We start from the raw sequence: 46,983 nt of genomic DNA on the forward strand, positions 1-46,983 counted from the left end.
GCCGCCGCGTCGCTGTCCTGCGCCGCCGCCCCTTCGCTGCCCAGCCCCTCTGGCCCCGGCAGGGCGCGGGCATCTTCCAGCACGATCCTGCCCGTGGCATCCCGCGCGGGTACGGGTTCAGGATGCGCCTCCGGTCCCAATGACAGGCCCTCTGCCACCTCCCCCAGCGCGCGCAGGCGGGCGCTCCCGGCGGAAGGTCCGGTTCCGGTGCCGGGCTGGCCGCTGGCATGTCGTGCAAAGACCACGCAAAGCGCGGGCGCCCAGGGCGCACGCAACTGGCGCAGATCTGTCGTTTCGGCAAGCGGTGCGAGCGGGTTCATTCCCGCAGCCTAAGGTGCGTGGGGACCGCCCTCAAGCCGGGTTCTCGACCTCGCGCCGATTGCCCGCTAGGCTCGCCCCGTCGCAGCGAGGGGAGACGCCGACATGACCATGCCACCCGTGGCCATCGAGGATGCGGCGCTGACGCGGCTTCTGTCGCGTGCCCGCGTTCTGGTGGTGGATGACGAAGCCGGGATGCGCAACTTCCTGATGAAGACGCTGGCGCCCTTCTGTCAGGCGGTCGAGGTTGCGGGCACCACGGCCGAAGCAGATGCGCAGCTGGATCGCGGCAATTTCGACATTGTGATCCTCGACAATATCATGCCCGGCCTGAAAGGGCTGGATTGGCTGGCCGAACAGCGCCGCCGGGGCGGCTTTGCCGAAACCATCATGATCACCGCCTATGCCGATCTGGAAACAGCTATCGAGGCGCTGCGGGCGGGTGCCTCGGACTTCGTGCTGAAACCCTTCCGGTCGAACCAGCTTCTGAACGCGGTGCGGCGGGCCTTGCAGATGGCACAACTGCGGCGAGAAAATCTGCTTCTGCGGCATGAACTGGCCAGCGGCGATACCGGGCCCGGGCGGCGCAACCGGCTGATCGGCAGTTCCGCCAGCATCGCCGCGGTGCGGGACATGCTGGCACGGGTGGCCGGGGTGACCACGCCGCTTCTGATCACTGGGGCTTCGGGTACCGGCAAGGAAGTCGCAGCGCGGCATCTGCACGGGATCTCCGACCGCGCCGACCGGCCCTTCGTGCCGATCAACTGCGCCGCCATCCCGCCCGACCGGATCGAGGCGGAACTGTTCGGCCATATCGCCGGTGCCTTGCCCGGCATTCCCGAAGGGCGCGAGGGTTTTCTGCCTTCGGCGCAAGGAGGCACGGTTTTTCTGGACGAGGTCGCCGAACTCAGCCCCGCCGCGCAATCGGCGCTGCTGCGGGTGGTGGAGGATGGCCGGATCCGTCCGCTGGGGGCGGCGCGGGATCTGGCGCTGGACCTGCGTTTCGTCCTCGCCTCCGGCCGCCCGCTGGAACCCGAAGTGGCAGCGGGGCGCTTCCGGCAGGATCTGTTTTTCCGCATCAATGTGCTTCAGATCGACATGCCGCCGCTGCGACATCGCGAAACCGACGTGATTGACCTTGCGGATCTGTTCCTGACCGAGATCGCGCAACGTCAGAGCCTTGCCCCGCTGGAGATGGACAGCACGACCCGCGCGGCCCTGTTGCGGCATGACTGGCCCGGCAATATCCGCGAGTTGCGCAATTTCATCGAACGCGCCCTGATCTTCGGGCGGTTTCCGCTGGAAACGCTGGCTCCGCCACAGCGGCAGGCCGAGGCCATCGAGCCTCTGGATGCGGTGGAACGCCGCCTGATCCTGCGCGCGCTGGATCTGACCGGCGGCAACCGCAGCGAGGCGGCGCGGCGTCTGGGCATTTCGCGCAAGACCATTGACCGCAAATGCGCGGGCTGGGGGCTTTAGTGGCGCGGCTCCTGCGCTCGGTCCGGGTGCGGCTGCTGCTGATTGCGCTGTTGCCCATGCTGGTGCTGCTGCCGCTTCTGCTTGGCGCCACGATGCAGCGCTGGTCGGGCAAGGTGGACGATTTGCTGATCGTCAAGGTGAATGGCGACCTGACCATTGCCGACCAGTATCTTGCGCGCCTGCTGGAGCTTTCGGGCGAAAGGCTGGATGCGCTGGCGCAATCGGTGGCGATGGAACGCGCGCTTCAGAGGCCGGACGATCTGACGGCACTGATCGCGACGCAAAAGCAGACGCTGGGGCTGGATTTCCTGTATGTGACCGATGGTACTGACGCCCCGGCCGGTTTTTTGCCTGCCGATTGGCCGGTGATCGGCGCCGCGCTGCAAGGGCAGGGCAAGGCGGCGGTGGATATCCTGTCACCTGCCGCGATGGAGGCTTTGACCCCCGGCTTGGCGGCACGGGCGGCGGTGCCGCTGGTGGCCACTCCCAATGCCGCGCCGACCGACCGGCTGACCGAGGATCGTGGCATGATCATCCATTCCGCCGCGCCGCTGCGCCTGCCCGATGGCCGTGCGGCGGCGCTGGTGGGTGGGTTGCTTCTGAACCGAAACCTCGATTTCATCGACACGATCAACGCACTGGTCTACCAGTCGCGCAGCCTGCCCGAGGGCAGCCAGGGCACCGCGACGCTGTTTCTTGACGATGTGCGCATCTCGACCAATGTGCGCCTGTTCGAGAATGTCCGGGCCCTTGGTACCCGTGTTTCGCAGGCGGTGCGCGCGCGGGTTCTGGGTGAGGGGCAGACATGGCTCGACAGCGCCTTCGTGGTGAACGACTGGTATATCTCGGCCTATGAGCCGATCATCGACAGCCACGGTGCGCGGATCGGGATGCTGTATGTCGGCTTTCTGGAAGCGCCGTTCCGGGCCGAGAAAACCCGCTCTTACCTGATTGCCACGCTGGTGTTCCTGGCCATCGCCGCGCTGTCGGTGCCGATCTTCCTGCGATGGGCGGGGCGCATCTTCCTGCCGCTGGAGCGGATGGGCCAGACTATCGCACGGGTCGAGGCGGGCGAGATGGATGCCCGTAACCGGATCGGCGCCGGGGATGACGAAATCTCGCGCGTGGCCGATCACCTCGACGGGTTGCTGGATACTGTGCAGGAGCGTGACCGCCAGTTGCGCGACTGGAACGAGCAACTGAACCAGAAAGTCGAAGAACGCACCCGTGACCTGCGCGACGCCAACCGGAGGCTGGAACGCACGACCGAACGGCTGATCATGTCGGAAAAGCTTGCCGCAGTGGGCGAGATCACGGCAGGCGTCGCGCATGAGATCAACAATCCCATCGCGGTCATCCAGGGCAATCTGGATGTGGCGCGCATGGTGCTGGGCGAAGGCGCGGCGCCGGTAAAGACCGAATTCGACCTGATCGACGATCAGGTTTACCGCATCGGTACCATCGTCTCGAAGCTGCTGCAATTCGCGCGGCCCGGCGAATATTCCGGCGCGGCCAACATCATCTCGCCCGCGCAGGTGGTGCGGGACTGTCTGGTGTTGACCCGTCGTCAGATCGAGGGGGCAGGCATCGAAATCCGCACCGATCTGGCAACGGAGGCGCAGGTGTTCATGGAACGGACCGAGCTTCAGCAAGTGGTCGTCAACCTGATCCTCAACGCCGTTCACGCCATGCCGGGCGGTGGCGTGCTGTCCCTGTCTGTGGCCCTGCGGCAGGGCAGGGTCGAGATCGGAGTGGCCGATAGCGGCACCGGGATGAGTGCAGAGATCCAGCGCCGCATCTTCGACCCGTTCTTCACCACCAAGCAGGCGCAGGGCACCGGGCTGGGTCTGTCGATCAGCCAGACGCTGATCACCCGCGCCGGAGGGCGGATCGGGGTCCGCTCGGCGCCGGGAAAGGGCAGCCGCTTCGTGATCCGCCTGCCGGTCGTAGAAAGTCCGTAAATGGACAAAATGTCCCACATTCAGCACAAGGCCTGCACCGTTGCGGACAGAATGTCCCTGTTTTGGCGTATCGGAGAAATCATTACAGCCAAAATGACAATTTAACTCATTGAAATTATTAATAAATTTTGTTGACCTGCAAATGATTCCCTCGCAAGTCTGAAGCGGCATGCTGTCGCATGCCAGATCGGGAGAGGCGCAAGGCAGGAGGGGCTGGCGCGTCATCCCCCGCTAAAAAGGGAGGGAAAACCCATGAGCAACGTCAAGTCAGGCGGCGCTTTCGGCTTCTTGCGGAAAGACCACATCGTCGCCAAGCCCGGCTTCAACCGCTGGCTGGTGCCACCGGCTTCCATCGCCATTCATCTGTGCATCGGATCGGTCTACGCATGGTCGGTGTTCAATCCGGCGCTGACCAAGCAGCTTGGTGTCGTGGCCCCGGCGGCTGACGACTGGTCGCTGGCCTCGGTGGTCTGGATCTTCTCGGTCGCGATCGTGTTTCTTGGTCTTTCCGCCGCTTTTGCAGGGCGGTGGCTGGAAGAAGTGGGCCCCCGCATGGTGGGCGTGGTCGCGGCGATCTGCTGGGGCGGTGGATTTGTCATCGGCTCGGTCGGGATTGCCACCCATCAGCTCTGGCTTGTGTATCTTGGCTATGGCGTGATCGGCGGCTGCGGGCTGGGGCTTGGCTATGTCTCGCCGGTGTCTACCCTGATCCGCTGGTTCCCCGACCGGCGCGGCATGGCGACGGGGCTTGCGATCATGGGCTTTGGTGGCGGGGCTATCATTGCCACGCCGCTGAAGGGCTGGCTGATGCAGACTTTCGCCAAGGCGCCTGAGTTTCTGGGTGCGCAGGAGACGGTGACGCTCGTCACCGAAGGCGGCCGGCAATTCGCGGAAACCGCAGCAGGCAAGGTTGAGGTTGTGGTGGCCTCCGCCGCGCAGGCGGCGGCACTGCCGGGTGGCGGCGAGGCAGGTGTTTACGCCGTGGGCACCGGCAATACCGGCGCGGCGGCCACCTTCCTTGCGCTTGGCATCGGCTATTTCGTCGTGATGATCGTGGCGGCGTTCCTTTATCGCGTGCCCGCACCGGGCTGGAAGCCCGCCGGCTGGCAGCCGAAACCCGCCGCCGCCAATGGCCTCATCACCTCTGCCAATGTTGACATCAATCAGGCGCTGAAAACCCCGCAGTTCTGGCAGCTGTGGATCATGCTTTGCTTCAACGTGACCGCCGGGATCGGTGTGATCGGCGTCGCCAAGACCATGATGTCGGAAATCTTCGGCACCACCATGCCGCTGGTCGTCACCGCCGCCTTCGCCTCGACCTATGTGCTGATGATCTCGGTCTTCAACATGCTGGGGCGGTTCTTCTGGGCCTCGACCTCGGATTATATCGGGCGCAAACCGACCTATATGATCTTCTTCCTGCTGGGGACGTTGCTGTATCTGTCGATCCCCTATTTCGCCAGCACCGGCAGCGCCAGCCCGTCGATGTTCTATCTGGTAGGGTTCTACATCGCCACCATGGTTATCTTCACCATGTATGGCGGCGGCTTCGCCACCATCCCGGCCTATATCGCGGATCTGTTCGGGACGATGCATGTCGGCGGCATCCATGGCCGCATCCTGACCGCCTGGTCCACCGCCGGGGTGCTGGGGCCGCTGGCCATCACCAGCCTGCGCGACATGTCGGTGGGCAGCGCAATCCGGGATCTGGCCTCGCGCGTCGATCCGGCGGCCTTTTCCGAAAAGTTCGGGGCGCCGCTCGATCAGCTAGACAGCCTTGTCGCCGCCAAGACGGTGACTATCGCCCGGCTGATGGAGATTGCACCCGCGGGCACCATTGACCCGACGCCAAGCCTTTACAACACGACGATGTATGCGATGGCGGCGCTGCTGGTTGTGGCTTTCATCGCGAATATGCTGATGCGGCCGGTGAAGGAACATCACCATCACGACGAACCAAAGCTGGCGCGCGTTCCGGCAGAATGATGGAAGGGGGCGCCAGTGGCGCCCTTTTTCACCTTAGGGGCGCAGCAGGTGGCGCAGCGCCGTGACCAACGCTTGCACCCCGTCATCAGTGGTGACGGGACCGGGCGAGGTGCGCAGAATCTGCCCGCGCCCGTCGGTGGCAATACCTGCCGAACGCAGCGCCGCTACGATCTGCGGCGCCGGGTGGCTGTTGGGCAGCCGCAACATGACCGAGCCGCCGCGTGCGGTTTCCGCGCGCGGGGTGATCAGGTCCAGCCCCATCTCATCCGCGGCGATGATGATCCGCGCGGTCTGTCTCCGGTTCTGTGCCAGCAGTGCCGCGTGATCCTGCGCGGCGTGCCAGTCCAGCGCGGGCAGCGAGGCGATGGCCGCCATGCAGCCCGGCGTGCCGTTGTCAAAGCGGCGGATGTCGGGGGCATAAGCGAAGCGGTCCAGCGCCCAGTTGAACGGGTCGGGCTGGCTGAACCAGCCGCGCAGCTCGGGCTGACACTGGCTGATCAGATCCGGCGCCACATGCAGGATGCCCGCGCCGGGCGTGCCGCACATCCATTTCAGGCTGGTCGAGATGGTGAAATCCACCGCCGGATCGGCGACGTCGAAGGGCAGCAGCCCCGCGCCCTGTGTAATGTCCACCCCGATCAGGCTGCCCATAGTCCGGCCATGCGCCACCATCGCGGGCAGGTCGATCCGGTGCGAGGTGGTGGAGGCGACCCATGTCAGCAGCGCTACAGCCACATCTGGCCCCCAATGCGCAAGGAAATCCTCGGGCTCCACCCAGGCGGCACCCTGCCGCATCGGCACGGTTTCCAGTGTGAACCCCAGCCGGTCCTGCAATTTCGTCAGGAGGAAGTGGTTCGACGGAAAGCAATCTGCCGCCACCAGCACCCGCTTGCCGGACAGCCGCTCCGGCGGCAGCGCGGTCATCAGCATGTGCAAGCCCTGCGTGACATTCTCGCAGGTGGTCAGGCTGCCCTCCGGCGCGCCGATGATGCCGCGCCAGTGTTCGATGAAGCTCGCGCGTTTGCCCAGCAGGTAGCCCCATTGCGCGTCATCCGGCGCTGCCCAGACGGCTGCAAATTCGGCCATGGCGTGGGCCAGATCCTCGGCCTTGCCGGGATACTGGCCGATGGAGTGATAAAGGAAATAGCTGTCTTGCATAGGTCTTACCGTTGATAGGCGCGCTGGAAGCGTTGCTCCAGCCAGCCGGTCAGCCGCACCAGCGGCCAAAGGATCGCCACATAGATCAGCGCGGCGCCGATCAGGGGCGTGGGATTGGCGAACAGGGCCTGCGCATCGGTGGCCTGTTTCAGCAGGTCGGTCATGGCGACGACCGAGGCGAGCGAGGTGTCCTTGATGATGCTCACGCAGTTCGAGGCATGCGGCGGGATTACGATGCGCATGGCCTGCGGCAGCACGACCTTGCGCATGGCCAGCCAGAAATGGATGCCAAGCGCTGCTGCGGCCTCGAACTGGCCCTTCGGGACCGCCTGAATGCCCGCACGCATCACCTCTGCCGTATAGGCGCCCAGCACCAGCGACAGCGCGATGGCGGCGGCGGCGAAGGAGGACAGCACGACCCCCGCGAAGGGCAGGGCGTAATAGATCAGGATGAGCACCACCAGAACCGGCATGGCGCGCATGAGATCGGTATACAGCACCGCGAACAGCCGCAGCGGTTTGGGCGCATAAAGCCGCATCAGCGCGATGCCGACCCCCAGCGCCGTGCCCATCACGATGGCGGTGACACCAAGCGCCAGCGTCATTCCCAGTCCGCGCAACAGGATCGGGAAAGCGCGTCGCATCACATCGGCGTTGAAGAAGATGTCTACGGCGTCCATGCGCTCGCTCCATGCGGCTGGGCGGGAAGGTCGGTGATCAGCATGTGCCCCGGTGCATGGGTGATGGCGAAGGGCAGCCGGGCCGAGGCGATGGCGCGTTCCATCGTCACGCCGCAGGCCCAGAACACCGCGACTTCGCCGGGCCGAACGTCGGTCAGCCCCAGCCCGTCGATCGGACGTGACAGGTCGACCCCGATCACCGCCGGATCGCCGGCATGGACCGGCGCGCCATGCGCCTGGGGATGGTTGCGTGTGACCTCGGTCGTCAGCGCGACCTGATCCGCCGGAACAGCGCGCATCGTCACCACCAGATTGCCGCCGAACGGTCCCGCCGCCCGGTTGGGCAATGCGGTGTCGAAGGCCGAGCAGCTTCGCCCCGACGCATGGCAGCGCAGGGCGACACCAGCCGCCACCAGATCGGCCTCGAAACTCAGCGAACAGCCGATGGCGAAGGGCACCAGATCGTCGCGCCAATGCGCGGCGATGTCGGGCAGGGTGCCGGTTGGCTGCCCGTCGCGGAACGTCCGGTAAAGCGGCAGGTCACGGCGCAGATCGATGTCACCCAGATCCGGCAGCGCCGGATCGCCCGCCCTTCCGCGCGCCAGCAAGGGGCAGGCGGCGGGATTGGCGTGCAGGAAGCTTTCGAAATCATCGGCGAAGGCGGCAGGGATCAGCGCCAGATTGGCCTGTGTCCAGCCCGGACACAGCGCCGCCGTCTGCCGCACCTCGCCCGCTCGAAATCGTTGCCGCCAGTCCGCCGGGGTCATGCCGCGTGCCAGTCGGTTTCGATCTGCGCTTTGAACAGCAGCACCTCAAGCTCATGCGTCTTGCGGGTGCGCATCCAGCGGTCGTCATCCATCCAGCCCGCGCGCCAGGTCGTCATCGCGACGAGGCAGGCGCCCGCAGGCAACCCCCAATCAGGCCCGGGCGTCACGCGGATCGAGACCCGCGGCACCCGCGCACCCGCCGCGCCAAGGTGAAAGTCGATCAGCCCCAGATCGGGATCCGGTCGGATTTCCACCGCCGCCTCCGACCCGTCGAAGAGCGATACCCCGCGCCAGAGGCCGGGTTCGGCCTCCGGCTGCAAATCCATCGACCCCAGTGCCCAACGGCCCAGCTTTCGCCCATCTGCCAGATGGCCGAAGGTGAAATCAGAAGGCGCCTCCACGCGCACCGAGGCCAGATGTGCGATATCCTGCATCTCAGTCGGCCGAGGTCGGCACCGGCATCGGCGTCACTGTATAGCTGTCCGCCGCCGGGGCGACGCCCATCCATTTCTCATAGATCGCCGCCATGGTGCCATCCGACTTCATGTCGGACAGGATCTGGTTCACCTGTTCCAGCTTGTCCGAACCCTTCGGCATCATCATGGCGAATTTCTCACCCGTGACGATCTCTGCCCCCACGGTCAGGCCCTTCATCTGGGTGAAGGCATAGCGCAGGCCGACCACATCGTTCACCGCCGCGTCAATCCGCCCGTTCAGCAGATCGGTCAGCATGTTCGAAGTGGTGTCATAGCTTTTGTATTCGGCATAACCGATTTCGGCTTCGCGTTCTTTCAGCCAGTTTTCGGGGAAAGAGGTGGCAACCGACCCCACAACCTTGCCCTTCAGCCCCTCGACCGACGCGATGTCGGACCCGTCCTTGACGCCGATCCCCAGCGCGCCCTGGAAATAGGGCTGAGTGAAAGACTGGCTTTCCAGCCGTTCATTGGTGATGGTCAGCGAGGAAATCACCATATCCACCCGGCCCGAGGCAGAGGCGACGAACAGCGCCTTGAAATCCATGCCGTCGATATTGGCGGTGGTGCCCATGCGCCGGGCGATTTCGTTCACGATATCGACCTCGAACCCCTCGAACGTGCCCGCCTCGGTCTTGTTTTCCCATGGCGGGTTGGCCGGATAGGCGCCAACGCGCAGCGCATCCTGCGCGAAAGCGGCGGTCGACAAGCTCAGGCCAAGCATCAGACCGGCGACGATGCCGGTGCGGCGGGTCATTTTCATGGGAACCTCCCTGTTGGACTTCGGGTCTCTCATCGGCCCGATTCTGCAAGGAATGGTGCCATAAACTGTATACTTTTCAAGAGATATTTCGGATTCAAAATGTCGCTCGGATATAAGAATATCCTTTATATATTGATGAAATTCAGTTTTTATACAGTTAATCGGCTTCCAAAGAGTATGCAAATGTCCAGGCAAAGCCATCGTGATCGGATCTATGACGTGCTGATGACGCGTATCCAGCGCGGCGAGGTCGGCTGGGAAGATCGGCTGATCGACACCGTCATTGCGACTGAACTGGGGGTGTCGCGGATGCCTGCGCGCGATGCGCTGATGCGACTGGCTGCGGAGGGCTATCTGGTGCCGACAACGCGTGGTTTCACACTGCCGAACCTCAGCCGCGCCGAGGTGCTGGAGGTGTTTGAGCTGCGCCGCATGCTGGACCCCCGTGCTGCCGCCATGGCCGCGCAGGCGATGACGTCCGAGGTGCTGGCCGATCTGACGCATGCGGTCGCGCAGACGCAGGGCTCGCTGGTGTCGGGCGACGTACCGCTGTTCTTCCACGCCTGCGAGGTTTACCGTAACCGCTGGCTCGACATCGTGCCGAACCGGGTGCTGGTCGACACCATCCGCCGTTACCTGGTGCAGGTGCAGACCGTCCGGCTGACCACGATGCGTGACGATGCAACCAACCGCATCATTGTCGAGGGGCAACGTGATCTGCTGGCCGCATTTCAGGCCCGCGACGCGGTTGCGGCTTCGGACCGGATGCTGCGCTTCGTGATCGAGGGCGAACAGGCGTTCCGGGCAATCGCGTCCTGAAGGGCCGGGGAAACGGTCAGGCCGGGGCGGGGCCGGTGCTGGCGCGCAGGATCAGCTCGACCGGCAGCACGGTATCGGCATCGCGGGCCTCACCCTTCAGGCAGGCCAGCATGCGTTCGGCGGCGGCGCGGCCGATCTCGGTTCGGGGCTGGCGGATCGTGGTCAGCGGTGGCGAGATATGGGCGACCAGTTCGATATCGTCAAAGCCCACCACCGACAGGTCGCCCGGCACGCGCAGCCCGTGGCGCTGCACCTCGCCGATGAAACCGCAGGCCATGGCGTCGGAGGCGAAGAATACTGCGGTCGGGCGGGTGGCGGCGGGTTGATCCAGCCAGATGCGCGCCGCCGTGCGCCCGGAATCCAGCGAGAAATCGCCGGGATAAAGATAGTCCTCGGGGAAGGGCAGGCCGCGCGCCGCCAGAGCCTCGGCCGTGCCGGACAGCCGCGCCTCGGTCAGCACGTTGCCGCGTGGCCCGGCGACATGGCCGATGCGGCAATGGCCCAGATCGGCCAGATGATCTACGGCCAGTCCCGCCGCAGCGCGATTGTCGATCTTCACGCGCGGCGCGGGCAGGCCGGGCACCCATTCGCAGGCCTCGACCACCGGCACGCGCCCTTGCAGCGCGGCGGCGGGCAGCGTGCCGTCAAGAATGATCAGCCCGTCGGCCCGGCTGGGTTCGGCGTAATCCAGCAGGGTTTGCGCGTCAGCGGTGCGGGTATCGGCAATCAGCAGGTTGTAACCGGCCGGGCCAAGGACCGAGGCGATGCCGGACAGGATCTGCGAAAAGAACGGGTTGGCGAGGTTTGGCACCAGCGCCACGATACCGCCCGTTCGCCGGTGGCGCAGATTGCGCGCGGCGAGGTTCAGCCGGTATCCCGTCGCCTCCACCGCCTGTTGCACGGCGGCGCGGGTGTCCTCGCTGACCCGTTCGGGGGTCGACAACGCCCGGCTGACCGTGGCGGTGGAAACCCCGGCAAGGCGGGCAACGTCGCTGATCTTGGGGCGGTCGTGCTTCATGGCCTTTCATACGCCGGGGCTGCGGCGCGCTCAATCCGTTCAGATGTGCAAGAATCATATTGCAAACGATTACATCGCATGTCTATCGTTGATGTAACCGATTACATAATCGGTCCCGTCACCAGTTTTGGGAGGAGCTGATGCGGACGATCAAAGGCCCCGGCCTGTTCCTTGCGCAATTCGCGGGGGACGCGGCGCCGTTCAACAGTTTCGCCGAGATTACCCGCTGGGCTGCCGATTGTGGTTACAGGGGGGTGCAGATCCCGACATGGGACGCCCGGCTGTTTGATCTGGACCGCGCCGCCGCCTCGCAGGACTATTGCGACGAGGTGAAGGGCATCGCCGCCGAGGCGGGTCTCTCGATCACCGAGCTTTCCACCCATCTGCAAGGCCAGTTGGTTGCGGTGCATCCGGCCTATGATGTGGCCTTCGACGGCTTCGCAGTGCCCGCCGTGCGCGGCAATCCGGCGGCGCGGGCGGAATGGGCGCAGGATCAGGTGAAGAAGGCGCTGACCGCCTCGCGCCGTCTGGGGCTTGGGGCGATGGCCACCTTCTCGGGTGCGCTGGCTTGGCCCTATATCTACCCCTGGCCGCAGCGCCCCGCCGGGCTGATCGAGGAAGCCTTTGACGAGCTTGCCCGCCGCTGGCGCCCGCTGCTGGATCATGCCGAGGATTGCGGTGTGGATCTCTGCTATGAAATCCACCCCGGCGAGGATCTGCACGACGGCATCAGCTACGAGATGTTCCTTGAGCGCACCGGCAATCACGCGCGGGCCTGCATGCTGTATGACCCGTCGCATTATGTGCTCCAGCATCTCGACTATCTGGAACACATCGACATCTATCACGAGCGCATCCGCATGTTCCACGTCAAGGATGCCGAGCTGAACCCGACCGGGCGGCAGGGGGTCTATGGCGGCTATCAATCCTGGGTCAATCGCGCCGGGCGCTTCCGCAGCCCGGGTGACGGGCAGGTGGATTTCGGCGGGATCTTCTCGAAGCTTACGCAATACGGGTTCGATGGCTGGGCGGTGGTCGAATGGGAATGCTGCCTGAAACACCCCGAGGATGGCGCGCGGGAGGGGGCCGAATTTGTGCAGGCCCATATCATCCGCGTCACCGAAAAGGCGTTTGACGATTTCGCGGATGCGGGCACCGACCGCGCTGCCAATCGCCGCATGCTCGGGCTGGAGGGCTGACACGATGGAACCGATCCGGCTGGGCATGGTGGGCGGCGGACAGGGGGCTTTCATCGGCGGGGTGCACCGCATAGCGGCGCGGCTCGATGGCCAGTATGCGCTGGTGGCGGGGGCGCTGTCTTCCGATCCCGCGCGGGCGGCGGCTTCGGCGGCGGAACTTGGGCTGGCGCGCAGCTATGACGATTACCGCCAGATGGCGGCGCGCGAGGCGCGGCGCAAGGACGGCATTCAGGCGGTGGCGATTGTCACGCCCAACCACATGCACGCGGGGCCGGCCATCGAGTTCCTCAAGCGCGGCATCCACGTCATTTGCGACAAGCCGCTGACCGCGACCATGGCCGAGGCGAAGCGGCTCGCCAAGGTAGCCGAAGCCTCGAAGGCGCTGTTCATCCTGACCCATAACTACACCGGCTATCCGCTGATCCGGCAGGCCCGTGCCATGATCGCGGCGGGCGATCTGGGCGCGTTGCGGCTGGTTCAGGTGGAATATGTGCAGGACTGGCTGACCGAGGCGGTGGCCAGCAAACAGGCTGACTGGCGCACCGATCCGCTAAGGTCCGGCCTTGGCGGTGCGCTGGGGGACATCGGCACGCATGCCTGGAACCTCGCAGCTTTCGTGACGGGGATGGAGCCGGAAGCGCTGGCCGCCGATCTGTCCAGCTTCGTGCCGGGGCGGGCGCTGGATGACAATGCCCATGTGATGCTGCGCTATCCCGGCGGGGCGAAGGGGATGCTTTGGGCCAGTCAGGTGGCGCCGGGGAACGAGAACGGGTTGCGGTTGCGGGTTTATGGCGCCAAAGGCGGGCTGGAATGGGAGCAGGAGAACCCCAACCGCCTGTGGTTCACGCCCTTCGGCGAACCCAAACGCCTGCTGACCCGCAATGGCGCCGGGGCGTTGCCCGAGGCGCAGCGTGTCTCCCGCGTGCCGCCCGGCCACCCGGAGGGCTATCTGGAAGGTTTCGCCAATATCTATACCGAGGCCGCGCGGGCAATCCGAGCGCATGAGGCGGGCGAAGCGCGCCCGGAGGGCGTGTTGTTCCCCGGCCTCTCTGACGGGCTTTCGGGGATGCGCTTTGTCGCAGCCTGCGTGCAATCGGCGAAACGCAACGCGGCCTGGGTCACGCCATGACCCCGGCGCTGGCGCTTCAGGATGTGCACAAGAGCTTCGGCCCGATCGAGGTGCTGCATGGCATCGACTTCGCGCTGAGACCCGGCGAGGTTCATGCGCTGATCGGTGAAAACGGCGCCGGCAAATCGACCATCATGAAGATCCTCGGCGGTTTTCTGGCGCCGACCTCCGGTCAGGTGCTGCTGGACGGCCAGCCCGCGCCCTATCGCAGCGGAGCGGAGGCCGAGGCGGCGGGCGTCGTCGTCATCCATCAGGAATTCAACCTCGCCCCCGATCTGACGGTGGCGCAGAATGTGTTCCTGGGACGCGAGCCGGGACGGTTCCTGCTGGACCACCGCGCGATGCGGCGCGAGACGCAGGCGCTGCTCGATCAACTGGATTGCCGGGTCAGCCCGGATGCCCGCATCCGCGATCTGGCGGTCTCGGATCGCCAGATGGTCGAGATCGCCAAGGCGCTGGGGCGCAAGGCGCGCGTCCTGATCATGGACGAGCCTTCCGCTGTGCTGACCCACCGCGAGGTTGAGGTGCTGTTTCGTCAGATCGACCGCTTGCGCGCCAGTGGCGTCGCGCTGCTTTACACCTCGCACCGGCTGGACGAGGTGCGCCATCTGGCCGACCGCATCACCGTTCTGCGCGACGGCGCCGTGGTGCGGCAGGCGCTGCGCGGCGAGCTGACAGAGGATGGCATGGCCACTGCCATGGTCGGGCGCGATCTCAAAGACATCTTCCCGCCCCGGCGCGACAGCTTTGGCCCCGTGGTGCTGGAGGTGCAGGGTTTCAGCGTCCCGCCGGTGGTGCAGGATGTCAGCTTCACCCTGCGGCGGGGCGAGGTGCTGGGGATTTCCGGCCTTGTGGGATCGGGGCGTACTGAACTGGCCGAAGGGCTGGTGGGTCTGCGCCCGCACCGTGGCAGCCTGCGCCGCGAGGGCCAAGCGATCACGCTGCATTCCACTGCCGATGCGGCTGCCCATGGCCTTGCCTATCTGACCGAGGATCGCAAGGAACTGGGCTTGCTGCTCGACAAATCCCTGCGCGAGAACCTGACGCTTTCGACGCTGGGCCGCTTTGGCCGCCTGATGATCTCGCGCCCGGCCGAGGAAACCGCGCTGACCCGTGCCATCGAGGATTTCGACATACGCGCCCCGCGCCGCGACATGGCGGTGGGCAACCTGTCGGGCGGCAACCAGCAGAAGCTGTTGCTGGCCAAGACCATGCTGCCCGATCCGCAGATCGTCATCATCGACGAGCCCACGCGCGGTATCGACATCGGCACCAAGAGCCAGATCTATCATTTCATCGACCGCCTCGCCCGCGACGGGCTGAGCGTCATCGTCATCTCCTCTGACATGCCGGAAATCCTCGGCCTCTCGGACCGCGTTCTGGTGATGCGGCAGGGCCGGGTGGCGGGCGAGTTGCAGGGCGATGCGATCACCGAAACCGCCGTGGTGCGGCTGGTCATGGGCACAACCGAAGAGGCCACAGCCGATGCGTAACCTTTCGCTTTCCACCCTCGGGCCACTGGCGGCGCTGATCCTTCTGGTGGTGCTGGGGGCATTTCTGAACGCCAACTTCCTGTCGGCGGGCAATATTACCAATGTGCTGGCGCGGTCCGCCTTCATCGGCATGATCGCGGTGGGTATGACCTTCGTCATCACCTCGGGCGGGCTGGACCTGTCGGTCGGGTCGATGGCGGCTTTCATCGCGGGCATGATGATCCTTGCGATGAACGCCATGCTGCCCACGCTGGGGATTGGCGTGCCGCTCGTGCTGGCGGGTATGGCTGTTGCGCTTGGCGTCGGGCTTCTGGCGGGGCTGGCGAATGGCTTGCTGATCACCCGTGCCGGGATCGAGCCTTTCATCGTCACGCTGGGCACCATGGGCATCTTCCGCAGCCTCGTGACCTGGATTGCCGACGGCGGCACGCTCAGCCTCGATTTCGAGGCGCGGCAATTCTATCGCCCGGTCTACTACGGCGGCATTTTCGGCATCACATGGCCCATTCTGGTCTTCGCCGTGGTGGCCGTGCTGGGCGAACTTGCCATGCGCCACACCCGTTTCGGCCGCTATTGCGAGGCCATCGGATCGAACGACCGCGTGGCGCGCTATTCGGCGGTGAAGGTCGAACGCGTGCAGTTGATGACCTATGTCGCGCTTGGCGTGCTGGTCGGCCTCGCGACCATCCTTTACGTCCCGCGCCTTGGCTCTGCCTCCGGCTCGACCGGGCTTCTGTGGGAACTTGAGGCCATCGCCGCCGTCATCATCGGTGGCACCGCGCTGAAGGGCGGCTATGGTCGGGTCTGGGGCACGGTGGTGGGCGTGCTGATCCTCAGCCTCATCGACAATATCCTGAACCTTGCCGACCTCGTGTCGCCCTATCTGAACGGGGCCATCCAGGGGGTTATCATCGTGCTCGCCGTTGTGCTGCAACGCGGGAAATCTTCCGCCGAAGGGCGGTAACCATCCGCCGCCGGGGAGGGCGGCGCTCAGGGAGGAAAGACCATGAAACGCAGACAGTTCTTCGGTGCCACCGCAGCGCTTGCCATGTCCGCAAGCCTTGCCACCATGGCGGTGGCCGAGGACAAGACCTATACCATCGGCGTCTCCATCCCCTCGGCCACGCATGGCTTCATGGGCGGGCTGAACTGGCACGCGCAGGACACGATCAAGCGGCTTGAGGCCACTTATCCCAACGTCAAATTCGTGCTGGCCACGGCGGGAGAGCCGGGCAAGCAGGTCGATGACATTGAGGATATGCTGGCCACCCGCAATATCGACGGGCTGGTGGTGCTGCCCTTTGAATCCGAGCCGCTGACCGGGCCGGTCAAGGCGGTGAAAGACGCGGGCAAATGGGTGACCGTGGTCGACCGGGGGCTGTCGCAGCCGGGGATCGAAGATCTTTATGTCGCGGGCGACAATACCGCTTTTGGCCAGGTCGCTGGGGAATATTTCCGCGAAAATCTGCCCTCCGGCGCCAAGGTGGTGATCCTGCGCGGCATCCCCACGACACTGGACAACGAGCGGGTGGACGCCTTCGAGAAGGCCATTGACGGCTCGGGCATCGAGGTGCTGGACAAGCAGCACGGCAACTGGAACCGCGACGACGCCTTCACTGTCATGCAGGATTACCTGTCGAAATATCCCAAGATCGACGCGGTCTGGGCGGCAGATGACGATATGGCGCTGGGTGTGATGGAGGCCATCGCCGCCGCCGGGCGCACGGATGAGATGTGGATTGTCGGCGGCGCCGGGATGAAGGAAATCATCAAGCGCGTCATGGACGGCGACAAGCAGGTTCCGGTGGATGTGACCTATCCGCCTGCACAGATCTCTTCGGCCATCGAGATGACGACACTGCATTTCGTATCGGCGGCGCCGGTCTCGGGGCGGTTCATCATCGGATCGACCCTGGTGACGCCTGAAAATGCGGCGCAGTTCTACTTCCCCGACAGCCCGTTCTGACGGGAAGGGCGGGGGCTTTCCTGCCCCCGCCCGCCGCTGCCCTGCGTGACGCAACGTGACCCGGCCCTTCGCTTCGGCCCATGCTATGATCGTGCCGAAGCAGGAGGCAGCCGATGCGACTGAATGTGAACGGGACCATGCACGAGGTGGATGTCGAACCCGACATGCCGCTGTTGTGGGTATTGCGCGATGAACTGGGCCTGACCGGCACGAAATACGGCTGCGGCATTGCGCAATGCGGGGCCTGCACCGTCTGGCTGGGCGGCGAGGCGATGCGGTCCTGCCAGATCCCGGCTTCCGATGCCGAGGGCGCCGAGATCACCACCATCGAAGGGCTGGGCACGCCCGCCGCGCTGCATGCGGTGCAGGCGGCATGGGTGGAAGGGCAGGTGGCGCAATGCGGCTACTGCCAGTCGGGCCAGATCATGCAGGCGGCTTCGCTGCTGACGCAGATCCCGAACCCGAGCGACGCCGAAATTGATGAAGCGATGGCGGGTAACCTCTGCCGCTGCGGCACCTACCCGCGCATCCGTGCGGCGGTGCATCGCGCGGCGCAACTGATGCGGGAGGGTTGAATCATGTCCCGGATCGGCAAGATCGCGCGCCGCAGTTTTCTCATCGGCTCCGCTGCTATCGCGGGGGGCGTTGCTTTCGGCCTTTACGCTGTGCGCAAGACCCCTGAAAACCCGCTGCTGGCCGGGCTGGCGCCGGGGGAGACGAGCTTCAACCCTTGGGTCAAGATTACCGCTGACCGCATCACCCTGATCACCCCGCATGCCGATCTGGGGCAGGGAGCCATGTCGATGCAGGCGTTGCTGATCGCCGAGGAACTTGACGTCGACCCCGCGCAGGTCGCCACCGAATTCGGTCCGCCCGCTGCGGCCTATTGGAATACTGCGCTGGGTGCTGAAAGCGCGCCCTTCCTGCCGGGCGATACCGGCCTCGCGGCCCGTGCCACGCGCGGCGCGATGAATGCGGCGTTCAAACTGGTCGGGATGCAGGGAACGGGAGGCTCCAGCGCGGTGCCGGACAGTTTCGTGAAGCTGCGACAAGCCGGGGCCATGGCACGCGAGACGCTGAAGCGGGTGGCGGCACAGCGCCACGGTGTCGATGTGGCCCTGCTGCGCAGCGAGAACGGCGCCGTGATCCTGCCGGATGGCATGGCGGTGCCCTATACCGCGCTGGCGGCTGATGCCGCGCAGTCCGATCCGGTGCAGGAAGTGCCATTGCGCCCCGACAGCGACTGGCGGCTGATTGGCAAGCCGATGCGGCGGCTGGATATCCTGCCAAAATCCACCGGCACGCAGGTCTATGGTATCGACCTGAAGGTCGAGGGCATGGTCCATGCGGCGGTGCGGCTGAACCCCCGGCGTGGTGTGCTGCTCAGCCATGACGCGACGGCGGCGAAAGCGATGCGCGGCGTTGCGCAGGTGCTGCCGATCCGCGATGGCGTGGCGGTCATCGCCGACAACACATGGCGCGCCATGCAGGCGGCGCAGGCGGTGGTCTGTGACTGGGGCCCCGCGCCTTACCCCGCCGAAATGGCCGATCACTGGGCGGCAGTGGAGGCAGGCTTTGATCCCGCGCATCTGGACAAGGAATGGCGGGCCGACGGCGATATGGACGCGGGCCTCACCGCCGCTGAGGTCGTCAGCGCCGAATATCGCGCGCCCTATCTGGCGCATCAGCCGCTGGAACCGCTGAACGCGATTGTCCGCTATTCGGAGGCGGAAACCGAGGTCTGGACGGCGCATCAGCTTCCCCGGATGTTGCAGGATCTGGTGGCGGGTGTCACCGGGCAGGGCTCTGGCCAGATCACGCTGCACAACCAGTTCGCGGGCGGCAGTTTTGGGCACCGGCTGGAGTTTGACCATGTGCTGCGCGCGGCCGAGATTGCGCGGCAGATGCCGGGCACCCCGGTCAAGCTGACCTATTCCCGCGAAGAGGATTTCGCGCAGGATTTCACCCGCCCGCCGGGCATGGCGCGCGGGCGTGGCACGGTGGCAAACGGGCAGGTGCAGGCGGTGGAGATCGTGACCTCCGGCCCCTCTCCCAGCCGCTCGCAACTCGGGCGCGCGGGCTATTCGGTGCCGGGGCCGGACAACCAGCTTCCCGCCGGGATCTGGAACGCGCCTTACGCGCCCGCCGCCTTTCGGGTGCGGGCGCATGCGGTGGAAGGGCTGGCGCCGGTCTCCAGCTGGCGTTCGGTTGGCGCCTCGCTCGGCGGGTTTTTCCTTGAAAGCTTTCTGGACGAGCTGATCCACGCCGCCGGGGCCGATCCGATGGCTGAACGGCTGCGGCTTTGCAATGACCCGGTGGCGCGGGGCGTGCTGGAGGCGGTGGCGGAACTGTCTGGCTGGCAAGGCCCCAGCCCGGCACCGGGGCATGGCAGGGGCGTCGCGCTTGTCCAGAGCTTCGGGGTCAATGTGGCCGAAGTCGTGGATGTGCGCATGACCGACGCCGGGCTGCGTATCGACCGGGTGTTCTGCGTGGCCGATGTGGGCCGCGTCGTCGATCCGGTGAATATCGAGAACCAGATTCAGGGCGCGGTGATCTGGGGTCTGGGTCATGCGATGAATTGCGAAATCACCTATGCCGATGGCATGTCCGAGCAGACGAATTACGACAGCCACAGCGGGATGCGGCTGGACCAATGCCCCGAGATTGTGGTGCGCGTACTGGAAAACGCGCCAGATGTGCGCGGCATCGGCGAGCCGCCGGTGCCCCCCGCTGCGCCCGCGCTGGCCAACGCGATCTTCGCTGCCACGGGGCAACGGCTGCGCGAAATGCCCTTCGGCAAGTTTGTCGATTTCGCCTAGGCGCCGTCCAGTTGCGCGACCAGGCATGTGGTGGCGGCGTCCAGTGCGGCTACGGTACTTGACAGGTCGAGCGGCTGGGCGCTGACCACGCCCAGACAGGCTTCGATCCCGGCACGGCTCAGGAACCCAGCGCGCAGCGGCACGGCGATACCATGCGCGCCCGGCTGCAACTCGCCGCTGGTGGCCGACCATCCGTCCTGCCGCGCCTGCACCACCTGCGCGCTGTCACCGGGCTGCTGTGACCGGGCTGACAGGATCGCGATGCCCGCCGCGCCGCGCCCGATGGGATGGCGGGCGCCGACGCGATAGGTAATCTCCAGCAGCCCGCTCTTGCCCGGACTGGTCAGCAGCGCCAGACAGTCCTCGCCCGCCGCGACCGAAAGGAAGGCCGTCTGCCCGGTATCACGGGCCAGCGCATCCACCGCTTCTTGCCCGTGCAGCCGCAGGCGGGCATGGACTCCCTGCATCAGCGGCAAGAGCCCCGGCCCGAGGATCGCGGTGCCATCCGCCAGCCGGGTGACGAAGGCATGCGCCTCCAGCGTGGCGACCAGCCGGTAACAGATACGCCGGTCCACCCCCAGCGCCAGCGCCAGCGCCGCCATGCCAATCGGCCCGCGCGCGGCAATGACGCTCAACGCCTGCAAGCCGCGGTCGAGGGTCTGCACCCGTTCGGGAGTCGTTGCAGTTGACACGAGCGCCGCCCTTTCTGTAGCGTCAAATATAGCACATTTATGTGCTATTATCGCTCATATATCAAGCCGCAGGGGAGGATCGCCAATGACCACCGGATGCCCGGCCCATGCTGATGGCGCAGCCTGCCCCGTGTCGGACCGCGCCCGCGCCTTCGACCCGTTCACCGGCGCATATCAGATCGACCCCGCCGCCGCGCTGGCCTGGTCACGGGCGGATGAGCCCGTGTTCTACAGCCCCGAGACCGGCTATTGGGTGGTCAGCTGCTATGCCGATGTGAAGGCGGTGTTCCGCGATCCATTGCTATTTTCTCCGTGCAATGTGCTGGAAAAGATCACCCCCTTCCCCGACGAAGCGATGGCTGTGCTGGCCTCCTATGGCTATGCGATGAACCGGACGCTGGTGAACGAGGACGAACCCGCCCATACCGAACGCCGTCGCGTGCTGATGGCGCATTTCCTGCCCGCCAATATTGAGGCGCACCGCGACCGTGTGCGGGTGCTGACGCGCGAGAAGGTGGATGCTTTCATCGCCAAAGGCCGTGCCGATCTGGTGGAGGAGATGCTGTGGGAAATCCCGCTGACGGTGGCGCTGCATTTCCTTGGTGTGCCGGAAAGTGACATGGCCCGCCTTCGCGAGTTCTCCATGGCGCATACCGTCAACACCTGGGGCCGACCCTCGCGCGAGGATCAGATCGCGCTGGCGCATGAGGTGGGCCGGTTCTGGCAGTTCGCGGGCGAGGTGCTGAACCGGATGCGGGCGGAACCCCACGGCCAGGGCTGGATGCATGAGGCGATCCGGCAGAACGCCCTGCACCCTGACATCGTGACCGACAGCTATCTTCATTCGATGATGATGGCGATTATCGTCGCGGCGCATGAGACCACCGCCCATGCAGCGGCCAATGCGATCAAGCTCTTGCTGACCGATGGTGCGGGCTGGCGCGCGATCTGCGAAGATGCGGTGCTGATCCCCAATGCGGTGGAGGAATGCCTGCGCTATGCTGGGTCTGTGGTGGCCTGGCGGCGGCAGTTGACGGCGCCCGCCAGGGTGGGTGGCACCGATTTGCCTGCGGGGGCGAAGCTGCTGATCGTCATGGCCAGCGCCAATCATGATGAGCGCCAGTTCCAGAATGCCGACGGTTTCGACATCTACCGAGATAATGCCACCGATCATCTGACCTTCGGTTATGGCGCGCATCAGTGCATGGGCAAAAACCTTGCCCGGCTGGAACTGCGGATCATTCTGGAGGAGCTTTCGCGCCGCCTGCCGCATCTGCGGCTGGCTGAACAGGAATTCACCTATCTGCCCAATACCTCGTTCCGGGGGCCGGATCACCTTTGGGTGGAATGGGATGTTGCCGCCAATCCGGCAGAGGGGGCCGAGCGGGCGCGGTTCGAGATCGGCGCCCCGCGTCGCAAGGACATCGCCCGCAGCGTGGTGGTGACGACGGTGATGCCGGAGGCTGAAGGAGTCATCACCCTGCATCTGGCCGATCCGCAGGGACGGCCGCTGCCGCGCTGGACCCCCGGTGCGCATGTGGATCTGGAGCTTGATGGCTTTGATCGCAGCTATTCGCTCTGCGGCGACCCGGATGCGCCGGGCTATACCGTCTCGATCCTGCGTGAAGAGGCCGGGCGCGGCGGCTCGCGTCGTTTCCACGCAGTAACACCCGGCACGGTGCTGCGGCTGCGCGGGCCGCGCAATCACTTCCCGCTGGACGAGGCGGCGCCTGCGCATCTGCTGATTGCGGGCGGTATCGGAATCACGCCGATCCTGGCCATGGCTGACCGGCTGAAACGGATCGGGGCGCGCTATCATCTGCATTACCTTGGCGGGGCCGAGGCGCGGATGGCGCATCTGGCGCGGCTGAGCCGCGATCACGCGGGGCAGGTGGCGGCGCATCCGCGCGACCGCGCACCACGCGCCGATCTGGCGGCACTGGTCGCCGCTGCTCCGCCGGGCACCCGCATTTCCGCCTGCGGCCCGGCGCGGATGCTTGAGGCCCTGCAAACCCTGACGGCCACGCGCCCCGATCTGGTGCTGGCCATCGAGCATTTCAGCGCGGGCGACGATACCGACCTTGCCGACAACCGTCCCTTCGAGGTCGAACTGGCCGACAGCGGCTTCACCCTGCCCGTGCCTGCCGACCGTACCCTGTTGCAGGTTCTGCGCGCGGCTGGCATCGACATCGCCTCGGATTGCGAGGAAGGGTTGTGCGGCAGCTGCGAAGTCGCGGTGCTGGATGGCACGGTCGATCATCGCGACAAGGTGCTGAGCATTGCGGAAAGGGCTGCGGGCACCCGGATGATGTGCTGCCGCTCGCGCGGCGCGGGGCGGCTGAAACTGGCGCTTTAACGCCCTTTCAGCTTGTCCATCACTGCGTCGCAGGCGGCCTCCCATCCCGCACTGACGTCATGCGCTTTCAGTATCTGAAAGCCGCGTTCGGTGATGCCGCCGGGGGTGACAAGTTCGTGCAGCATCTGCGCCATCGGCTCGTGCTTGCTGTCGATCAGCGCCCCGGCCGCCGCGAAGGTCAGCGCGTTCAGCCGCCGCGCCACCAGTGGGTCAAGGCCCTGCGCGGCTGCCCATTCAGCGCTGCGCGCGATGAGATCCTGCGCCCAGCCATAGATCGCGGCGGAAACCGTGGCGATTTCAAACTCCGCCTCGCTGGTCAAGGGGATGACGGGCCCAAGTGCCTCCAGTAACCGTCGAGCTTCGGGCAGATCAGGGAAGCAGGCGGTCGGGCTGGCACCGACCTCGGCCGCCGTCAGGGGCATGATGCGCATGCGCCGGGCAGGGCCTGTGTCCAGCGCCGCAATTGGCACACCGGCGCAGGCCGAAACCAGCACCTGCCTCGCGCGCCACGGCAGCCCCGCCACCGCGCCGGGTGCCGCCGCTGGCCGCACCGCGAGCAGGACCAGATCGCAGCGCGCCACCAGATCGGCATTGTCGCGGGCTAGCGGATGCCCGTATCGCACCGCCATCTCTGCCGCCCGGCCACGCGGCGACAGCAGCACCTCGCCGGGCGCGAACCCCGCCCGGTGCAGCCCCGCCAGCAGCGCCGCCGCCAGATGCCCGATTCCGATGATCCCCAGCATCTTGCCCCCTTTTCCTTGCCGTATCCTCGTCCGCAGAAACGGCCCAGGCAAGGGCTGGCGCGCAGGCTGCGCCGCGCTATCCTGCCGCTGACCCCTGCGAGAGCGATCATGTCCGAATCCCCGCCGCTCACTGACCCGCGCCTTCCTCCCGGTGCTGAACTTCTGTCGCGTGGCCGCGCGCTTGCCCGTGACTGGCGCGTCGGCCCTTGCCCGTTCTTCGCCGAGAAGGCTGTGACGTCCGAGGCGGAATGGAAGCGCCGCATCGGTAACAGCCGCATCATGCAGCACGCCCATATCGGTTTTCGCAATGTCGACCGCACGCTGGGCGCCATTGCCGAGGTGCATGACCGCTGTGCCGCCCAGAGCGTGACGGTGGATCGCTTCGGCATCACGCTCGACTGGTCGATGGGCTATCCGCAGGCGCTGCGGGAAAAGGCTGCGCGTGGCACCGGCATCGTGCTGACGGGGCCGGAAGATTTCGCCCGCATCACCCATGCCGCCCCCGCCGCCGCGCATTTCGGCGATTTCATGATCGGCCTGCCGGGCTGTGTGGAAAACACCTGCGCCGCGCTGGCGGCAGGCGCCACCTCGGTCGGCAATCTGGGGCAGTATTTCACCTTCCGCCTGCCCTATTGGAACGATGACGTGGCGACGACCGAGGCGACCGTTACCGCCCTTGGCCTGATTGCCGCACAAGAAACGCAGGTGCTGGTGCATTCAAACCTCGATGACGGCTTCGCGGGGCTGTTTCTGGACATGGCCTCGGCGCTTGGCATGGTGCTGGTGGAAAAGCACATCGTCGAAGGGCTGATCGGCGCACGGCTGGCGCATTGCTATGGCCACCATTTCAGCGACCCGCTGTCGCGCATGGCCTTCCATGCCGCGCTGGCGCGGGTGACAGACACGCCGGGCACCATGATCTTTGGCAATACCGTCGCCTATCAGGCTGGGTCTGCGGGGAATTATGCAAGCCTTGCGAGCTATCTTCTGGCTGACATGATGGCGCTGGGTCGCTGGGCCACGGGGCATGCGGTGAACCCTGTGCCGGTGACAGAGAACCAGCGCATTCCCGATGTCGATGAAATTGTCGAGGCTCAGGCTTTTGCCCGTCGCCTGGCCGATCACGCGCCGCATCACGCCGCGCTGACCGACTGGCACCGGGTCGAGGCGCTGGCCGACCGGCTGGTCGCCGGGGGACGCGCCTTCGCGCAGGCGGTGCTGGCCGGGCTGGCCGACCGGGGTGTGCCGGAGGACGACCCCGCGGCCCTGTTGCTGGCGATCCGCCGTATGGGGCCGAAACGACTGGAGGCGCTGTTTGGGCAAGGCCCGCTGGCCGCTCGCGGTCGGGCGCCATTGGTCGCCGCCGAATGGGCGCGCGAACTGGATGAAAAGGCCGAACGCTGGGTCGCCGGGCAAACCGCGCTGCCGCGCCGTCTGCGGGTCTGTGTCGGCACCAGCGATGTGCATGAACATGGCAAGTATCTGGTCGAACAGGCGCTGGAAGGTATGGGCGTCGAGGTTCTGGACGGTGGCGTCAGCACAGATCCCGAAGCGCTGGTCGCGCAAGCCTTGGCTGAAGGGGCCGAGGCGCTGGCGATCAGCACCTATAACGGCGTGGCGCTTGGTTACGCGCAGGCTGTGATGGCGGCGCTGAACCAGAGCGGGGCGACGCTTCCGGTTCTGATCGGCGGCAAGCTGAACCAGATCCCCGATGCGTCAAACACCGGCCTCCCGGTTGATGTGACGGCGGAGATTGCGGCCCTTGGCGCCACGCCCTGCGCGGGGCTGGATGACATGCTGCCCGCGCTGCGAAAGCTGCTATAGCGCGGCGGCCTGTCCGGCCCGCAGCGCAGCGGCCAGCAGCAGACCCAGCCAGCGCTGCTCTGCCCCATCCGCGCGCGAGTTCAGCAGGATCGGCACGCACCCGCCCAGCACAAGGCTGGCGGTGCGGGCATGGCCATGCAGTTTCCACGCCTTGACCGTGGCATTGCCCGCCTCGATGGACGGAAACAGGATCAGATCGGCGCGACCGGCCACCGCCGAGGCCAGCCCCTTCTTTGCGGCAGCGGCTGCCGACAGCGCCACGTCATAGCCGAATGGCCCGTCAACCAGCGCACCGGGGATTTGCCCGGCGGCGGCCTCGGTGGCCAGGGTGCTGGCAGCTGCCGTCGCAGGCTGGCTGGCGCTGACCTTTTCAGAGGCCGCAATGGCGGCAACCCGCAGGGGCGTGACGCCAAGACCCCGGAACAGCGGCACCGCATTCAGGATCATGGCGCGCTTCTGGTCCAGTGTCGGCAAGGGCACGATGCCATTGTCAGTGGCGCCGATCAGCCGGTCGAGGCCGGGCATTTCGGCCAGCGTCAGGTTTGACAGCGTGGCCGAGGCGCGAAGGCCGGTTTCCCGCGCCACCACGGCGCGCAGATAGGCGGCGCTGTCGACCCGGCCTTTCACCAGCACATCGGCGCGCCCCGCCCGCACTTCGGCCACCGCAACAGCGGCTGGGTCGTGGGTATCGGCGATTTCCACCCTCAGACCGGGGGGCAACATTGGGCGCAACAGGGCCGCGTCATCGGCAAGAAAGGCACCGGCGATCAACCCGCGCGCCTGCGCCTCGGCCAGCGCCTCCAGAACCGCAGGATCGGCGGCCCCGGCGACAGCGGGGCGCAGGGGGCGGCTGCCTTTCAGTGCGCGTTCCAGTTCGGTGAAGCTGCGGATCACCATGGCATCGGCTCCACCTCGGGGCTTGGCGGCCAGACCCGCGCAATCTCCTGCCCGGCCAGAACACGGGCCGCCCCCTCGGCCAGTGCCGCGCTTTCGTGACTGCCGGGATAGCAGACCACAGGTGCCAGTGCCGAACAGCGGGCGGTGATCGCCGCGCGCAGCCGGGCCGATTGCGCCATGCCGCCGGTCAGCAGCACCGCATCGGGCCGGAAGTCCAGCACCGCCGCCATGGCGCCGATAGCCTTCACGATCTGATAGACCATGGCCTGCCAGACCAGATCGGCCTGCGCGTCGCCCGCGTCGATCATCGCCTCGACCCGGCGCATGTCCTTGGTGCCCAGATAGGCGAAAACCCCGCCCTGCCCATAAAGCCGCCGCTTCAGCGTGGCCTTGTCGTAAGTGCCGGAATAGCACAGATCGATCAGTGCCATCGGTGGCAGCCCGCCTGCGCGTTCCGGGGAAAAGGGCGAATTTTCCATCCGGTTGGTGCTTTCGACGATCCGCCCGCCTTTCAGCGCGGCAATCGAAATGCCGGCGCCCAAATGCGCCACCACGGCATCCAGTGCGGCGAAGGGCTTGCCCAGTTCCCCCGCCAGCCTGCGCCCGCAGGCCCGGATATTCAGCGCATGAACGAAGGAAAAGCGTGGGATGTCCGGGCAGCCGGATATACGGGCGACAGGTGGCAGTTCATCCACTGACACCGGATCGACGATGAAGGCCGGGCAGCCTGCCGCCGCCGCGATGCGCTGTGCCAGCGGCGCCCCGAGGTTCGAGGCATGGGGATGCAGCGGCCGGTGCAGCGCAAAATCCACCAGCGCGTCGTCGACGGCGATCACCCCCGGCGGCACCGGCGTCAGCATCCCGCCACGCCCAGCCACGGCCACCAGCCGTACCGAAGGGCGGCCGCGCAGGAAAGCCGCAATCGCCTCGGCGCGGAACGGCAGTTGTGCGGCGATGTCGGGGAAAGCGGCCATGACCGCCTCGTCATGGTCCAGCGTCACTTCAGCCAGCGCCCGCACGCCGGCGCCATCCGAGGTGAACAGGCCCAGCCGCGTCGTCGTGGTGCCGGGATTGATGGTCAGGATCGCATCCATGGCCTAACCTGCAAAGCTATAAGAGGTTTTAACCGTGGTATAGAACTCCGCCGCGTGCCGCCCCTGTTCGCGCGGGCCAAGCGAGCTGCCTTTGGTTCCACCGAAAGGCACATGGTAATCCACCCCGGCGGTCGGCAGGTTCACCATGACCATGCCCGCCCGTGCCTGACGGCGGAACTCCCGCGCGTGCCGCAATGAGGTGGTGCAGATCCCGGCGGAGAGACCAAAATCACTGTCATTCGCCACCGCCAGCGCCTCGTCGAAATCCGCGACGCGGATGACGGCGGCGCAGGGGCCAAAGATTTCCTCCCGCGCCACGCGCATGTCGTTGCGGGCGTTCAGGAACAGGGCGGGGCGCTGGAAATGCCCCTCGGTCGGCAGGTCCAGCCGTTCGCCGCCGACCACCTCGCAGCCCTCGGCGCGGGCCAGATCGACATAAGACAGGTTTCCGGCCAGTTGCTGTGCGGAAACCGCCGGGCCGATTTGGCTATCAGGCGCCAGCGCCGGGCCGACACGCAATGCGATCATCTGCCGTGTCAGTTCCGCCACGAAGGCATCGTGAATCCCCGCCTGCACGATCAGCCGCGACGAAGCGGTACAGCGTTGCCCGGTCGAAAAGAACGCGCCGTTCAGACAGGCTGCAACGGCGGTGGGCAGGTCGGCGTCATCCAGCACCACCATCGGGTTCTTGCCGCCCATTTCGAGCTGCACTTTCTTCATCCTCTCGGCCGCCGCGCGGGCGATGGCGCGCCCCGTCGGGACCGAGCCGGTAAAGGAAATCGCCCCGATCTGCGGCGCCTCGACCATGGCGCGGCCCACAACCGAGCCCGGCCCCATGACGAGGTTGAACACCCCCGCCGGGCAGCCCGCCTCATGGATGATCCGGGCGAGCATATGGGCGGTGCCGGGCACCAGTTCAGCGGGTTTCAGCACCACTGCATTGCCATAGGCCAGCGCGGGCGCGATCTTCCACGCCGGGATGGCGGCGGGAAAGTTCCATGGGGTGATCAGACCGACCACGCCTACCGGCTCGCGTGTGACTTCGATGTCGACGCCGGGGCGGACAGAGGCCAGCGCCTCGCCCGACATGCGCAGCGCCTCGCCCGCGAAGAAGCGGAAGATCTGCGCCGCGCGGCGGGCCTCGGCCAGCGCTTCGGGCAGGATCTTGCCCTCCTCGCGCGCGAGCATGGTGGCGATGTCTGTCGCTTCGGCCTCGATCCGGGTGGCGATGCGGTCCAGCAGATCGGCGCGCGCCTGCGGACCGGCGGCAAACCAGCCGGGTTGCGCAGCCGCCGCCGCCCCGGCTGCCGCAGTCACATCCCCGGCGGTGCCTGCGGCGTAAAGCCCGATCAGATCCGCGAGGTCCGAGGGGTTGCGGTTTTCACTCAGATGATCGCCCGGCACCCATGCGCCGTTGATCAGGTTCAGATGCGGGTCAGACATGGCAGGCTCCGGGCAAAGCGGGGCCGCGCCCTGCCGGTGGGGCAGGGCGGGCGTCGCGCAAGGGTGGCTGTGGATCAGGCGGCGCGGGCCATCACGGCGGCCTCGATCGAGGCTTCGATGATGTCCAGTGCCTCGTTCAGCTGATCCATCGGGATGGTCAGCGGCGGCAGCAGGCGGATGACGTTGTAGCGCGTGCCGCAGGACAAGAGGATCAGCCCGCGCGCTTCGGCCTCGGCCACGACGGCGGCGGTCAGCGCGGCGTCGGGCCCGTTGGTGGCGCGGTCGGTCACCAGTTCCAGCGCGTTCATCGCACCAAGCCCGCGCACGTCGCCGATGCACTCCATTCCCTGCCGGGCCGCGATCTGGGTCAGGCGGGCGCGGATCACCTCGCCAATCTCGGCGGCGCGCAGGCAAAGCTGTTCATCCCCGATCACATCCAGCACGGCATGGGCCGCGGCCACCGCCAGCGGGTTGCCCGCGTAGGTGCCACCGACGCCGCCGGGGTTCGGCGCATCGACGATCCCGGCGCGGCCGGTCACCGCCGAAAGCGGGAAACCACCGGCCAGGCCCTTTGCCATGGTCACCAGATCGGGGGCGACGCCTGAATGATCAAAGCCGAACATCCGGCCGGTGCGGGCCATGCCGGCCTGCACCTCATCTGCGATCAGCACGATGCCATGTTGGTCACAAATCTCGCGCAACGCGCGCAGGAAGCTGAACGGAGCGATATTGAAGCCACCTTCCCCCTGCACAGGTTCGATGATGATGGCAGCCACCCGCTCCGGGTCCACGGACGAGGCGAAAAGCCGCTCCAGATGTCCCAGCGCATCGGCCTCGGTCACGCCGTGGAAGGCGTTCGGGAAAGGGGCATGTACGATTTCGGGCGGCATGGCCCCGAAGCCCTTCTTGTAGGGTGCGACCTTGCCGGTCAGCGCCATGCCCAGCAGGGTGCGGCCATGGAAGGCGCCCGAAAAGGCGATGACGCCAGACCGCCCCGTGAAGGCGCGTGCCATCTTGATGGCATTCTCCACCGCCTCCGCGCCAGTCGTTACCAGCATGGTTTTCTTATCAAAATTGCCTGGCGTTGCCGCATTCAGCCGCTCGGCCAGCGCGATATAGCCCTCATAGGGCGCGACGTGGAAGCAGGTATGGGTGAACGCCTGCGCCTGTTCTGCGACGGCGGCCATCACACGCGGGTGGCGATGGCCAGTGTTGTTCACTGCGATCCCGGCGGCGAAATCGAGGAAGCGGCGCCCCTCGGCATCCCAGAGTTCGGCGTTTTCGGCGCGGGTTGCATAGATACCGCGCGTGGCGACGCCACGGGCGACGGCGGCGGATTTGCGGCTGGCAAGGCGGGCGGATTCGGACATTGCACTCTCCGGGGCTATACGGTGATTCTGTGTATCAATGCTCAATATATTGAGCAATATAATGCGGTGTGGCAATGCGCTGCATGGCAAAAGATTGCGCGCTTTCGGTGGGCTGACTATGCTGTGCAAAACCAAGGGGTTCGGCATGCAGGATTTCGATGTGGGCGCACGGCTGAAGCAGATGCGGCAGGCAGCAAACCTGTCGCAACGGCAATTGGCCGAGGCCTCGGATGTGCCGCATGGCCAGATTTCGATGATCGAGACCAACCGCTCCAGCCCTTCGGTCTCGTCCCTGCGCAAGATTCTGGGCGGTCTGGGCGTCACCATGTCGGAATTCTTTGAACCCGATGCCCCGGTCACCCAAGCGTTGTTCTTCAAGCCGCACGAGCTGCGCGATCTGACCACCCGGCTTTATTCGACGCTGGAAGGTCCGCGCGGGCGGATCACCTTGCAGCAGGTCGGGGACGCGCGGGCGCATAACCTGCAAATCCTTTACGAACGCTATGAGCCCGGCGCCGATACCGGCGAGCAGATGCTGGAACATGCCTCGCATGAGGGTGGCGTGGTCGTGGCGGGGGAAATCGAGGTGACGGCGGGTGAGCATTGCGCGGTGCTGAAGGCGGGCGACAGCTATCTGTTCGATTCGACCCTGCCGCACCGCTTTCGCAACATCGGCGACCGCGAGGCGCTGGTGGTTTCGGCCTGCACGCCGCCCTATCTGTAAGATGCGCACCCCGTAACGGGGCGCGCCATTGCCTCACTTGCCCAGCAGCACATCCAGCGGAACGGGCTGAGAGATCTGCCATTCATCGACCCGCGCGGGCTTGCCGCCGGTGATCTCGACAATCTGCATCAGCGCGGTGTTCTGGTGGTGCAGCTCGGCGCTGAAGCTGCGCGGGCCGAAGGCGGTGGGTTCGGCCTGCATCTTTTCCAGTTCGGCGGTGACGGCGGCGCCATCCACGGTGCCCGCGCGCTCGACCGCTTTGGCCCAGAGGTCGATCAGCACATAGCCGGGATAGGCATACTGGCTGGCCGGACGCGCGCCGGCCCTGGCCTCATAGGCGGCGTTGAAGGCCTCGACCTCGGGGCGGGGATCGTCACCGTAGATCGTTCCTTGCACCGGCAGCGCAAAGCCCGAAAGCCCCGGTACCGCATCCAGCCAGTAAGACCCGTCCACCGCCGAGCCATTGAGGATCAGCGCCTCGATCCCCGCCGCGCGGATCTGGCGCACTGCCGCCGCTGCACCGGGCATGACCGAGCAGAGCATGATCACATCGGGCGTCTTTTCCAGCGATTTGATGCGTGTGATCTGGCTGGCGATGGAGGCATCGTCGTTCTTGAAAGTGTCGCGGCCGAGGATCTCTGCGCCTTCCAGTTGCGGGAACATCCAGTCAAAGCCGGTACAGATGCCCTTGTTATATTCGATGAACGTATCTTCCAGCACGAAGGCGGTGCGGGCGTCGCGTTTTGCATAGGCCCATTCCGCCATGGTCGCGCCTTGCACCGGGGCGAGGACGGACGATGAAAAGCTGTTCGGGCCAACGCCTTGCAGCCCGGCCTTCACATCCTCGGCGCAGAGGAAGAAGCTGTTCATTCCTTCGCCCTCCGCCACCAGCGCTGCGGGGGCGCCAAAGTCGTAGTCGCAGGACACGACCATCATCTGTGCGCCCTGATCCAGCACGTCGAGCCCGGCCTTGGCGGCCTCGGCCCGGTCGGTGCGGGTGTCGGCCTCCACCACCTTGATCTGCTGGCCCAGCAGACCACCCGCGGCGTTGATTTCCTCGATACGGATTTTCGCGGCGGTGGCGGCAGGGGTGTCATAGGCTTCCATCCAGCCGGATTTGGCGATGGCGAAGCCGACAGTGATGTCATCGGCGGCACGGGCGGGCGCGGTCAGCGCCAGCAGGGCCAGCAAAGAGCAGGCGTATTTCATGGCGAGTCTCCTGTTGGATCCGGGTCAGTTTTGCGATGTGCCGCGCCCGGTGACCCAGCGGGCGGGCAGCATGATCTCGCGCCCGGCCATCAGACCGGCGGGGCGAAAGACAAGGACGAGGATCATCGCAACGGCGATGATGATTTCCTGACTGCCGGGGGGCAGGGCGAAGGTGGCGGTGCCCAGGGTGAAGCCCTTCTCCAGCCGCACCAGCGCCTCCACCGCCAGCGACACTGCCAGCACGCCGATCACCGCGCCCGAAAGCGAGCCGATGCCGCCGACCACCAGCATGGCAAGCATGAGGAAGGTCAGGCTCAGGTAGAACCCGTCAGGATTGATGACACCGATGAAGTGCCCGGCCAGCGCCCCGCCCACGCCGCAGAAGAAAGCCGACAGCGTATAGGCCAGCAGGCGGTGGCGGTATTGGTCGATACCGGAGGCAGAGGCCGCCACCTCATCCTCGCGCGTGGCGCGCAGGGCGAGGCCTGAGGCAGAGGCGGCGTAAAGGCTTGCGGCAAGGATCGCGGCGATGGCCCAGCCAAGTGCCACCCAAGGGGTGACATAGCGCGCCAGCCCCACGACAGACGAAGTACCGCCGGTGACGGGCGTCCAGTTCGCCCAGATCGTGTTGACCATGGCAAGAAAGGCGAAAGTGGCGATGGAGGCGGCGATGCCCGAAAGGCGCAGGATGGCGGCCCCGGTCACCAGCGCCAGCGCGGCTGCCACCAGCCCGGCGGTCAGCGCGGCGGGCAGGACATGCCAGTGCGCCTCGGCCAGTGCGGGTGGCAGGCCGGGCAGCAGCGTCGCCTTCATCGCGGGGTTCAGCGTCGTCCAGGCCGAGACATAGGCGCCCACGCAGGCAAAGGCGGCATGGCCAAAGCTGATGACCCCGGAATTGCCGGCGAAGATCCAGAATCCTACGACCAGCGTGACCCGGATCAGGGTCTCTGACGCCATGCGTGCGGCGGCGCGGTCGCCGAGCGCAAGGGTCAGTGCCACGAAGGCCAGTAGCAGTAGCGCCAGCAGGATCGGTGTGGTGGTCGCCATGCGGCGGCGGATACGGTGTTGCGTGATCATGGCTCAGACCCTTGGTTTGGCGTCGGCGGCGGCGAACAGGCCCTGCGGGCGGAACAGCAGGACGACGATGACCAGCGCGTAAAGGAAGGCGTCGCGGAACGGTCGCGCCGCATCGGGCAGACCGGCTTGCAGCAGGGCGGAGGCCGCGCCGATTGCCAGCCCTGCCGCCACGGCGCCGGGCAGGCTGCCCATGCCGCCAACCACGGTGGCGATGAAGGCGATCAGCATGATCTGCCCACCCATCCGCACATCGGCGACCCCGGTCTGTGCCACCATGACCAGCGCGACCACTGCCGCCAGCGCCCCGGAAAGCGCGAAGGCACCCGAGATCACGCGGTTCGCCCGCACGCCCAGCAGTTGCGCCATGCCGAAATCTGCCGCTGCGGCGCGCATCTCCAGCCCGAGGCGTGAGCGTTTCAGCATCAGGCCAAGTGCGAGCAGGATGGCGATGACCGCCGCAATGACGATCAGTTGCAGCAATGGCACCTCGGCGGGACCGATGCGCACCGGGGCGCCCAGCCCGGCCCAGAGGCTGATCGCCTTGGGCCGCCCGCCATAAAGCACCAGCAAGAAGTTTTGCAGCGCCACGCCAAGCGCGAAACTGCCCACCATCAACGCCACGGGCGAGGCATTGCGCAGCGGCCGGAACACCAGCGCTTCGGCTGCCACGGCAAGCCCCGCGCCGAAGCCAAGGATCGCCAGGATCAGCAGCGGCGTGGGCAACAGGCCCAGCCCCAGCGCCGCCACCGCATCGGTGGAGGGCAGGATCAGCGCGAAGACCGCGCAGGCGATGAACTGGCCATGGGCAAAGTTCACCAGCTTCATCACGCCGAAGATCAGCGCGATCCCCAGCGCCGCAATGGCATAGATACCGCCCAGTGACAGGGCGTCGAACAGAAGTTGCAGGCTCATGCCGGGTCTCCGAAATAGGCTTCCGACAGCAGGTCGGCGGCGGCGAAACCGGCGGCATCGCCATCGGCGACGATGCGTCCGCCACGCATCAGGATCATGCGCCCGCCCACCCGCGCGGCGCGGGTCGAGGATTGTTCGACGATCACCAGCGTCAGCCCGCGCAGGGCTTGCAGGCTGCACAGCCGGTCATAGACCTCGTCCACCACCTTGGGCGCGAGGCCGAGCGAGGGTTCATCAACCAGCATGACCTTGGGGTTGGTCATCAGCGCGCGGGCGATGGCCAGCATCTGTTGCTGGCCGCCCGACAGCGCGCCCGCCGGGGCCTGGGCGCGGGTACGCAGGATGGGAAAGGCGGTAAAGGCCGTCTCCAGATCGTCGGCGACAGCGGCCCGGTCACGGCGGATGCCGGTGCCGACCATCAGGTTCTCCTGCACGGTCAGCCCGCCAAAGATACGCCGCCCCTCCGGCACCATCGACAGCCCGCGCCGCGCGATGCGTTCGGGGCCGAGGCCGGACAGGATGTCGCCATCCATCTCGATCCGGCCACGCGCCGCAGGCACCGCGCCCGAGATCGCGCCCAGAAGCGAGGATTTGCCCGCGCCATTGGGGCCGGAAATGAACAGCCGCTCCCCTTCGGCCACGGTGAAGGACAGATCGGAAATCGCGGTCAGCTTGCCGTAGCGCACCGCAAGGTCATGGATGCCCAGCTTCGCCATCATGCGGCCTCCGCCTGGTCTGCGCCGAAATAGGCTTCGCGCACGGCAGCAGATCCAAGGATTGTGGCACGGTCGCCCTGTTCGATGACGCGCCCGCCATCGAGCACGACAACATGCGCACAGACCGACAGCACGAGGCCGACATTGTGTTCAATGAGCAGGCAGCCGATGCCCTTTTCCGTGGCGATGCGGCGGATCAGGCCGGCCAGATCGGCGGCCTCTTCTTCCGACATACCGGCGGCGGGTTCATCCAGCAGCAGGTAATCCGGGTTTCCGATCAGCGCGCGGGCAATGGCGATGCGGCGCTCGTCGGTATAGGGCAGGCCGGCGGCGGGGCGGCTTTCCAGCGCCTCCAGCCCCATCCAGTGCAGCACTTCTGCCGCTGCCTGTTCCGCCGCCGCGCGGCGCATGCCAAGTCCCACGCCGGTGCAGGCGAGATTATCGAGCACATCAAGGCCCCCGAACAGCCGCCCGGCCTGAAAGGTGCGCGCCACGCCCGCGCGGCGAAAGCCATGGGCGGGCAGGCGCGACATGTCGCGCCCTTCCAGCACCACCCGGCCGGTGTCCGGACGCTGGAAGCCGGTGAGCGTGTTGACACAGGTCGTCTTGCCCGCCCCGTTCGGCCCGATCAGCCCGGTAACTTGTCCGGGCGCAATGGCAAGGCTGACCTCGGTCAGCGCCCGGAAGCCGCCGAAGGCGACCCCCACCTGTTCCAGCGTCAGGGCCATCTCAGGCGACCTCGGTCGCGCGCTGCGGCTGTGCCGTGCCGGTCTGGGTTGCCAGCGTCAGAACGTAAACGCCAGAGGCATCCAGCTCCGCCAGCCAGCCGGGTTCGATCACGATGGTGGTCGTGACCTCCTGAATGACAGCCGGGCCGGTGATGCGGTCGCCCGCGCCCAGTGCCGCACCGTCATAGACGGGGGTTTCATGCGCGATGCCGTCGGCGTTGAAGATCATCTCGCGCGTGCCCTTCAGTGCCGAATGCGCGCCCTTGCCGGGGACGACGGTCATGCGGCCGGGCTTGTCCACCGCGCCGGTGATCGCGCTTTCGACATTGACCACCTCGACGGCGCTGTTCGGCTCGGCATAGGTGTAGAGCTCCTCATGCCGGGCGTGGAAGGCGGCCTTCAGACGTTCCAGCGCGGCCTCGGTCACCTCGAACGGGTCGACGTCCACGGTGCATTCATGCACCTGTCCGACATAACGCATGTCGAGGCTGCGGCGGATGCTGATCGTGTCATCGGTGAAGCCATCGGCCATCAGATCGGCACGGCCGCGTGCCTCCAGCCCGTTAAACAGGCCGTTCAGCTTTGCGGCGGATTCGGCGCCTTCCAGACGGGCGGCGGCGGGGGCCATGTAGTTGTATTTCACATCGGAAATGATCTGCCCAAAGGCGCAAAGCCCCGAGGCCAGCTTCGAGATCAGCACCTTGCGGGTGCCCATCTCGCGTGCCAGCGCCGTGATATGCGCCGCCGTCGCGCCGCCCGCGCAGTTCAGCACGAAATCGCGCGGATCATAGCCCCGCTCGACCGAGACGCGGCGGATCGCGTTCACCATGTTGTTGTTGACGATGGTGAACATGCCATAGGCGGCCTTTTCCACGCTGATGCTCAGCGGATCGGCCAGATGGGTCTTGATCGCGGCGCGTGCCTTTTCGACGTTCAGGGGCAGGCGGCCCCCCACCAGACCATCGGGGTTCAGATAGCCCAGCACCAGATTGGCATCGGTGGTGGTGGGTTTCTCGCCGCCTCGGTCATAACAGGCCGGGCCGGGTTCGGACCCCGCCGATTGCGGCCCCATCTGCATCAGGCCCATGCTGTCGATCCAGCCGATGGAGCCGCCGCCCGCGCCCAGCGTTTCGACCTGGATCATCGGAATACCGATGCGATAGCGCAGGAAATCGACGTTTTTCGACACATTCGCGCGGCCATCGCGGGTCAGCGTGATGTCGAACGAGGTGCCGCCCATGTCGACGGTGATGATGTCCTTCATGCCCCAGGGCTGGCCGAGCCACAGCGCGGCCTGCGGTGCCGAGGCGGGGCCGGAATTGATGGCATAGACCGACTGGTCCGACACAACCTTGCCGAGCGCCAGCCCACCGTTCGACTGGAAGTAGCGCACGGGATGGCGGGCGCCGAGGCTGCGGAAATAGGCGTCCACTGCCTCGACATAGCGTTGCAGGATCGGGGCGAGATAGGCATTCACGATGGCGGTGGAGGTGCGGGTATATTCGCGCACCTGCGGGTAAAGCTGGCTGCCCACGGTCAGCCGGACATCCGGCATCATCTCGCGCACGATTTCTGCAGCGCGGTTTTCATGTTCGGGGTGCAGCACCGACCAGACAAAGCTGATGGCGACGGATTCGACGCCCTCGCGCAGGAAATGCCGGCAGGCCTCGCGCACGTCATCCTCGTTCAGGGGTGTGTGGACCTGGCCGTTCGACAGCACCCGTTCACCGACGCCCCGGCGCAGATAGCGCGGCACCAGCATGGTGGCGGGCGGATAGTCGGGGTCGTAGCGATAGCCGTCTTCCTTGTGGCCAAGGCGGATCTCGATGCTGTCTTCATGGCCGCGTGTGGCGATCAGGCCGGTCTTGGCGCCGTTATGGGTGATCAGCGCGTTCAGCCCGACCGTGGTGCCGTTGATGCAGAGATCGGCGTTGGAGACGATGGTTTCCGGCGAAAGCCCCGTTTCCTCTTCGATCAGGGCGAGGCCGTTGCGGATGGCGGCGGTCGGGTCGTTGGGGGTGGAGAGCGCCTTGAAGATGCGCACGCCGCCCTTGCGATCGGCGAGGATGAAATCGGTGAAGGTGCCGCCGGCGTCGATGCCGAGACGATACTGGTTCTGCATGGGTTGCGGTCCTTTGGGATGGTGGGGCCGGACGGGGGGCTGTCTGCCCCCCGAACCCCCCGAGGATATTTTTCGACAGAAAATGGGGATCAGGCGGCGCGGAGTTTCGCGGTGGCGGCGTGATCGACGCTCAGGCTGTCGCGGTCGGTGATGACGACGCCATAGTCGAGGCGGGCGCCTTCGAGGCTGACGAGGCCGTTGCGCACGTCTTCGACCACCTTCTGGATGTCGCGTTCGAACGGGTTGCCGTAACCGCCGCCGCCGGGGTTCTTGTTGGCGGCGCGTTCGCCGGGCTGGATCGTCTCAATCACGTTTTCGGTGATGATCCGGGTCTGCCCGTTGCGTGTGACCTCCAGCCGTCCAACCTTGGGCTGGATCAGCGCCGATTTCGCGCCGGCGGCACCCATGGCGGGGATGCGGCGGCCTTCGCCGAAGGTGACGAGCGTCATGGGCGTGTCCATCGGCTCCACCTCCCAGCAGGTGCCGGAGCCGCCGCGGTTCTTTCCCGCGCCGCCCGAATCTTCCATCAGCCCGTAGCGGTGAATGATGATCGGGTAGCTGTGTTCCAGCATCTCGATGTCGCCGCTGGTCAGCGCGCCGAAGCAGCATTCCGGGCCGCAGGCATGCCAGCCATCCTGTGCTGCCGTGGCGCCCGCGCCCGAGATGATCGAGGCCAGCACCATGGTCACATATTCCTCGTCATGGCGCTTGTCCCAGCCTGCGATGTTGCAGCCATTGGCATGGCCCCAAGAGGCCGAGACCTTGGCGGGCGCTGCCTGTTCAAAGGCAAGCCGCACGGCGTCGGTCAGGGTTTCCATCGGCGTGGTGGTGCAGTTCATGTGCGGAGCAGGGGATTTTGCGTTGCACAGCGTGCCCTTCGGCCCCATGTCGGTGGTGACACAGCGATAGAGCCCCTCGTTATAGGGCGGCGGCAGTTGGGCAAACATCATCAGCCCGAGATAGACGCCGGAATGGCTGTTCCCTTCGTAGCTGTTGATGAAATAGGGCACCTGCGGCGGCGAAGCGATCTCGATATGACAGGCATCGCCCTTGATGGTGACGGTGGCGGTGATGTCGAAATCGCCAAAGCCGTGGCCGGCATCCTCAAGGATCGCGGTGCCGGTATAGGTGCCGTCGGGCACGCCCGCGATCAGCTTGCGCATATGCGCCTCGGCCATGTCGAGCAGTTCGGCGATGCAGTCCTGCACCACGTCTTTGCCGTATTTCTTCATCAGGTTGATGAGGTTGCGCGCGCCCACCTGACAGGCGCCGATCAGCGCGTTGAAGTCGCCCTCCTGGTCGCGGCGGGCGCGCATGTTGGTCAGGAGCAGGTTCATCACGTCATGGCGCGGCTTGCCCTTGTCCCACAGTTTCACCGGCGGGATGCGCAGGCCTTCGGCGAAGATCTCGGTCGCATTGGGGTTGTAGCCCGCCGGAACCGGGCCACCGATATCGGTCAGGTGGCCCTTGCAGACGGTCCAGAATACCAGCTCACCTTCATAGAACACCGGGTAATACATGCAGGTGTCGATGATATGCGAACCGCCATAGGCCGGATCGTTGTGCAGGATCAGGTCACCCTCGTGGATCTCGCCCTCGAAGAACTTCGCCACCGATTTCATCGCGGGGATCAGCGAGCCGAGGTGGATCGGGATGTCCTGTCCTTGCAGGATCATCTCGGGCGTGTGGTTGAACAGCGCCGTCGAATAATCATGCGCGAGGTTGAAGACAGAGCTGCGCGCCGTCTGTTCCAGCGTCAGGGTCATTTCGCGCTGGGTGGTTTCCAGCACACCGCGCACCACCGAAAGGGTGATCGGGTCCACGTTGCGTTTGGTCATGTCGGTCCTTCCCGTTGGGAAGCAGCCACGAAAACAGGCACGCCGGGGGCGCGGTTGTCCTTCTCCCTGTTTCCGGGCCGCTTGCCGGCCTCTCAAGATGGCAGACAGGATGACGCGGGACGCGGCCACGATCTTGCAGACCGGCGCGGGATCATTTGCAAACCGGCGCAGGGATGGGCAGGGCCTTGACGCCCTGCGCATGACCCTTTGTCATTCCGTGCAGGCCGGGCGCGTCGCCGCGAAATTTTCTTGAACGGAAGGGCGTTCGTGGTTAGCGATTCTTGCAGGCCCTCCGGGGGAGATCGCCATGGACATCACTGCCCACAGCACGGCCCTGACGGCCCCCGCGCAGCGGGCGGCGCACTGGAACCGTGTCATTGCCGAGACCTATTTTCCGCTGCATCTGACCTATCGGGATGCGCGCAGCTTCACCGGCACGCTGGAGCGGCGCGAGATGGGGCAGGTGTCCCTGTCGCGGCTTTGCACGGAACCCCTGCAATACGAACGCCTGCCCGACCACATCTCGCATACGCGGGAGGAGGAATATCTGGTCACCATTCCGCGCCGCAGCCCGGTGGAGTTTCATCAGCTTGGCCGTCAGGTGCGCTGTGATCCCGGCGGGTTTATCCTGGAACGCGGAGACGAACCCTATCGGTTCTCCTATGGCGCTGCGAACGAACTGACGGTGCTGAAAATCTCGAAGCGCATGCTGGCGGAAAAGCTGCGCGACCCGGATCGGTTCTGCGCGCGCATCATAGACGCGGGCAGTGGCCTGCCCGCGCTGTTTTCGGCGATGATGGGGCAGCTGCAGGTACTGCCGGAAACCGAGGCGCGGGCGGCGGCCATTCTGGGGCGGCAGACGGTCGAGGTGCTGGCGCTGGCGCTGGAGGGCAATACCGAAGATGGCGAGGCGGGCGTGCGCACCGCCGTGCGGGCGGGTCATCTGCGGCGGGCAGAGCATGTCATCCGGCAGAACCTGTCAAACACCGCCCTGTCACCGGAATATGTGGCCGATGCCTGCGGCATCTCCAAACGCTATCTGCACGAACTGTTCAGCGATACCAACAAGACCGTCTCGCAATTCATCCGCGAGGAACGGCTGATCGCGGCGCGGGATGTGATCGGCGCCTCGCGGCATCTGTCGATGGCCGAGATTGCCTATCGCTTCGGCTTCTCCGATCAGGCGCAGTTCTCGCGGCTGTTCAAGGCGTTGTTCGGCCTGACCCCGACCGACTGGCGCAGGCAGGCTGGCGATGCTTGACAGGCGGGCCGGGTGCTGCGCAGCCTGACCCCGCGAACAGGAGGGGGCGCCATGCAGGATCATCATTGTCACACCAGCAGCATCGTGGTGAACCGCCCGGCAGAGGTGGCCTTTGCCATCATGTCCGACGGGATAGCGCAGGGCCAGTGGGCCTGGGGCAGCGCCAACCGGCGCGAGGCGGAGCCGGGGCTGTTTGTAGGCACCTCGGTCTTTTCGGGCAAGGAAACCTGGGTCCGGCTGAACGCCGATCCGGCACGGTTTCAGGTGGATTACGACGTCGGCCCGTCGAAAGAGGCCATGCAGTTTCGCAACATGTCGCGGGTGATCCCCGGTGACGTGCTGAAGATCGGCGCCGACAAATGCGTGGTGACGCTGCTGACATGGCGGCTGGCCACCCAGACCGATGCGGAATGGGAGCAGATGGGCTGCATCCACGAGGCGGAGATGTTTCTGATCCGGGGCCTTCTGGAACGGAGTTAACCGTTCCCGGCCAGTGCGGTGATCACCTCGAAGGCCGTGGCCACATCGGCCTCGGTCGCGTCGAACTGGCCGACCTGAAAGCGGATCACCAGCCCATCCTGCACCCGCGTCTGCGTGATGTAGATGCGGCCATCATCATTAATCCGGTTGATGAAGGCCTGCTGCGCCGCCTCATCCGCGCCTTTCAGCCGGAAGGTGAACAGTGACAGGACTGGCTCGGTCACGATCTCGAACCTCGGATCGGCGCGCAGCCGGTCTGCAAGCGCCTGCGACCAGCGCACATGGTTGCGGATGCGGGTGCGCAGCCCTTCCAGCCCGTAATGCCGCAGCACGAACCAGAGTTTCAGCGCACGGAAGCGGCGGCCCAGCGGAATCGACCATTCCGAATAATTGACGATCCCGTCCGCGCCATGGGTCTTGAGGTATTCCGGCCGGATCGCCAGCGTCCGCACCAGCGGTTCGGGGTCGCGCAGGAAATGCGCCGCGCAGTCGAATTGCACGCCCAGCCATTTATGCGGATTGAACACGATGGAATCGGCGCCTTCTATGCCGGTCCACAGCTCGCGGAACTCGGGGCAGATCATCGCGGCGCCTGCCCAGGCTGCATCGACATGGGTGTAAAGCCCGTGCGCTTTCGCAACCGCAAGCGTCGCCGCAACGTCGTCGCAGGCGCCGGTTCCGGTGCCTCCGGTGCAGGCGATCACCCCGCAGGGGTGCAACCCCGCCGCCAGATCGGCACGGATGGCGGCATCCAGCGCCGCCGGGTCCATGCTGCGCCGCGGGCCTTGCGTCGGGATGCGGACGAGGTTCGCGGCCCCGATGCCGGAAATCCAGATCGCCCGGTCGATGGAGGTATGCACCTCGCCCGAACAATAGACCCGCAGGTGCGGCTGGCCGCTCAGGCCCTGTTCATTGCCCGCCCAATCCAGTGCGCGCTCCCGCATCGTCAGCACAGCGGCGAGCGTGGCGGACGAGGCGCTGTCCTGAATGACCCCCTTGAATCCCTCTGGCAGACCAACCGACTGGCGCAGCCAGTCCATCATCACCGTCTCCATCTCGGTCGCGGCGGGCGAGGTCTGCCACAGCATGCATTGCGCGGCGACGGTGCTGGCCAGAAACTCGGCCAGCATCGAGGGCGGCGTGGCATTGGCCGGGAAATAGGCGAAGAAGCGCGGGTGCTGCCAATGTGTCATGCCGGGCATCACGATCTGTTCGAAATCGGCGAAGATTGCCTCCATCGCCTCGGGCATTTCCGGCGGGCAGGCGGGCAGGGCGGCGGCCACTTCGCCGGGACGGGTGCCGGCGCGGACCGGGCGCTCGCGCAGACCCTGATGATAGTGTGCGCCCCAATCGGCGATACGGGCGCCCCAGTGGGCGAAATCAGTCCAGTTCATCGGGGCTCCTTGGCCGTGGCTTCAGGGATGGCGCAGAGCTTACCGCATTGTGCCTGTGGGGCCGGGCTTTCCGGATCGTTCAGCCCGCATCCTGCGGCGTGGTCATCTGCGCTCCTCCCCCGGGTGGGCAAAGCTTTGCTGCTTGGCCCGGTCCCGTCAAGCAGGCTGGGTGCGTGCATGGTGCCACAGCGGACTGCGATCCGCCCGCCGCGCTGCGGCGCGGCCTTGACTCGCGCAGCCCCCGGACCCTAGATCGCACGACCAAGTTCCGGCCCGCCGGATGAAAAGGGAATACGGAGGAACGCCTGCGTTCTGGCCGTAGCTGCCCCCGCAACTGTCAGCGGTGAGCGACGTCGATCATGCCACTGGGGCGGCAAAGCCCCGGGAAGGCCGGCAACGCTACGACCCGCGAGCCAGGAGACCTGCTTGGAGGATCACCCTTTCCGGGCGCGAGGGGCGCCATGGAAGCGGCCTTAACCGCAGCGGTGACAGCAAGCACTGTCTGCGGAACCCTTTCCGCGACACATCGGGTCTGTCGGGCATTTGCCCGCGATTGGGAGAACGGAACATGGGTTCCAAACGCGTGTCGTATCTTGGTCTTCTGGCCACCACCTGCCTTCTGGTGCCGGGCGCTGCCGTGGCGCAGGAGGTCACCGAAATGGATGAGATCATCATTTCCGGCGGCCTGACCGGCATTGCCGCCAATGCCTATGGCCGGTCGGTCACCGTGCTGGATGGCGCCGAAATCGCGGATCGCGGCATCGCGACGGTGCAGGATGCCCTGCGCGCGCTGCCCGGGGTTTCCGTGACCGGCTCGGGCAGCACCTATACGCAGGTGCGTATCCGGGGCGGCGAGGCCAGCCATACGCTTGTGCTGATCGACGGGATCGAGGCCAGTGCCGGGTCCGATGAATATGTCTTCACCGGGCTGGAAGCCGCCGATATCGACCGGATCGAGGTGCTGCGCGGCCCGCAATCGGCTTCTTACGGCTCCAATGCCTCGACGGGGGTGATCAACATCATCACCAAAAAGGGCGATGAGGGCACGCATTACGGCGGCCGGATCGAGTTCGGCAACGGCACTGCCGCCTCGGCCTTCCTGTCGCAGCGCAGCGCGCGCGGCGGGCTCAAGCTGAGCCTCTCGGATCGTGATGACAAGGGCTATGACCAGTCCGGCGATGGCGGCGAGAAGGACGGTATCCGCCGCCGCACCCTGAACCTGTCGGGCGACTGGCAGGCGACCGAGGATCTGACGCTGGGCTTCACCCTGCGCCGCTCGAAAGAGCGCTACGACTATGATTCCGAAAACTGGGCCGCGACCGATGCCGACAGCTACGTCGTGGATGACCCGGCGCCCTACAGCAACCGCGATGAACAGACCGGCGCTTTGTGGGCGGAATTTTCGATGCTGGATGGCCGGATGACCCATCGGCTGGAATGGCAGAACACGCTGTTCAGGCAGAGCTTCAACGGCGGCCCGACCACGCGGGGTGAGACCGGGAAGCTGAAATACCGGCTCAGCTACGCGCTGGACGGACAGGCGGTGGAAGATGCGTCGCACCTGCTGAACCTGCTTGCGGAAAAGGAGGATGATGAATCCTCGGCGGCGCCGGGTTACAAGCGCGGCATGACCTCGGTCGCGCTGGAATATCGCGGCTTTCTTGACAACGGGCTGGACATCCAGGCTGGCATCCGGCGCGACAACAACAAGACCTTCGAGGATTTCACCAGCTGGAACATCGGTCTGTCGTGGCGCGTGCCGGATACCGGGCTGCGCGTCCATGCCTCGGCGGGCCGCGCCTCGGTCAACCCGTCCTATTACGAACTTTATGCCGATGACAGCTACACGCTGGGCAATCCCCGTCTGGCACCCGAACGCAACACCGGCTTCGATCTGGGGATCGAGACCGAGGTTCTGGGCGGTCGCGGCCTGATCGACATCACCTATTTCAACGAGAAGCTGGAAGACGAGATCACCTATGCCTATGGCGCGGCACCCGATGGCTCGGGCCGGGCGACCTATGTCAACCAATCGGGCAAAAGCCCGCGTCAGGGGATCGAGCTCAGCGGTCGCCTTCAAGCCACCGACGCGCTGTCTCTGGGGATGAACTACACCTATCTGGACGCAAAGAACCCCGACGGCTCGGTCGAGATCCTGCGCCCCCGGCACGAGCTTGGCCTGTCAGGCACCTGGCAGACCTTTGGCGGCCGCGGTTCGGTTACGGCGGACATCCGCTATGCGGCGGGGAATTACAGCACCGAATACTGGGGCGCCTTTGCAACCCGCAAGACCCCGGTCTGGACCACCGTGAATGTCGCCGCGCGCTATGATCTGACCGACAGCGTGCAGCTGACCGGGCGCGTCACCAACCTCTTTGACCGCAAGAATGTGGAAACCTGGGGTTATGCAACGCCCGGTCGCACCGCATGGCTGGGGCTGGAGGCGAAATGGTAAGGCAGCTTGCGCTGCTTTTGCTGCTGGCCGGTCCGGTAAGCACCGGGCCGGGGTTCGCCGCGCCGGAGGCCCCCCGGCGCGTCGTCTCGATCAATCTCTGTACCGATCAGCTTGCTATCCTCCTGGCCGCGCCGGGGCAGTTGATTTCCGTCTCCGATCTGGCGCAGGACCCGCGCTCCTCCACCATGGTCGAGGCGGCCATGGCCTATCCGGCCAATCAGGGTCAGGCCGAGGAGGTTTACCTGATGAAGCCCGATCTGGTTCTGGCCGGAGCCTATACGGCGCGTGCCACGGTATCGATGCTGGAAAGGCTGGGTATCCGCGTGGTCACCTTCCCGCCTGCGAGTTCCATCGCGGAGGTGCGGCAGGGCATGATCGAGATGGGCCGCGCTCTGGGCCGTGAGGCGGCGGCGCAGGCCATGCTGGAGGCATTCGATGCCCGTCTCGCGCGGCTGCCACCGGCCCCGCCGCAGCGCCCAACCGCCGCGACCTTTGCCGCCAACGGCTATGCCTCGGGCAGCCGGAGCCTGGCGGGCGAGATCATCGAACGCGCGGGCTATCACCATCTGGCCGAGGATCTGGGCATGCCCATGGGCGGCTTCCTGCCGCTGGAGGCGCTGATCATGGCCGACCCCGATCTGGTGATTGCGGGCGATCCCTATCCCGGCGCCTCGCGCGCCGAAGAGGTGCTGCACCACCCCGCGCTTGCCGCGCTGACCGGCGGGCAGACGGTGCTGGAGGAGAATGACTGGGTCTGTGGTCTGCCCGCGCTGCTGGATGCGACCGAACGGCTGGCCGCGACCCGCAAGGGGGTCGCGCCATGAGCTTTGCGCGGCTGCTGACCCTGCTCGCTGTGCTGGTTGCGCTGATGTTCCTCGCCTCGCTGGTGACGGGCGTTGCGGCGGCGGGTCCAGGGGAGTCCCTGCGCGCTCTGGTTTTTGGCGATGGCGGGCCGTTGACGCTGGTGATGCGGGAAATCCGGCTGCCGCGTGCGCTGCTCGCGGTGATGGTGGGGGTGAGTCTTGGCCTTTCGGGGGCGGCAATGCAGGGGCTCTTGCGCAATCCGCTGGCCGAACCCGGTCTTATCGGCGTTTCGGCCTCGGCGGCCCTCGGCGCGGTGCTGGCATTGCAGACCGGCTTTGCGGCCGCCTTCACCCTGGCACTGCCATTTTCGGCGCTGGCGGGGGCGCTGGCGGGAGTGTTGCTGATCCTGCTGCTGGCGGGCCGCAGCGGTGGCGCGCTGGCGCTGATCCTGGCGGGGGTGGCGCTGTCGGCGCTGGCCGCCGCGATGACCTCTCTGGTATTGAACCTGTCGCCCAACCCCTTTGCAGCCAATGAAATCGTGTTCTGGATGATGGGATCACTGGCTGACCGCAGCTTTGCCCATGTCTGGATCGCCCTTCCGATCATGGCGGCGGGCTGGCTTGCGCTGGCGCGGACAGGCCGGGGGCTGGAGGCGCTGACGCTGGGCGAGGATGCCGCTGCCGCTATGGGCACCGATCTCCGCCGCCTGCGGTTGCTGGTGGTGACGGGCGTTGCGGCCTCGGTCGGCGCCGCCACGGCGGTGGCAGGCGCGGTGGGCTTCGTCGGGCTGGTGGTGCCGCATCTCTTGCGTGGCGC

The 46,983-nt window shown here is 66.1% G+C and carries 40 protein-coding genes and 1 riboswitch; of the genes, 19 read left to right on the forward strand and 21 right to left on the reverse strand.

Going from position 1 to position 46,983, the window contains the following annotated elements; genetic code table 11:
• Positions 1–320, reverse strand: a 320-nt coding sequence (locus tag AO684_RS03090) for a hypothetical protein (protein ID WP_054301282.1), incomplete at its 3' end; no start/stop codon positions are given.
• Between the two features lie 103 nt (positions 321–423).
• On the opposite strand from AO684_RS03090, the gene AO684_RS03095 reads away from it, so the two are divergent.
• From AO684_RS03095 to AO684_RS03105, 3 genes are all read left to right on the forward strand, one after another.
• Positions 424–1,797, forward strand: coding sequence for a sigma-54 dependent transcriptional regulator (locus tag AO684_RS03095; protein WP_235451199.1), 1,374 nt, complete (start codon positions 424–426; stop codon positions 1,795–1,797).
• Between the two features lie 56 nt (positions 1,798–1,853).
• Entirely contained in the window at positions 1,854–3,758 is a 1,905-nt protein-coding gene (locus AO684_RS03100; protein WP_235451200.1) for a cache domain-containing protein, read from the forward strand.
• A gap of 252 nt (positions 3,759–4,010) precedes the next feature.
• A complete protein-coding gene (locus AO684_RS03105) occupies positions 4,011–5,744 on the forward strand; it encodes an OFA family MFS transporter (RefSeq protein ID WP_054301284.1) in 1,734 nt (577 codons plus the stop codon).
• Between the two features lie 33 nt (positions 5,745–5,777).
• Here AO684_RS03105 and AO684_RS03110 read toward each other — a convergent pair whose 3' ends face one another.
• From AO684_RS03110 to AO684_RS03130, 5 genes are read right to left on the reverse strand one after another with little or no spacing between them, the layout of a single operon-like run.
• Positions 5,778–6,902, reverse strand: a complete 1,125-nt coding sequence (locus tag AO684_RS03110) for an aminotransferase class V-fold PLP-dependent enzyme (protein ID WP_054301285.1) — start codon at positions 6,900–6,902, stop codon at positions 5,778–5,780.
• A 5-nt stretch (positions 6,903–6,907) separates the two neighbouring features.
• A complete protein-coding gene (locus tag AO684_RS03115) occupies positions 6,908–7,582 on the reverse strand; it encodes an amino acid ABC transporter permease (protein WP_054301286.1) in 675 nt (224 codons plus the stop codon).
• Positions 7,570–8,349, reverse strand: a complete 780-nt coding sequence (locus tag AO684_RS03120) for a D-glutamate cyclase family protein (protein WP_054301287.1) — start codon at positions 8,347–8,349, stop codon at positions 7,570–7,572. The genes AO684_RS03115 and AO684_RS03120 overlap by 13 nt, the downstream gene beginning before the upstream one ends.
• Positions 8,346–8,783, reverse strand: coding sequence for a hypothetical protein (locus AO684_RS03125; protein WP_054301288.1), 438 nt, complete (start codon positions 8,781–8,783; stop codon positions 8,346–8,348). The genes AO684_RS03120 and AO684_RS03125 overlap by 4 nt, the downstream gene beginning before the upstream one ends.
• Position 8,784: 1 nt before the next feature.
• Entirely contained in the window at positions 8,785–9,585 is an 801-nt protein-coding gene (locus AO684_RS03130) for an ABC transporter substrate-binding protein (RefSeq protein WP_054301289.1), read from the reverse strand.
• A gap of 183 nt (positions 9,586–9,768) precedes the next feature.
• Here AO684_RS03130 and AO684_RS03135 point away from each other — a divergent pair, with 183 nt between their 5' ends.
• Positions 9,769–10,404, forward strand: coding sequence for a GntR family transcriptional regulator (locus tag AO684_RS03135; protein WP_211317730.1), 636 nt, complete (start codon positions 9,769–9,771; stop codon positions 10,402–10,404).
• Positions 10,405–10,420: 16 nt separating this feature from the next.
• Here AO684_RS03135 and AO684_RS03140 read toward each other — a convergent pair whose 3' ends face one another.
• Positions 10,421–11,422, reverse strand: coding sequence for a LacI family DNA-binding transcriptional regulator (locus tag AO684_RS03140; RefSeq protein ID WP_054301291.1), 1,002 nt, complete (start codon positions 11,420–11,422; stop codon positions 10,421–10,423).
• 140 nt (positions 11,423–11,562) lie between these two features.
• On the opposite strand from AO684_RS03140, the gene AO684_RS03145 reads away from it, so the two are divergent.
• From AO684_RS03145 to AO684_RS03175, 7 genes are all read left to right on the forward strand, one after another.
• Complete coding sequence (locus tag AO684_RS03145; protein WP_054301292.1) at positions 11,563–12,621, forward strand: sugar phosphate isomerase/epimerase; 1,059 nt, start codon at positions 11,563–11,565, stop codon at positions 12,619–12,621.
• Between the two features lie 4 nt (positions 12,622–12,625).
• Entirely contained in the window at positions 12,626–13,750 is a 1,125-nt protein-coding gene (locus AO684_RS03150) for a Gfo/Idh/MocA family protein (RefSeq protein ID WP_200907786.1), read from the forward strand.
• Positions 13,747–15,243, forward strand: coding sequence for a sugar ABC transporter ATP-binding protein (locus AO684_RS03155; RefSeq protein ID WP_054301293.1), 1,497 nt, complete (start codon positions 13,747–13,749; stop codon positions 15,241–15,243). The genes AO684_RS03150 and AO684_RS03155 overlap by 4 nt, the downstream gene beginning before the upstream one ends.
• The gene (locus tag AO684_RS03160) at positions 15,236–16,207 is read left to right on the forward strand and encodes an ABC transporter permease (RefSeq protein WP_054301294.1); all 972 of its coding nucleotides are present in this window, start codon (positions 15,236–15,238) and stop codon (positions 16,205–16,207) included. Before AO684_RS03155 ends, AO684_RS03160 begins: the two co-directional genes overlap by 8 nt.
• A gap of 42 nt (positions 16,208–16,249) precedes the next feature.
• On the forward strand, positions 16,250–17,209 hold the full coding sequence (locus AO684_RS03165; protein WP_054301295.1) for an ABC transporter substrate-binding protein: 960 nt from the start codon (positions 16,250–16,252) through the stop codon (positions 17,207–17,209).
• A gap of 113 nt (positions 17,210–17,322) precedes the next feature.
• On the forward strand, positions 17,323–17,784 hold the full coding sequence (locus tag AO684_RS03170) for a (2Fe-2S)-binding protein (RefSeq protein ID WP_054301296.1): 462 nt from the start codon (positions 17,323–17,325) through the stop codon (positions 17,782–17,784).
• Between the two features lie 3 nt (positions 17,785–17,787).
• On the forward strand, positions 17,788–20,028 hold the full coding sequence (locus AO684_RS03175) for a xanthine dehydrogenase family protein molybdopterin-binding subunit (RefSeq protein ID WP_054301297.1): 2,241 nt from the start codon (positions 17,788–17,790) through the stop codon (positions 20,026–20,028).
• On the opposite strand, the gene AO684_RS03180 is transcribed toward AO684_RS03175, so the two are convergent.
• The gene (locus AO684_RS03180) at positions 20,025–20,720 is read right to left on the reverse strand and encodes a transcriptional regulator (RefSeq protein ID WP_152968331.1); all 696 of its coding nucleotides are present in this window, start codon (positions 20,718–20,720) and stop codon (positions 20,025–20,027) included. The two genes, AO684_RS03175 and AO684_RS03180, sit on opposite strands and share 4 nt — an antisense overlap.
• Before the next feature lie 85 nt (positions 20,721–20,805).
• Between AO684_RS03180 and AO684_RS03185 the strand changes: the two genes are divergently transcribed.
• Complete coding sequence (locus AO684_RS03185; protein WP_054301299.1) at positions 20,806–23,076, forward strand: cytochrome P450/oxidoreductase; 2,271 nt, start codon at positions 20,806–20,808, stop codon at positions 23,074–23,076.
• On the opposite strand, the gene AO684_RS03190 is transcribed toward AO684_RS03185, so the two are convergent.
• Positions 23,073–23,819: an NAD(P)-binding domain-containing protein gene (locus tag AO684_RS03190; RefSeq protein WP_054301300.1), complete on the reverse strand. Its 747-nt coding sequence runs from the start codon at positions 23,817–23,819 to the stop codon at positions 23,073–23,075. The genes AO684_RS03185 and AO684_RS03190 overlap by 4 nt on opposite strands.
• A 108-nt stretch (positions 23,820–23,927) precedes the next feature.
• On the opposite strand from AO684_RS03190, the gene AO684_RS03195 reads away from it, so the two are divergent.
• The gene (locus tag AO684_RS03195; RefSeq protein WP_054301301.1) at positions 23,928–25,643 is read left to right on the forward strand and encodes a cobalamin-dependent protein; all 1,716 of its coding nucleotides are present in this window, start codon (positions 23,928–23,930) and stop codon (positions 25,641–25,643) included.
• Here the strand turns inward: AO684_RS03195 and AO684_RS03200 are convergent.
• The 4 genes from AO684_RS03200 to gabT all read right to left on the reverse strand — a co-directional run bounded on the left by AO684_RS03200 (position 25,638) and on the right by gabT (position 30,447).
• Positions 25,638–26,540, reverse strand: coding sequence for a phosphate acyltransferase (locus AO684_RS03200; RefSeq protein WP_054301302.1), 903 nt, complete (start codon positions 26,538–26,540; stop codon positions 25,638–25,640). The genes AO684_RS03195 and AO684_RS03200 overlap by 6 nt on opposite strands.
• A complete protein-coding gene (gene buk / locus AO684_RS03205) occupies positions 26,534–27,634 on the reverse strand; it encodes a butyrate kinase (protein ID WP_054301303.1) in 1,101 nt (366 codons plus the stop codon). The genes AO684_RS03200 and buk overlap by 7 nt, the downstream gene beginning before the upstream one ends.
• Positions 27,635–27,637: 3 nt before the next feature.
• Entirely contained in the window at positions 27,638–29,077 is a 1,440-nt protein-coding gene (locus AO684_RS03210; RefSeq protein WP_054301304.1) for an aldehyde dehydrogenase family protein, read from the reverse strand.
• A 74-nt stretch (positions 29,078–29,151) separates the two neighbouring features.
• Positions 29,152–30,447 (reverse strand): 4-aminobutyrate--2-oxoglutarate transaminase, encoded by a 1,296-nt coding sequence (gabT, locus tag AO684_RS03215; RefSeq protein ID WP_054301305.1) that lies wholly within the window; start codon positions 30,445–30,447, stop codon positions 29,152–29,154.
• Positions 30,448–30,592: 145 nt separating this feature from the next.
• Between gabT and AO684_RS03220 the strand changes: the two genes are divergently transcribed.
• On the forward strand, positions 30,593–31,171 hold the full coding sequence (locus AO684_RS03220) for a cupin domain-containing protein (protein ID WP_054301320.1): 579 nt from the start codon (positions 30,593–30,595) through the stop codon (positions 31,169–31,171).
• 33 nt (positions 31,172–31,204) lie between these two features.
• On the opposite strand, the gene AO684_RS03225 is transcribed toward AO684_RS03220, so the two are convergent.
• The 7 genes from AO684_RS03225 to AO684_RS03255 form a co-directional block, all read right to left on the reverse strand.
• Positions 31,205–32,380 carry an ABC transporter substrate-binding protein gene (locus tag AO684_RS03225; RefSeq protein WP_054301306.1) on the reverse strand — a complete coding sequence of 392 codons (1,176 nt, stop codon included), beginning with the start codon at positions 32,378–32,380 and terminating at the stop codon, positions 31,205–31,207.
• 24 nt (positions 32,381–32,404) lie between these two features.
• Complete coding sequence (locus AO684_RS03230) at positions 32,405–33,457, reverse strand: branched-chain amino acid ABC transporter permease (RefSeq protein WP_054301307.1); 1,053 nt, start codon at positions 33,455–33,457, stop codon at positions 32,405–32,407.
• A 3-nt stretch (positions 33,458–33,460) separates the two neighbouring features.
• Positions 33,461–34,369, reverse strand: a complete 909-nt coding sequence (locus AO684_RS03235) for a branched-chain amino acid ABC transporter permease (RefSeq protein WP_054301308.1) — start codon at positions 34,367–34,369, stop codon at positions 33,461–33,463.
• On the reverse strand, positions 34,366–35,085 hold the full coding sequence (locus AO684_RS03240) for an ABC transporter ATP-binding protein (RefSeq protein ID WP_054301321.1): 720 nt from the start codon (positions 35,083–35,085) through the stop codon (positions 34,366–34,368). The genes AO684_RS03235 and AO684_RS03240 overlap by 4 nt, the downstream gene beginning before the upstream one ends.
• Positions 35,085–35,813 carry an ABC transporter ATP-binding protein gene (locus tag AO684_RS03245; RefSeq protein WP_054301309.1) on the reverse strand — a complete coding sequence of 243 codons (729 nt, stop codon included), beginning with the start codon at positions 35,811–35,813 and terminating at the stop codon, positions 35,085–35,087. Before AO684_RS03245 ends, AO684_RS03240 begins: the two co-directional genes overlap by 1 nt.
• A 1-nt stretch (position 35,814) precedes the next feature.
• Positions 35,815–37,935 (reverse strand): hydantoinase/oxoprolinase family protein, encoded by a 2,121-nt coding sequence (locus AO684_RS03250; protein WP_054301310.1) that lies wholly within the window; start codon positions 37,933–37,935, stop codon positions 35,815–35,817.
• Between the two features lie 89 nt (positions 37,936–38,024).
• Positions 38,025–39,773 (reverse strand): hydantoinase B/oxoprolinase family protein, encoded by a 1,749-nt coding sequence (locus tag AO684_RS03255; RefSeq protein ID WP_054301311.1) that lies wholly within the window; start codon positions 39,771–39,773, stop codon positions 38,025–38,027.
• A 307-nt stretch (positions 39,774–40,080) separates the two neighbouring features.
• Between AO684_RS03255 and AO684_RS03260 the strand changes: the two genes are divergently transcribed.
• Together AO684_RS03260 and AO684_RS03265 are read left to right on the forward strand one after the other, a co-directional pair.
• Positions 40,081–41,034 (forward strand): helix-turn-helix domain-containing protein, encoded by a 954-nt coding sequence (locus AO684_RS03260; protein ID WP_054301312.1) that lies wholly within the window; start codon positions 40,081–40,083, stop codon positions 41,032–41,034.
• A 51-nt stretch (positions 41,035–41,085) separates the two neighbouring features.
• Positions 41,086–41,514, forward strand: coding sequence for a hypothetical protein (locus AO684_RS03265; RefSeq protein WP_054301313.1), 429 nt, complete (start codon positions 41,086–41,088; stop codon positions 41,512–41,514).
• On the opposite strand, the gene AO684_RS03270 is transcribed toward AO684_RS03265, so the two are convergent.
• Positions 41,511–42,908 (reverse strand): pyridoxal-dependent decarboxylase, encoded by a 1,398-nt coding sequence (locus tag AO684_RS03270; protein WP_054301314.1) that lies wholly within the window; start codon positions 42,906–42,908, stop codon positions 41,511–41,513. The two genes, AO684_RS03265 and AO684_RS03270, sit on opposite strands and share 4 nt — an antisense overlap.
• 246 nt (positions 42,909–43,154) lie before the next feature.
• Positions 43,155–43,353: riboswitch (cobalamin riboswitch) on the forward strand.
• A gap of 123 nt (positions 43,354–43,476) precedes the next feature.
• Between AO684_RS03270 and AO684_RS03275 the strand changes: the two genes are divergently transcribed.
• The 3 genes from AO684_RS03275 to AO684_RS03285 all read left to right on the forward strand — a co-directional run.
• A complete protein-coding gene (locus tag AO684_RS03275; RefSeq protein WP_054301315.1) occupies positions 43,477–45,363 on the forward strand; it encodes a TonB-dependent siderophore receptor in 1,887 nt (628 codons plus the stop codon).
• Positions 45,357–46,187 (forward strand): ABC transporter substrate-binding protein, encoded by an 831-nt coding sequence (locus AO684_RS03280; protein ID WP_054301316.1) that lies wholly within the window; start codon positions 45,357–45,359, stop codon positions 46,185–46,187. The genes AO684_RS03275 and AO684_RS03280 overlap by 7 nt, the downstream gene beginning before the upstream one ends.
• Positions 46,184–46,983 (forward strand): iron ABC transporter permease (locus AO684_RS03285; RefSeq protein WP_054301317.1); only part of this gene is annotated, 800 nt, incomplete at its 3' end. The genes AO684_RS03280 and AO684_RS03285, both read left to right, overlap by 4 nt.

Source organism: Gemmobacter sp. LW-1, from assembly GCF_001303875.1.
GTDB lineage: Bacteria > Pseudomonadota > Alphaproteobacteria > Rhodobacterales > Rhodobacteraceae > Gemmobacter > Gemmobacter caeni.

Excerpts from the sequence above, each read along its gene's own strand:
- AO684_RS03210 (WP_054301304.1), bottom strand. The coding sequence starts at position 29,077 with ATGTCTGACCCGCATCTGAACCTGATCAACGGCGCATGGGTGCCGGGC.
- AO684_RS03190 (WP_054301300.1), bottom strand. The coding sequence starts at position 23,819 with ATGCTGGGGATCATCGGAATCGGGCATCTGGCGGCGGCGCTGCTGGCG.
- AO684_RS03250 (WP_054301310.1), bottom strand. The coding sequence starts at position 37,935 with ATGCAGAACCAGTATCGTCTCGGCATCGACGCCGGCGGCACCTTCACC.
- AO684_RS03245 (WP_054301309.1), bottom strand. The coding sequence starts at position 35,813 with ATGGCCCTGACGCTGGAACAGGTGGGGGTCGCCTTCGGCGGCTTCCGG.
- AO684_RS03140 (WP_054301291.1), bottom strand. The coding sequence starts at position 11,422 with ATGAAGCACGACCGCCCCAAGATCAGCGACGTTGCCCGCCTTGCCGGG.
- AO684_RS03280 (WP_054301316.1), top strand. The coding sequence starts at position 45,357 with ATGGTAAGGCAGCTTGCGCTGCTTTTGCTGCTGGCCGGTCCGGTAAGC.
- AO684_RS03255 (WP_054301311.1), bottom strand. The coding sequence starts at position 39,773 with ATGACCAAACGCAACGTGGACCCGATCACCCTTTCGGTGGTGCGCGGT.
- AO684_RS03185 (WP_054301299.1), top strand. The coding sequence starts at position 20,806 with ATGACCACCGGATGCCCGGCCCATGCTGATGGCGCAGCCTGCCCCGTG.
- AO684_RS03265 (WP_054301313.1), top strand. The coding sequence starts at position 41,086 with ATGCAGGATCATCATTGTCACACCAGCAGCATCGTGGTGAACCGCCCG.
- buk (WP_054301303.1), bottom strand. The coding sequence starts at position 27,634 with ATGGATGCGATCCTGACCATCAATCCCGGCACCACGACGACGCGGCTG.
- AO684_RS03110 (WP_054301285.1), bottom strand. The coding sequence starts at position 6,902 with ATGCAAGACAGCTATTTCCTTTATCACTCCATCGGCCAGTATCCCGGC.
- AO684_RS03150 (WP_200907786.1), top strand. The coding sequence starts at position 12,626 with ATGGAACCGATCCGGCTGGGCATGGTGGGCGGCGGACAGGGGGCTTTC.
- AO684_RS03235 (WP_054301308.1), bottom strand. The coding sequence starts at position 34,369 with ATGAGCCTGCAACTTCTGTTCGACGCCCTGTCACTGGGCGGTATCTAT.
- AO684_RS03100 (WP_235451200.1), top strand. The coding sequence starts at position 1,854 with ATGCTGGTGCTGCTGCCGCTTCTGCTTGGCGCCACGATGCAGCGCTGG.
- AO684_RS03270 (WP_054301314.1), bottom strand. The coding sequence starts at position 42,908 with ATGAACTGGACTGATTTCGCCCACTGGGGCGCCCGTATCGCCGATTGG.
- AO684_RS03175 (WP_054301297.1), top strand. The coding sequence starts at position 17,788 with ATGTCCCGGATCGGCAAGATCGCGCGCCGCAGTTTTCTCATCGGCTCC.
- AO684_RS03105 (WP_054301284.1), top strand. The coding sequence starts at position 4,011 with ATGAGCAACGTCAAGTCAGGCGGCGCTTTCGGCTTCTTGCGGAAAGAC.
- AO684_RS03195 (WP_054301301.1), top strand. The coding sequence starts at position 23,928 with ATGTCCGAATCCCCGCCGCTCACTGACCCGCGCCTTCCTCCCGGTGCT.
- AO684_RS03145 (WP_054301292.1), top strand. The coding sequence starts at position 11,563 with ATGCGGACGATCAAAGGCCCCGGCCTGTTCCTTGCGCAATTCGCGGGG.
- gabT (WP_054301305.1), bottom strand. The coding sequence starts at position 30,447 with ATGTCCGAATCCGCCCGCCTTGCCAGCCGCAAATCCGCCGCCGTCGCC.
- AO684_RS03240 (WP_054301321.1), bottom strand. The coding sequence starts at position 35,085 with ATGGCGAAGCTGGGCATCCATGACCTTGCGGTGCGCTACGGCAAGCTG.
- AO684_RS03220 (WP_054301320.1), top strand. The coding sequence starts at position 30,593 with ATGCAGGATTTCGATGTGGGCGCACGGCTGAAGCAGATGCGGCAGGCA.
- AO684_RS03135 (WP_211317730.1), top strand. The coding sequence starts at position 9,769 with ATGTCCAGGCAAAGCCATCGTGATCGGATCTATGACGTGCTGATGACG.
- AO684_RS03160 (WP_054301294.1), top strand. The coding sequence starts at position 15,236 with ATGCGTAACCTTTCGCTTTCCACCCTCGGGCCACTGGCGGCGCTGATC.
- AO684_RS03170 (WP_054301296.1), top strand. The coding sequence starts at position 17,323 with ATGCGACTGAATGTGAACGGGACCATGCACGAGGTGGATGTCGAACCC.
- AO684_RS03225 (WP_054301306.1), bottom strand. The coding sequence starts at position 32,380 with ATGAAATACGCCTGCTCTTTGCTGGCCCTGCTGGCGCTGACCGCGCCC.
- AO684_RS03230 (WP_054301307.1), bottom strand. The coding sequence starts at position 33,457 with ATGATCACGCAACACCGTATCCGCCGCCGCATGGCGACCACCACACCG.
- AO684_RS03095 (WP_235451199.1), top strand. The coding sequence starts at position 424 with ATGACCATGCCACCCGTGGCCATCGAGGATGCGGCGCTGACGCGGCTT.
- AO684_RS03125 (WP_054301288.1), bottom strand. The coding sequence starts at position 8,783 with ATGCAGGATATCGCACATCTGGCCTCGGTGCGCGTGGAGGCGCCTTCT.
- AO684_RS03165 (WP_054301295.1), top strand. The coding sequence starts at position 16,250 with ATGAAACGCAGACAGTTCTTCGGTGCCACCGCAGCGCTTGCCATGTCC.
- AO684_RS03115 (WP_054301286.1), bottom strand. The coding sequence starts at position 7,582 with ATGGACGCCGTAGACATCTTCTTCAACGCCGATGTGATGCGACGCGCT.
- AO684_RS03130 (WP_054301289.1), bottom strand. The coding sequence starts at position 9,585 with ATGAAAATGACCCGCCGCACCGGCATCGTCGCCGGTCTGATGCTTGGC.
- AO684_RS03155 (WP_054301293.1), top strand. The coding sequence starts at position 13,747 with ATGACCCCGGCGCTGGCGCTTCAGGATGTGCACAAGAGCTTCGGCCCG.
- AO684_RS03275 (WP_054301315.1), top strand. The coding sequence starts at position 43,477 with ATGGGTTCCAAACGCGTGTCGTATCTTGGTCTTCTGGCCACCACCTGC.
- AO684_RS03260 (WP_054301312.1), top strand. The coding sequence starts at position 40,081 with ATGGACATCACTGCCCACAGCACGGCCCTGACGGCCCCCGCGCAGCGG.
- AO684_RS03120 (WP_054301287.1), bottom strand. The coding sequence starts at position 8,349 with ATGACCCCGGCGGACTGGCGGCAACGATTTCGAGCGGGCGAGGTGCGG.
- AO684_RS03200 (WP_054301302.1), bottom strand. The coding sequence starts at position 26,540 with ATGGTGATCCGCAGCTTCACCGAACTGGAACGCGCACTGAAAGGCAGC.